Genomic DNA, 44926 nt, shown 5'->3' with positions numbered 1-44926 from the left:
TTTGCTTTTCGGCCAAGCCTCCGGATGACCCGCTCCAGGCGAAGACGCCCAGCCGCCGAGAACTGCGCGCCGATTGGTGCATTCCCAGACAAGACGCAGCGGGTTCATCCATTCACCGTGAGCGGAACTGCAGAGGAGAAGCTCATGACGGTCGCGGACCTGTTGGCGAAAACCCTGGCTTCTGCCGGCGTGCGCCGGATCTGGGGCGTTACGGGCGACAGCCTGAACGGCCTGAACGACAGTCTCAGGCGTTTCGGTGGAATCGAGTGGATGCACGTCCGCCACGAGGAGACCGCAGCCTTCGCCGCCGGAGCGGAAGCGGCGATCACCGGCGAACTGGCGGTCTGCGCCGGCAGCTGCGGGCCGGGAAACCTGCACCTGATCAACGGCCTGTTCGACTGCCATCGCAACCGCACGCCGGTTCTGGCCATCGCCGCCCACATCCCCTCGTCCGAGGTCGGACTGGGCTATTTCCAGGAGACCCATCCACAGGAGCTGTTCCGCGAGTGCAGCGACTTCTGCGAACTGGTGTCCAATCCGGCCCAGATGCCCGGGGTTCTGGCGCGCGCCCTGAACACCGCCGTCGGCAAGGGCGGGGTGGCGGTCATCGTTCTGCCGGGAGACGTGGCCCTGGCCAAGGCGCCGGAGGGGGCGTCGACGGACTGGACCTGGCCGGGCAGGCCGCGCATCAGCCCCGCAGTCGCCGATGTGGCGCGCGCGGCCGAGTTGCTGAACGAGGCCGGGAAGGTGACCATCCTGGCCGGAAGCGGCTGCGCCGGCGCGCACGACCAGGTGCTGGCCCTGGCCGAGGCGCTTCAGGCGCCGGTCGTCCACGCCCTGCGCGGCAAGGAGCATGTCGAATGGGACAATCCCTTCGACGTGGGCATGACCGGCTTGATCGGCTTTTCGTCCGGCTATCACGCCATGATGAACTGCGACGCCCTGGTGATGCTGGGCACCGACTTCCCCTATCGCAACTTCTATCCGTCGGACGCCAAGATCATCCAGATCGATCATGATCCGTCGGCCCTGGGCAAGCGCGCTCACCTGGCCCAGGGGTTGGTGGGCGACGTGGCCGAAACCGTCGCCGCCCTGACGCTGCTGCTGAAATCCGGACGCTCGTCACGCTTCCTCGACGCCGCCCGCAAGCATTACGTCGAGGCGCGCAAGGGACTGGACGATCTCGCGCGGCCCTCGGCGAAGGGGCGCCCCATCCATCCGCAATATGTGGCCGAGGTCGTCAGCCGGCTTGCGTCCGACGATGCGATCTTCACCGCCGACGTGGGCACGCCCACCGTCTGGGCGGCGCGCTATCTGAGGATGAACGGGCGTCGGCGGCTGTTGGGGTCGTTCAACCACGGCTCCATGGCCAATGCTATGCTGCAGGGGATCGGCGCCCAGGCCGCCGCGCCGGACCGTCAGGTGATCTCCCTGTCGGGCGACGGCGGTTTCACCATGATGATGGGCGATTTCATCAGCCTGTCCCAACTGGGTCTGCCGCTGAAGGTGGTGGTGTTCAACAACGGCTCGCTGGGTTTCGTCGCCATGGAGATGAAGGCGGCGGGCTTCCTGGACACCGGCACGGATCTGAAGAACCCCGACTTTGCGGCGATGGCGACGGCCATGGGGATCAAGGGCTTCCGGGTCGAGGATTCGGATCGCCTGGAAGAAGGGGTGGGCCAGGCCCTGTCCCACCCCGGCCCCGCTCTGATCGACGTGGTGACGGCCGGACAGGAATTGGTGATCCCGCCCAAGATCAAGCTGGAGCAGGCCAAGGGCTTCAGCCTGTTCATGCTGAAGGCGATCATGAACGGTCGCGGCGACGAGGTGGTCGAGCTCGCGCGGACCAACCTCTAAGGTCGAGCCAGAAAGCAGAACGCCGCCCCGCATCGCGGCGGGGCGGGGCGGGGCGGCGTCTTAATGGGCGACGGATCAGGACTTGATGAAGGCCAACAGGTCGGCGTTCAGCACGTCGGCGTGGGTCGTCAGCATGCCGTGCGGATAGCCGGCGTAGGTCTTCAGCGTCCCGTTCTTCAGCAGGGCGGCCGACAGCGGGCCTGAGTCCGCATAGGGGACGATCTGGTCGTCGTCGCCGTGCATGACCAGGGTCGGAACCTGGATGGCCTTGAGGTCATCGGTGAAGTCGGTTTCCGAGAAGGCCTTGATGCCGTCGTAGTGGGCCTTGGCGCCGCCCATCATGCCCTGACGCCACCAGTTGTCGACCACCGCCTCCAGCGTGGTCACGCCGGGCCGGTTGAAGCCATAGAAGGGCCCGGCCGCGACGGCGCGATAGAATTCGGCCCGGTTGGCCGCGAGATTGGCGCGGAAGCCGTCGAACACCTCTATGGGCAGACCGCCAGGGTTGGCGGCGGTCTTCAGCATGATCGGGGGCACGGCGGCGACCAGCACGGCCTTGGCTACCCGGTCAGCGTGACGCGCCACATAGTGGGCGACCTCGCCCCCACCGGTCGAGTGGCCGATATGGACGGCGTTGCGCAGGTTCAGATGAGCCGTCACCGCCGCCACGTCGGCGGCGTAGTGGTCCATGTCATGGCCTTCGGACACCTGGCTGGAACGACCATGGCCGCGACGGTCGTGCGCGACGACACGGAAGCCTTTCAGCAGGAAGTAGATCATCTGGGCGTCCCAGTCGTCCGAGCTCAGCGGCCAGCCGTGGTGGAAGACGATCGGCTGGGCGTCCTTGGGACCCCAGTCCTTGTAGTAGATTTGCACGCCGTCCGAGGTGGTGACGTAAGACATGGTGTCATCTCCGGTAATGGAGGCCGAGGCGTTGGTCGCCCCCGCCGATGCGATGGTTGGGATGAGGGAGGACAGCCCGAGCGCCGCCCCGCCAGCCAGAAGGCCGCGACGAGACGCCTGGGGGAAGTCGGATACGAAGGCCGTCATTTGCACAGGTTCCAAGGGGTCACGCGGTGCGGCCGCGCCCGTAATCGACGCCGACAAACTGGCGGGCCTGCGGGCGCCGGTCTTGGACCATGCCGCTGTGATCGAGCACCGCCGCGTCGACCGCTTTTGAGCGTTTCGGTCCAAGACCAGACGGCCGGATGCGAACAGACTCCCGCCAAGCACGTCCACGACCGAGAGCGCCCGGAAATTGGGCCAAAAAAACAGAAACGATGAGTTTTGTTAGTTTCCATTTCGGACATGCGAGCGCGCAGGCACACTCCTTTCATCGAAACGCCGCCGCGCGGCTGAACCAGAGGATTTGACCATGACCGCCACCGCCACCCCGACCGCCGGCAAAGGCCTGCTGACCCCGGTCGACCACACCTTGATCCTGGTCGACCACCAGTCGCAGATGGCTTTCGCCACCGCCTCGATCGACATCGGCGCCCTGCGCACCAACACCGCCCTGGTCGCGACGGCGGCGCGCGATTTCAAGGTTCCGACCATACTGACCACCGTGGCGGAAAAGACCTTCTCGGGTCCGATCTTCAGCGAGATCAAGGACGCCTTCCCCGACGCCCCGGTCTATGACCGCACCACGATGAACGCCTGGGAAGACTCTCAGGTGACGGACGCGGTCAACCGTGCCGGCAAGTCGCGCATCGTCATCGCGGGCCTGTGGACCTCGGTCTGCATCGTCGGTCCCGTCCTCTCCGCCCTCGACCAGGGCTTTGAAGTCTTCGTCATCACCGACGCCTCGGGCGACGTCTCGACAGAGGCCCACGAACGCGCCGTCCAGCGCATGATCCAGGCCGGCGCCCGGCCCATGACCTCGATCCAGTATCTGCTCGAGCTGCAACGCGACTGGGCGCGCGGCGAGACCTATGAGACCACCACCGGCGCTGCGGTGAAGTTCGGCGGCGCCTATGGCGTGGGGCTTCAGTACGCCCGCGCCATGCTGGGCGAACACGCCCGCGAAGGCTGATCCCGTTCCAACCCGCTGACCAGAAAGGCGCCGCCATGACCGCCCGCGACTACATTGAGCAAACGGACGTCCCGGCGGCGCCCGATCCGGACCGCGAAGAGGCTCTGGACGAGGCGCTGAGCGACAGTTTCCCGGCCAGCGATCCCGTCTCCCTAGACCAAAGGCAGGACGCGCGATGAAGCCCCTGGTCGTCGCCCTGGCCGTGGGCCTGCTGGTCGGGTGCCTCTATGGACTGCTGAACGTCCGCTCCCCCGCCCCGCCCTATGTGGCCCTGCTGGGGCTGCTGGGCATCCTCCTGGGTGAACAGGGGACGCAGTATGTGCGGCACAGACTGAACCCGCCGCCTCCCGTCGCCGCGCCGCCCGTCGATCCCGCGCGATGACCCAGACCCGTCGCACCGCAATCACCGCCCTCGGCCTGGCCGGACTGGCCCCAGCCGCCTTCGCACGGACTTCCCCCATGACCCCCGACGTGAACAAAGCTCCCGACCTGATCCTGCACGGCGGCCGCTTCACCACTCTGGACCGCGCCAATCCCAACGCCGAGGCCGTAGCGGTCAAGGACGGGGTCTTCACAGCCGTCGGCTCGGCGCGCGAGATCATCCCGACGGCCGGACCCGCGACGAAGATCATCGACCTGGGCGGTCGTCGCGTGGCGCCGGGCCTGATCGACAGCCACACCCACGTCATCCGGGGTGGACTGAACTACAATATGGAGCTGCGCTGGGACGGCGTGCCCAGCCTGGCGGACGCCATGGCCATGCTGAAGACCCAGGCGGCCAACACCCCGCCGCCGCAATGGGTGCGCGTCGTCGGCGGCTTCACCCGCCACCAGTTCGCCGAAAAACGCCTGCCGACCCTGGACGAAATCAACGCCGCCGCCCCCGAGACCCCGGTCTTCATCCTGCACCTGTATGACCGCGCCCTGCTGAACCGCGCCGCCCTGCGCGCCGTCGGCTACACCAGGGACACGCCCAATCCCCCGGGCGGCGAGATCCAGCGCGACGCTGCGGGCGAACCCACCGGAATGCTGATCGCCCAGCCCAACGCCATGATCCTGTATTCGACCCTGGCCAAGGGGCCGAAGCTGCCGGAAGAGTATCAGCTCAACTCCACCCGCCACTTCATGCGCGAGTTGAACCGGCTGGGCGTGACCAGCGTGATCGACGCCGGCGGCGGCTTCCAGAACTATCCCGACGACTATGAGATCATCGAGAAACTGCACGAAGACGGCCAGCTGACCGTGCGTCTGGCCTACAACCTGTTCACCCAGAAGCCGAAGGAAGAGCTGAACGACTTCAAGACCTGGGGCAAACAGGTGCGGCCCGGCCAGGGCGACGACTATTACCGCCACAACGGCGCCGGCGAGATGCTGGTCTATTCCGCCGCCGACTTCGAGGACTTCCGCCAGCCGCGCCCGGACATGCCGGCCAATATGGAGACCGACCTGGAGCCGGTGGTGCGCCAGCTGGTCGAGCAGCGCTGGCCCTGGCGGATGCACGCCACCTATAACGAGACCATCGACCGGGCGCTGGACGTCTATGAAAAGGTCAACCGGGACATACCGTTCGACGGCCTGCACTGGTTCTTCGACCACGCCGAGACCATCAGCGAACGGAACATAGACCGGATCGCGGCCCTGGGCGGCGGCATCGCTGTGCAGCACCGGATGATGTACCAGGCCGAGGACTTCGCCGAGCGGTATGGCGCCGAGGCCATGGCGAACACCCCGCCGGTGTCGCGGATGCTGGCCGCCGGCGTGCCGGTCGGGGCGGGCACGGACGCGACCCGCGTGGCCTCCTACAATCCCTGGGTTTCGCTGAGCTGGCTGGTGACGGGCCAGAGCCTGGGCGGCCTGCGCATGTATCCGGCCGCCCAGCGCCAGGACCGCGAGACGGCGCTGCGTCTGTGGACCGAGGCCAATACCTGGTTCTCGAACGAAGAGGGCAAGAAGGGCGTCATCGCGGTGGGCCGACTGGCGGACCTGGTCGTGCTGGACCGCGACTATTTCTCGGTCGCCGAGGACGAGATCGTCCATATCGAGAGCGACCTGACCCTGCTGGGCGGAAAGATCGTCTGGGGCGCCGGCGACTTCGCGAGCGAGGCACCGCCGATCCCGCCGCCGACGCCCGACTGGTCGCCGGTGCGCGCCTTCGGCGGCTATCACTCGACCAAGACGCAAGAGCGAACCGGCTTCTTCACCAAGGTCGCGGCCGCCTGCGGCTGTTCGACCGCCTGCGGGGTCCACGGCCATGACCATGCGGCCACGGCCCGGCTTCAGGCCCCCGCGGCCGACGCCAAATCCTTCTGGGGCGCCTTGGGCTGCGCCTGCTGGGCGGTGTGATCATGACAGCTGCGACCTCCCCCCGACCTATCGCCGACCTGCTCGACGCGCCGGGCGTCGCCTTGATCGGCCGGATCCTGCTGACCTCGCCCTTCTGGATCAGCGGCGTGCTGAAGCTGTTCGACTTCGCTTCGGCCATCGGCGAGGCGGCCCATTTCGGGCTACAGCCGGCGGCGGCGGTCGCGGTCGCGGTCATCCTGCTGCAGATCGGTGGATCGCTGGCCGTGATCCTGAGCCGCTGGACCTGGCTGGGCGCCGGCGCTCTGGGCGTGTTCACGGCGCTGGCGAACCTGATCGGTCACGCCTTCTGGACCCTGTCCGATCCCATAGCGCGCTTCCACGACATGAACGCCTTCACCGCCAACATCGGCCTGATCGGCGGACTGGTCCTGGCCGCCATACTGGCCGAGCGCCGCCGGGGATGAGCGCCGCCTCCGCCCCCATCCCCACTTCCACGCGCGGGCCTCTGGCCACGCCGCTGTTCCGAGCCCTGTGGATCGCGACCATCGTCTCCAACATCGGCACCTGGATGAACGACGTGGGGTCGTCCTGGCTGATGACCTCCCTGTCGCCCAGCCCGCTGTGGGTGGCCATGGTGCAGGCGGCGACCACCCTGCCGATGTTCCTGTTCGCCCTGCCCGGCGGGGCCCTGGCTGATGTAGTCGACCGACGCAAACTGCTGATCGCCGCCCAGCTGCTGATCCTCATCGGCGCGGCCAGTCTGGCCGCCGTCACCCACCTGGGCCTGACCACGCCCCTGGTGCTGCTGGCCCTGACCGCCGTCATGGGCCTGGGCGCCGCCCTCAGCGCCCCGGCGTTTCAGGCCATTGTGCCCGAACTGGTCGAGAAGCCGGCCCTGGCCGACGCCGTCGCCCTGAACAGCCTAGGCATCAATATCGCCCGCGCGATCGGCCCGGCCCTGGGCGGGGTGATCGTCGCCGTCGCGGGATCGGCGGCGGTCTACGCCCTGAACGCAGTTTCGATCCTGGCGGTGCTGGGGGTGCTGATTGCCTGGAAGCGCAAGCCCCGGCTGGACGACCTGCCGCCCGAACATTTCTTCGCAGCCTTGCGCACGGGCTATGGCTACGCCCGCCATGCGCCGGCCCTTCAACTGGTGCTGCTGCGCTCGGTCGCCTTCTTCCTCTTTTCGAGCGCCCTGTGGGCCCTGCTGCCGGTGGTGGGGCGCCGGACGCTGGGGCTGGATGCGGCGGGTTACGGCGCCTTGTTGGGCTGTATGGGCCTGGGGGCGATCCTGGGCGCGACCGTCCTGACGCGGGTGCGCAAACACGTCGGAACCAACACCCTGTCCATCTTCGGCTCGGTCGTTTTCGCCGGTACGACCCTGGCGCTGGCTCATGTGGCGAGCCTGGTCATCGCCGGCGGCGTGATGATCCTGGCCGGCCTGGCCTGGATCACCATGCTGTCCTCCCTGAACGTCGCCGCCCAGATGGCGGCGCCGACCTGGGTCAAGGCGCGCGCCCTGGCGGTCTATCTGCTGGTGTTCCAGGGCGCCATGACGGCGGGAAGCCTAGTCTGGGGCGGTCTGGCCAGCCGGACCGACGTCGCCACGGCCCTGACGGTCGCGGGGGTCGCGCTGTTTCTGGCCACTGCAGTCGCCCTGCGTTTCCGCCTGCCGGCGACCGGCGCCCTGGACCTGACGCCGTCGGGCCACTGGGTCGAGCCGACCGTCGCGGGCGAGCCGGCGCCGGATCGCGGCCCGGTGATGATCCTGATCGAATACCGGATCGATCCGGCCCAGGTCGCCGCGTTCGTGAAGGCGATCCGGCCGTTCAGCGCCGTGCGCCGGCGCGACGGCGCCCTGACCTGGCGTCTGTTCGAGGATGCGGCGGAACCGGGCCTGATCGTCGAGAGCTTCATCGTGCCGAGCTGGCTGGAGCATCTGCGACAGCACCAGCGCATCACCCATGACGACCGGCTGACCCAGGACCAGATCCAGCGTTTCCACATCGGCGACCAACCGCCCCGGGTCCGTCACCTCATCGCGCCCTCGCCCTAGAGGCCTTCAGGCGGCGACGCGCCGGTCGCGCCTCCACTGGAAAGGGGTGGTGTCGAGGTGGCGACGGAACAGACGGGTCAAATGCGCCTGATCGGCCAGGCCGCAGGCGTCGGCGATCCGGCACAGGCTCTCGTCGGTGTTCAGCATCAGGGCCTTGGCCTTTTCCAGCCGTCGCCGCATCACATAGGCGTGCGGCGTTTCGCCGGTCGTGACCTTGAAGGCGCGACAGAAATGGCTGGCGCTCAGACGGACCTGTGAGGCCAGATCCTCGACCTGGATCCGATCATCCAGACTGTCATCGACGAAGGCGGCGATCCGTTTCATCTGCCAGGGCGCCAGGCCGCCGCGCGTCGGCTCGGCCTCACGCCGCGGTTCGCGCGACCGGTCATAGGCCTCGCCGGACCAGACCGGCAGGCCGCGCAGCAGGGCCTGAAGCTGGTTCAGCCCCTGGCGGGCCGCCTCGGCGTTGCGATCCAGCGCCCCATCCACCTGCGCCAGGATGCGGAAGGCCATAGGCCCAAGATTCTCCAGCGACGGCGCGCCCATGTCAGAGTCCGGAATGGTGGCGAGTGCGGGCATAGGGGGGCTCCGAGGATTTTTGCTGTCCTCAGACTGAGCCTGGGCGTCCCGGTTCGCCATTGAACGGGAGGCTGATCGGCCCCCGACTTGGTCTTGGCCTCCTAACCTTTGGTATGGGGTCGACGCGACGCCGGTTTGGTACAAGCCTGACTGCCGCCGGCAGGAGATATTGGCCCTCGCCGTCCCTCATGGAGCACCCCCATGGCATCCCCTGACGCCGTGATCACCGAAGACCCCTATGCCCGCGCGGCCCAGGTCTATCCCCGCTTAAGTCCGGAAATGATGGAGCGGGTCGGTCAGTACGGCGAGGAGGAGACGGTGGCTCGGGGCCAGGTCCTGTTCCGGCGCGGCGACCGACGCGCCGACTTTTTCATCGTGGTCGAGGGCGAGGTCGCCATCCTTCGGCATGACGACCAGGGTCGCGAGGAGGTGCTGGCGACCCACCAGGCCCATCAGTTCACCGGCGAACTGGACCAGGTCTCGGAACGCGCCCTGCTGGTGGAGGGGCGTTCGACCGGCGACGGGCGGGTGGTCCGGATTCATCATGACGATCTGGCGCGGCTGATGTCGTCGGAGCCGGACATCGGCGAGCTGATCATGCGGGCCTTCATCCTGCGTCGGATGGGGTTCCTCTATCATGGTCAGGCCGGCGTTCTGCTGATCGGCGACCCCAACGACGGCGACACCCAGAGGCTTGAACGGTTCATCGTCCGCAACGCCTATCCGTTGCGCGAGATCGATCCGCGCACCGATCCCGCGGCGGCCGGCCTGATGGAGACCTTCGCGGTCGGCGCCGGGGACCTGCCGGTGGTCATCTCGCCCGACCGATCCGTCCTGTCCAATCCGGGCCTGGCCCAGTTGGCGGACCATCTGGGCCTCACCGAACGTTTTGATCCCGAGGAGGTCTGGGATCTGGTGGTGGTCGGCGCAGGCCCGGCCGGCCTGGCGGCGGCGACCTATGCGGCGTCCGAAGGCCTGTCGACGGCCGTGATCGAGACCTTGGCGCCGGGCGGTCAGGCCGGCACCAGTTCCAAGATCGAGAACTATCTGGGCTTCCCCACAGGAATCTCGGGCCAGGCCCTGGCGGGGCGCGCCCTGGTGCAAGCCCAGAAGTTCGGCGCGCGCATGGCGGTGTCGCGCGCCGCCACTGCGCTGGACTGCGGCGTCCATCCGTTCCGAATTCGGCTGGAAGACGATCAGAGTGTCCAGGCCCGCGCCGTCGTGGTGGCGACCGGCGCCCGCTATCGCAAGCTGGACGTTCCCGACTACGACCGTTTCGAAGGCCATGGCGTCCACTACGCCGCCACCGCCATGGAGGCGAAACTATGTAGCGGCCTGGACGTCGTCGTAGTGGGCGGGGGCAATTCGGCGGGTCAGGCGGCCATGTATTTGTCGCGCCATGTCGGCCATGTTCATATGATCGTACGGGGACCGGGCCTGGCGGCGACCATGTCCGACTATCTGGTCCAGCGGATCCTGCGCTCGCCCCGGATCACACTCTATCCTCACAGCGAGGTCACGCAGATGGAGGGCGAACGCCTGTTGTCTGGCGTGGCTTGGACCGATCGGCGCACGGGCGAGATCACGCGGATACCGGCCCAAGCCCTGTTCGTCATGATCGGCGCCCAGCCCAATACCGACTGGCTGGAGGACTGCCTGGCCCTGGACGAGAAGGGTTTCGTGATCACCGGCCTTCGCCCCAGCCGCGCGTCCGACGAAGAGCCGGAGGGGCGTCCAGGCGCCTCGCCCTATGAAACCGAGCGTCCGGGCATCTATGCGGTCGGCGACGTCCGTTCTGGCTCGGTCAAACGGGTCGCCGCCGGGGTCGGCGAGGGGTCGGTCGTGGTCCAGGCTATCCACGCCTATCTGGCCAGCCTAGGTCGCGACTGAGGCGGCGGGTCAGACGAAACGGGGGATCGGCCCCGGATAGGGCGTCGGCGCACCGATATCGACTCCCTGCTGATCGACATAACACCAGCCCCAACCCTCCGGCGGGTCATAGCCCTCGATGATGGGGTGTCCGGTCGTCTGGAAATGGGCGCGGGCGTGCCGGTTCGGCGAGTCGTCGCAACAGCCGACATGACCGCACGTCCGGCACAGCCGCAGATGCACCCACCAGCTTCCAGTCCTGAGACAGTCCTCGCAGCCCGCCGCGCTGGGGGTCACAGGTCTGATCGTGTCGAGGTGCGAACAGGTCATTTCGGCTTCCTTTCGGGATCGAGCGCGCGGTCCAGGCAGCGCGCCAGGGCCTCGGCGGAGCAGGGCTTTTCGAGATAGCAGCCCGCACCGGCGTCCAGGGCGCGTCCGCGCGTCAGTTCGTCAGGAAAGGCGGTCATGAAGATGATCGGCAATTCCGGCCGCTCGGCCGCGAGGCGGCGCTGTAGAACCAGGCCGCTCATGCCCGGCATCTGCATGTCGGAGATCACGCAGGCCACCTCGGCCGTCAGGGCCGCAAGAAGGGACTCGCCGGACTCGAACGCCGCAACCCGCAGCCCCATGGACCGCAGCAGCCGCGCCAGGCTGTTGCGGACCATGCCGTCGTCGTCGACGATGGCGATCAGAGGGGGCGACGGCATGGCGGACCTCCTCACGCAAACGGCCGCGCCGTATCAGGCGTTTCCGCGACGTCCGGTCTCGAACAGGAACCAGACGCGGCGTTCGGTCTCGTCGATCCAGTTTTCCAGCAGGCTGGCGGTGGCGATGTCGCCAAGTTCGTCGCTGACGCCGTGGGCGGCGCGCATCCGCTGAACCAGATCGGCGTTGTCGTCGCGCAGCTCGGCCAGCATGTCTTCGGGACTGACATAGTCGGCGTCATTGTCCAGCACCCGTTGCAAAGCGCCGATCTGGCCGATGGACCGCAGTGTCGTCCCGCCGATCTTGCGCACCCGCTCGGCGATCGGATCGGTCATGGCGATAATCTGATCCCCCTGGTCGTCCAGCATCAGATGATAGTCGCGAAAATGCGGACCCGACATGTGCCAGTGGAAATTCTTGGTCTTCAGATAAAGGGCGAAGACGTCCGCCAGAAGGGCGTTCAGGGCGCCGCTGATGTCTTGGGTCGCCTCAGGCGTCAGGCCAGTGGGGGTCCTCAGCGGAGCAAGGCGACGTGTTTCGAGAATTTGGCGGTCCATCAGGGTTCCTTCCGGGCTAGTCCGTAATCGAGACCTTAGGCCCGCAGGCGTCGCCGCTCTTGCTTAAGACGGCGGCAATTTGAACGGGCGTCTGGTGTTGCAACGCCGGACCCCAAGCCTGTCATTGCCGCCGCGTCCCGCGATGACTAGCGTGATGCGAGCAGGGATCGGGGGACTGCAGATGGATTCAGCCCAGTACGATCGAAGCGTTTCGAAGACGGCCCTGCGCCGCCTGCGTCTCGCGGTCAGCCCCGTGCTGATCGTCGTGATCTTCCTGCTCGACACCTTCACCCCGCTGATCAGCGCCGTGGCCGTCTTCTATGTCGTGCCCCTGCTGATGCTCGGCGACATCTTCTCGGTCCGACAGGTCCGGCTGCTGTTCCTCGGCATGATCGGCCTGGCCAGTTTCAGCCTGTTGTTCGATCACGGCGTGCGTCCGGAGTTCGCCACCCTGCTGCGCTACTGCGTTAGCGTGGCCGCCATCAGCATCACCGGTTTCCTCGTGATGAAGACGATCCGCGACCGCCAGACCCTGCTGGGTCAGGCCGCGCTTCTGGACGTCACCCACGACGCCATCTTCACCCGTTCGCCGGAGGGGCGGATCCTGTTCTGGAACCGGGGGGCCGAACGTCTCTATGGCTGGAGCCGGGACGAGGCGGTCGGCCAGAACCGACATGAATTGTTGCAGACTCAGTTCCCGACATCGCTCGAGACGATCAATGACCATCTCCATGCCCAAGGCCTGTGGGAGGGCGAGATCCGCCAACGGCGCCGGGACGGGGCCTGGCTGACATTGCTGAGCCGCTGGAGCCTGGACGAGCCCCGTCCCGGCAAGCCCGTCGTCATTCTGGAATCCAACACCGACATCACCGCCAGCAAGGCGGCCGACGCCGCTCTGCGCGCGAGCGAGGCGCGGTACCGCAACATCTTCAATACCCTGGCCGTCGGCATTTGGGAGCATGATTTCAGCTGCCTGCGGGCGGCGCTAAAGAACCTTCGGGCTTCCGGCGTGGAGGACTTGCACGCCTATCTGACGCAGCATCCAGAATTCATCCGCGACGCCCAGCAGATGATCCCCATCACCGACGTCAACGAAACAGCCCTGAGACTGATGGACGTCGAGCGCAAAGAAGACTTCTTCCGCAGCCTGGCCGAGATCCTGCCGTCCGCCGAGGGCAGCTTCATCGACTTCCTGATCGCCGTTGACGAGGGCCGAAGCCATTATCAGGCCGAGACCGAGGTTCTGAACCGACGGGGTCAGATCATACCGATCATCGTCGCGATCACATTTCCGCCGCCCGGACATGAGGCGAACCGGGTCCAGGCGGTCGTGCTGGACATCACCGAACGCCGCCGCCTTCAGCAGGCCATCGACCACGCCAAACAGGAGGCGGAACAGGCCCTGCGTGCGGCGGCCATGGGCGAGCTTTCCGCCTCGATCGCTCATGAGGTCAACCAGCCCCTGGCCGCTATCATGACTTCATCGGAGGCGGCGCTGCGCTGGATGGACCGGACCCCGCCCGACCTGGACGAGACCCGCGAAGCCCTGACCGACGTGCTGCAGGCCACCCGTCACGCCACCGGCGTGGTCAGCCGGGTGCGCAAACTGGTCAGCCGCGCACGACCAGAGACGGAGGCGATCGCCGTCGACAGTCTCGCCGCCGAGGCGCTGCGGCTGGTGCGCCACGATCTGGGGCGGCGCAACATCCTGGTGCGGACCGATCTTGCCGCCGCCGACGCCCTCATCCGGGCCGACCGGGTGTTGTTGCAGCAGGTGCTGGTCAATCTGATGACGAACGCGGCGCAGGCGATGACCGCCGCCGCAACGGTCGCGCCGACCATCGAAGTCCGGACCCGTCGCGACGGCGACCGGGCCGTGGTCGATATCATCGACAACGGCCCAGGGTTCGATCCTGACAGCGCCGAGCGGGCCTTCGACGCCTTCTTCACGACCCGTCAGGACGGCATGGGTCTGGGCCTCGCCATTTCGCGCTCGACGGTCGAAGCCCACGAGGGGACGATCAAGATCGTTTCGGAGCCGGGGGTCGGGGCCCGGCTGTCGATCTCGCTGCCCCTGCTTCCGGCCTAGCGCGACGCCGTCAGGTCTCGCGACAAGCGGACAAGATCCACCACCGTCTGGACCTCCAGCTTGCGCATCAGGCTGGCGCGATGAAGTTTGACGGTGATCTCGCTGAGCCCCAGCTCAGCCGCCGTCTGCTTGTTCATCAAGCCCGCGACGACGTGCTCCATCACCTGGCGTTCTCGCGGGGTCAGCAGGTCATAGCGCGCCTTGGCGGCGGCGGCGTCACCGGCCCGCCGTCGAGCGCGACGGTCCCGTTCAAGGGCCTCGTTGACGGCGTCAATCAAATCCTGGTCGCGGAAAGGCTTGGTCAGAAAGTCCACCGCGCCCGCCTTCATCGCCCGCACCGACATCGGCACGTCGCCGTGGCCGGTGATCAGGATGACCGGGGTCGTCACCCCCCTGGCCGCCAGGACCTTCTGGAAATCGAGCCCGCTGAGACCGGGCATGCGCACATCGGTGACGATACAGCTGTTGGCCGTGGGCGCATCGACCGCCAGGAAGGCCGTGGCGGATTCGTAAAGGGCGGTCGTCAGGCCGATCGAGCGGAACAGTGAGTCCAGGGCGCGGCGCACCATCGGATCATCATCGACGACGATGACCACCCGGGTTTCTGGTTCAGTTTCGCTCAAGCCCCCGTCCCCCGAAACGTCTGAAGTTTGACTACGAGAGCTCAAAATACATTGCAATCGACCGGTCGCAGGCAAAAGCCGCGGCTGGTCGGCGGCGCTCCGCTGGAACCTGAGCGGTTCGCCGCGCGCTAGCGCCCCATGACGTCTCCGCTCCAGGCCGGCCTCAACACCCTCGACGACACCCAGATCGTGCGGATCGCCGGCGCCAGCGTCACCGTCGGCGGCCTCGTCAGCGGCTTGGTCATACTGGTGGTCGCCCTGATCCTGAGCCGACTGGTGACCCGCGCCCTGCGGCGGGTGCGCGAGCGATCGGAACGCAGTCGACAGGCCCTGTATCTGCTGGAGCGGCTGGTCGGTTACGCCATCATCATCGTCGGCGTCATGTCGGCCCTGTCGGCGGCGGGACTGAACCTGTCGTCGCTGGCGGTCTTCGCCGGCGCCTTGGGCATAGGCGTGGGTCTGGGCCTGCAAGGGGTGGTCAAGGAGTTCGTGTCCGGCCTGTTCCTGATCTTCGACCGGATGGTGTCGGTCGGGGACTATATCGAGATCGAGGACATCGGCATTCGCGGCGCCATCATGGAGATCGGGCCCCGCGCGACGCGGGTGCGGACCAATGACAACGTCAATGTCCTGGTGCCGAACTCGCGCTTCATCGAGCAGCCGGTGACCAACTGGACGCTGAAGGGCGACACCCGGCGCATCCATGTGCCCTTCGCCGTCGCCTATGGGTCGGACCGGGGCAAGGTGCGCGAGGCGGTCCTGGCCTGCGCACGGGCCAGCCCCTTCACCCTGCCAGAGACCGAGGCGCGCAAGAGCCAGGTCTGGCTGGTGGGGTTCGGCGACAAGGGGCTGGAGTTCGAACTGCTGGTCTGGCCCACGCGCGAGGCCGTCAAACGGCCGGCGGCCATGCACGCGGCCTATACCTGGCTGATCGCCGACGCCCTGGACGGCGCCGGGATCGAGGTGCCCTTCCCCCAGACCGACCTGCGCATCCGCAGCGCCTTCGGCCTGGAGGGCGATGACGCCCTGGGGCGGCTGGGCTACGGCCAGGGCGCGCGCCTGGCAGCGCCCGCCACGCCCCAGGCCCCGGCCTCAGTCTCCCCGTCGTCCGCCAGCAATGACGCCGCCGAGGACCTGATGATGGCAGAAGACGAGGAAGGCCCCCTGGAACCAGCGCCCGGCCTGCCGCCGGGACGGACGGGGGGTTAAACTACAGCGCCGTCACCCTCCCCTGCGTCACCCTCGGGGCTCGTCCCGAGGGTGACGGCGTTTAAAATGTTGCCTTCGCCTTCAGCCGATAGGCGTGAAGCAACGGCTCGGTGTAGCCGCTCGGCTGATCCACACCCTCGAACACCAGGGCGCGGGCGGCCTGATAGGCCAGGCGGGCGTCCGGGTCCGGCGCCATGGGCCGGTAGAGCGGGTCGCCGGCGTTCTGGGCGTCGACCTTGGCCGCCATGCGCAGGAAGGCCGCGTCCACCTGATCGGGGGTGCAGACGCCGTGCAGCAGCCAGTTGGCGATATGCTGCGAACTGATCCGCAGGGTGGCGCGGTCCTCCATCAGGCCGATGTCGTGGATGTCCGGCACCTTGGAACAGCCGACCCCCTGGTCGATCCAGCGCACGACATAGCCGAGGATGCCCTGGGCGTTGTTGTCCAGTTCGGCCGCCACCTCGTCCTCAGACCAGTTGATCCCATTGGCCAGAGGCGGGGTCAGCAGATCGTCTAGACCCGGCGTCGGTCGGCCCGCCACCTCGGTCTGGACCGCGAAGACGTCCACCGCGTGATAGTGGAGGGCGTGCAGGGTGGCGGCGGTCGGCGACGGGGTCCAGGCGGTGTTGGCGCCGGTCCTGGGGTGGGCGACCTTCTGCTCCAGCATGTCGGCCATCCGGTCGGGGGCGGCCCACATGCCCTTGCCGATCTGGGCCCTGCCCGACAGGCCGCATTTCAGGCCTATGGCGACGTTGCGGGCCTCATAGGCGGCGATCCAGGCGCTGGACTTGATGTCGGCCTTTCGCACCACCGGCCCAGCCTGCATGGCGGTGTGGATCTCGTCGCCGGTCCGGTCCAGGAAGCCGGTGTTGATGAAGACGATCCGGTCCTTCACCGCATGGATACAGGCGGCGAGATTGGCCGAGGTGCGACGCTCCTCGTCCATGACGCCCACCTTGATCGTGTGACGCGGCAGGGCCAGCAGGTCCTCGACCGCGTCGAACAGCCGGTCGGTGAAGGCGGCCTCGTCCGGCCCGTGCATCTTCGGCTTGACGATGTAGACCGATCCCGTCGCGCTGTTGCCGAAAGCCCCGAGGCCCTTGATGTCATAGAGGGCGATCAGGCTGGTGACGACGGCGTCCATGATCCCCTCGGGCGCGTCCGAGCCGTCGGCCAGGCGGATGGCGGGGGTGGTCATCAGGTGGCCGACGTTGCGCACGAACAGCAGGCTGCGGCCCTTCAGCGTCACGTCGCCGCCCTGGGGCGCGGTCCAGCGGCGGTCGGGCTCCAGCGTGCGATTCAGCGTCTCGCCGCCCTTCTTGAAGCTGGCGGCCAGGTCGCCGCGCATCAGGCCCAGCCAGTTGTGATAGGCCTCGACCTTGTCGGCCGCGTCGACCGCCGCGACCGAATCCTCCAGATCGACGATGGTGGTCAGGGCCGATTCGAGCACCACGTCGGCCAGACCCGCCGGATCGGTGCGCCCAACCGGGTGGGACGGGTCGATCACCAGTTCGATGTGCAGGCCGTTGTGCGCCAACAGGATAGAGGCGGGCGAGGCCGGGTCTCCGGCGAAGCCGACGAACTGGGTTGGATCCTTGAGGGCCGGGGCCAGAGCGCCCTCGATGACAGACCAGCCGGCGACATCGGCGTGCGAGCCTTCGGCCAGCGGCGCGGCCTCGTCCAGAAACGCCTTGGCGCGGGCCACGACCCTTGCGCCGCGCGCCGCGTCATAGCCGCCGCCGGTCGGCAGGTCGCCCAGCGCATCCGTGCCGTACAGGGCGTCGTACAGGCTGCCCCAGCGGGCGTTGGCGGCGTTCAGCAGGAAGCGGGCGTTCAGCACCGGCACGACCAGCTGCGGCCCGGCCATGCGGGCGATCTCGGCGTCCACGCCCGTCGTGCCGATGGAAAAGGGCGCCGGTTCTTCGACCAGATAGCCGATCTCGCGCAGGAAGGCCTGAGACGCAGCCACATCATAGGGCTGGCCCCGACGCGCGGCGTGCCAGGCGTCGATCCGGGCCTGGAGGTCGTCGCGCCGCGCCAGCAGGGCGCGGTTCTCCGGCGCGAACCGGGCGAAGACGGCCGCCGTCCCCGACCAGAATCCCGCCGCATCCAGGCCCAGCCCCGGCAGGACCTCCTGTTCGATCAAGGCCACGAGTTCGGCCGCGACCTTCAATCCGGCGCGATCTTCATAGCTGGTCATGGCGGCCCTTCTCCGGCGACGGCCGGGCTGTAACAATGCGTGATCACGCTAAGCCGACCACGCGGAGCTTCGCAAGGGTCACGTCGCGTCAGCCCCTTCGCTTTTCGTCTAAACCGCTCGCTTGCGGTCCGCGCGGGGGGCGTCATGATCCGATCATGAGTCTGTTTCGCCCCCTTCGCCTGTACGGCGTCCTGTTTTCCAGCCTGGGGGTGGTGGTCCTGGTCGCCCTGTTAATCCCGGTGGGAGAAGGCGTGCTGACCCGGATGGCCTATGGCTGGATCGCCGGGGTCGCGGTCTTTATCGCGGCCACCCTGACCCGAATGGCCCTGGCCCAAGACGCCAACGCCATTCGCCGACGGGCGGCGGCCCTGGACCAGACCGGCGGCGCCGTGCTGCCCCTCAGCCTGCTGGCGGCGGTGGCCAGTATCGTGGTGGTGGTGGGCGAAGCTGTGCAGCGCGGCGGCTCGCCGATCCGCGACAGCCTGCTGGCCCTGGGGACCGTGGCCCTGTCCTGGACCTTCATCCACCTGATCTTCGCCCTGCACTACGCCCACGCCTTCTATCAGCACGGCGAACACGGCAGGGATCGGGGCGGTTTGATCTTCCCCGGCGAGACCGAGCCCGACTATTGGGACTTTCTGCATTTCGCCCTGATCATCGGCGTAGCGTCCCAGACGGCGGATGTTCAGATCGCCGACCGAGGCGTTCGACGGCTGTCGAGCGTACACAGCCTGACCGCCTTTGTTTTCAACACGGTGATCCTGGCCCTGGCCGTGAACCTGGCCGTGGGCCTGGTGGGCGCCACGTAGACGCCGCGGCGGGTCGGTCACAAAGGCTTAACCGCGTCCGTGAACCGGACCTCAAGCGAACTGTCTTACATCTGAGCGCACGGACGACATCGCGTCCGGTTCGCCAGAAGCGTTTCGCCCATGCTGTTTCTTCTGAACGACGTCGTGTTCGACCTGGACGAGGCCTGCCCGGTCACGCCCGCCGACGCGCGCCGGTTCGAGAAGCTGGGCTTCGACTATGTGCTGGAGCTGGGCTGCGAACTGTTCGCCGAGGATCCGCTGCTTCACCGCAACGACCCGGACCGCGCCCGCCGTCTGGCCTGGCTGATCGCCGAGCGCAGCCCGGACGTCAATGCGGCCCTGTTCGCGGCGCCCGCCGTCGCCTGCAATCCCGATCTGGTCGAGCCGCGCTTCTGCACCCTGCCGGACGCGGTCATGGGCCAGTTGCACGACAAAGGCCGTCGCCTCGACGCGATCGCCGCCGATCGCGCCGTCTGGAACCGTCTGGCCGCCTAAGGCGCCCGTTTGAACCGCCGTCAGAACGCCGTGAACAACAGGTGCACGACGGTGGCGACGGCGAAGATGAAGCCGAAGCCCATCGCCAGCCCCAAAGCCGGGTGCATTTTTTGGGGGCGTTCAAAGCGCGAACGGTCGAGACCGGAAACGCGGTCTTCAGGATGGATCACTGCCATCGTCTTTTCCTTTCCCTATGGTCCCGGTTTGATCCGGGAGGGGAGCGTCGGGCTCTGACGGCCTGATCGTCCTCCGACCCGACAATGACTCCAATAGCCCCTGATGGCGAGGGGTTATTTGATCTGCGGCAAACGGCGCACAGGCGGCCGGATATTCGCGCAATAGGCGCCTGACACTTTACGACCCCGCACAACCTTTGCGACAAGTCACAGGTCGGGGAAGACGGAATTAATTCAGTTCCGTTCGGCGAAGACGGGGAGCAAGACGTGAAAATTTCAGGACTGGGCGCCGTGGTGGCGGTTGCCTTGGCGGCTCTGAGCCTGCCGGCGACGGCGCGCGCGGATTGGCTGAAAGCCGAAAGCGAACGCTTCATCGTCTACAGCGAGGGCAACGAGCGGTCGCTCAGGGATTATGTCCAGAAGCTCGAGACCTTCGACCGAGTCATGCGCTACCGGTCCGGCTTTGCTATCAACGAGGCGCCGGCCCGCAAACTGCCCATTTATCTGGTGAACTCCAGGTCCGGCCTGCTGCGGGTGCATCCATACACGCCAAAGGATGTCGTCGGCACCTATTTCCCGACGTCCGAAGACATATTCGCGGTGGCGATCCGCGGCGAGAACGACGAAGTCTTGCTGCATGAATACGTCCACCATTTCATGCTGGGCAGTATGCCGTCGGCCTATCCTGGCTGGTTCGTCGAAGGTTTCGCCGAATATTACATGACCGCCGACATCGATGGCGGCAGAATTCAGGTGGGCGGCTATAGCGACAACCGGGCCTATTGGCTGTTCAACGGCAGTTGGATCCCATTGGAGATGCTGCTGCGGTCGCGACCGGCGGACGTCACGCGAAGCAGCTACCGCGAAACCTATTATCCGGTCGCTTGGTTGCTGACCCACTGGTTCTTCAGCGACCCCGCGCGTCTTCAGCAGTTGAGCGCCTATCTGACTGCCGTCTCCGACGGCGGCGACCCTGTCGAGGCCATGGAGACAGCGACCGGCATGACAATGGGCGAGTTGCGCGCCGCCTTGCGTCGGTACCTGAACCAGAGGTCGCTGGTCGTGCGGGTCATCACAGGCGACTTCCCACCTGCGGACATATCCGTGACTCGCCTGCCCCGTTCGGCGAACGACCTGCTGCTGATCAATCAGAGACTGAAGATCGGCGTCAACGACGAGGATCGGACGGCCCTGGGGCAGGAGGTGGCGCGGATCGCCGCCCGTCACGGCGACGACCCCCTGGCCCTGCTGGCCGCCGGTCACGCCGGCATGCATTTCGGCGACCGCCCCGCCGGCGAACGCGCCCTGCAACGTCTGATCGAACTGGAGCCCGACAACGTCGAGGCCTTGCAGTTCCTGGCCCAGGAACGCCTGCGCCAAGCCCGAGATGTCGAGGAGCAGGCTGAAATGATCGCACTGAAACGTCAGGCGAGAGACTATCTGAGCCGGGCCTATGTCGCCGCAGAGAACGACTATCGGACCCTGATGCTGATCGGCGAGATGCGCAGCGGCGAGTCAAACTATCCCACCGAGAATGACTTGCTGACGCTGGGGCTCGCCTTCGACCGGGCGCCGCAATTGGCCGAGGTCCGCCTAGCCTACGCCAGCGCCTTGATTGAGACCGAAGACAAGGAGACCGCGCTCACCCTGCTGGCGCCCTTGGCGAACAATCCGCACGGCGGCGAGGCGGCAGACTATGCGGCGCGGATCATCGCCGCGCTTAAAAACGGAGACCCCCTCCCCTCGCCGGACTCCGAGGTCATATCCGAGGCGGGGGTCCCGCCCGAGCCCGAAGACGATCCTGAATCTCCCCCGGCGCCCGCCAGCGAGTGACTTTCTCGGCCGGGCGCGCTAGTCGCGCGCCATGACACTGACACTGCCCGAGGAGGCGGCTCGCCGCCGGACCTTCGCCATCATCGCCCACCCGGATGCGGGCAAGACGACCCTGACCGAGCATATCCTGCTGGCCGGCGGCGCCATTCGCGCCGCCGGGGCCGTGCGGGCGCGCGGCGAGAACCGGCGGACGCGGTCGGACTGGATGAAGATCGAGAAGGAGCGCGGCATTTCCGTCAGCGCCTCGGTCATGACGTTCGAGCACGACGGCAAGATGTTCAACCTGCTCGACACGCCGGGGCACGAGGACTTCTCCGAAGACACCTATCGCACCCTGACCGCCGCCGACTGCGCCATCATGGTGCTGGACGCCGCCAAGGGGATCGAGCCGCAGACGCTGAAACTGTTCGAGGTCTGCCGCCTGCGCGACATTCCGATCATCACCTTCATCAACAAGCTGGACCGCGAGGCCCAGGATCCGATGACGCTGCTGGACGACATCGCCAGCCGCCTTCAGCTGGACCCGGCGCCCATCTGGTGGCCGGCCGAGAGCGGCAATCGCCTGCGCGGCATGGTCGAGGTCGGCACCGGGCGGTTCCAGCCCTATACCCGCAAGGCCGCCGGCTCGGCCGAGGATCCCGAACACCCCGCCGCCCTGCCGCTGGACCAGGCGGCGCAATATTTCGAGGCGGGCGAGCAGGATAATCTGGCCGAGGCGGTCGAACTGGTCGAGGGCGGCTATCCGGCCTTTGACCGGCAGGCCTTCCTGGAGGGCCATATGACGCCGGTGCTGTGGGGTTCGGCCCTGCGCCATTTCGGCATCGACGAACTGCTGAAGGCCATCGGCGACTGGGCCCCGGCGCCCAAGGTGATGAAGGCGCGCAAGGAATCCCCGCCCGAGACCCGCAACGCCCCCGCCCCCGTCGAGACGGTGGTCGAACCGGGCGCCGACGAGGTCACCGGCTTCGTCTTCAAGGTCCAGGCCAATATGGACCCCAACCACCGCGACCGGATCGCCATGTTCCGCATGGCCTCGGGCGCCTTCAAGCGCGGCATGAAGCTGAAGGTGCAGAACACGGGCAAGTCCCTGTCGGTCAATGCCCCAATCATGTTCTTCGCCAGTGACCGCGAACTGGCCGACGACGCCTTCGCCGGCGACGTGATCGGGATCCCGAACCACGGCGTGCTGCGGGTGGGCGACAGCCTGTCGGAGAGCGGCGTGGTGCGCTTCGCCGGCCTGCCCAACTTCGCGCCGGAAATCCTGCAACGTGTCCGGGTCAAGGATCCGCTGAAGGCCAAACACCTGAAGAAGGCGCTGGAGGGCCTGGCCGAGGAAGGCGTGACCCAGCTGTTCCGGCCCGAGATCGGCTCGGACTTCATCGTCGGCGCCGTGGGCCAGCTGCAGTTCGAGGTCATGGCCGACCGGCTGGGCGAGGAATACGGCCTGGACGTCCTCTTCGAGCCCAGCCCCTACGCCGAGGCGCGCTGGGTCAACGGTTCGGATGCAGATATTGAGGACTTCTCGGGCAAGTACCGCCCGCAGATGGCCCGCGACATCGACCAGGCCCCGGTCTTCCTGGCCAAGTCCAGCTGGGAGACCGGCTATGTCGGCGAACGCTTCCCCAAGGTGGCCTTCACCAAGACCAAGGAGCGGGGTTAGCCGCGCGCCATCGCGTCCTCGATGATCTTGGTCGACTTGTCCGGGCCGAGGCCATAGGCGACTGCGGTGCGGAACTTGCCGTCCGGCCCCATCAGATAGACGGTCAGGGAGTGGTTCATCGTGTATCCCTCGCCCTCGCCGACCTTTTCGTAATAGGCGCGGTAGACCTTGGCCGCGTCGGCGACTTGGTCCGGCGTACCCGTCAGGCCGATGGTCCCCTTGGGGAAGCCGTCTGAGGACAGATAGTCCTTCAGTTGCTGGGGCGTGTCGCGTTCGGGGTCGATGCTGACGAAGACGATCTGCAGATCGTCCGCCTTGTCGCCCAGCCGCTGCTGCACCGCGGCCATTTCCGCCAGGGTGGTGGGGCAAAATTCGGGGCAGTAGGTGAAGCCGAAGAAGACCAGGCTCCATTTGCCGTTCAGCATCGTCTGATCAACGGTTGCGCCGTCCTGGTTCACCAGCTGGAAGTCGCCGCCGACCAGCGGCTGACCCGTGGAGGAGACTTCGGCCGTCGCGGGGGCGCGGCTGGACACCACCACCACGGTGACGATGGCCAAGGCGGCGGCGATGGCGGTGCAGGCGCCCGCGAACAGCAGGATGGAACGACGCGGCATGACGACCCTCTGACGAAAACCTCGGACCCGGTCTATAGAAGGCTCGTGACATCGACAGAAGACCGCATCGCGCCGCATGCGCCCTCCTTCTCGTCCGAGGGGGGGCTCTCAGACGCAGGTTGGCGTGAGACGCCGCGCCGAGGGCGCGGCTTTTCGCTGCGGACCCTGATCGTCCTGCGCTGGCTGACCATCCTGGGCCAGAGCGCGGCCATATTGACGGCGTCGCAAGGCCTGCACTTCCCCCTGCCGCTCTGGCCCTGCCTGATCGTCATCGCCGTCAGTGCGGCGGTCAATGTCGGGGCCATGGCCCGAGTGCGACGACTGGAAGCCAGCCTGCCCGACGGGCGGACCACCGCGGTCCACCTGGGATTCGACATCTTCCAGCTGGGGCTCCTGCTGGGCCTAACCGGCGGGCTGGAGAATCCCTTCTGCCTGCTGCTGGTGGCGCCGGTGACCATCGCGGCGGCCGCCCTGCCCGCGCGGCAGGCCGTGGCGCTGGGGCTTCTGGCCCTGATCGCCGTAGGGGTGCTGTTCTTCTGGTCCGAGCCCCTGCCCTGGCGTCCGGGTGAGAATTTTCACCTGCCCTTGCTGTATCGATTGGGCATGGTCATGGCCCTGGTGACGGGCGTGGTCTTCACCGCCGGCTACGCCTGGCGCGTGGCGGCCGACGCCGAGAAGCTGGAGCTGGCCCTGGCCACGACCCAGGACGTGCTGCAACGCGAGCAGCGGCTGGCGGCCCTGGGCGGGCTGGCGGCGGCGGCGGCGCATGAGCTGGGCACGCCGCTGGCCACCATCCAGGTCGTGGCCAAGGAGCTTCAGCGCGCCTCGGCTCCCGACAGCGACGCGGCCGAGGACGCCGCCCTGATCCTGCAACAGGCCGAGCGGTGCCGGGGCATACTGGCCCAGCTGTCGCAACAGCCCGAGGGCGACGACGCCCTCTATGCCGACGTTGCCCTGAAGGCCCTGCTGGAAGAGGTGGTGGAGCCGCACCGGGGCTTCGACCTGGTGTTCGAGGTTCTGGTCAAGACCCCGCCGGGCCAGCCCGCGCCGCGCGTGCGCCGGATGCCCGAGGTGGTGCATGGCCTGTCGACCCTGGTCGAGAACGCCGCCGACTTCGCCGCCTCCACCGTGCGGATTCAGGCCCTGGTCGACGCCGGCTGGATCGAGATCGCCATTCTGGACGACGGACCGGGCTTCGCAAGCGACATCCTGCCCCGGCTGGGCGAACCCTATGTGACCAGCCGGCCCCAGGGCAAGGCGCGCCTGGCCCTGGCGGCCCAGATCGCCGCCGCCACTTCGCGGTCCCGCGAGGCCCGTGCGGAGACCGCCATCGCCCCCAGCCAGGGCGGCATGGGACTAGGCTTCTTTATCGCCCGGACCCTGCTGGAACGGACCGGCGGCGTCGTCAGCGTGGGCCAGGGCCTGCCTCGCCCCAACGCCGCCGCCGAGGGGCGCAGCCCCCAGCGCGGCGCCCGCGTGGCGGTGCGCTGGGCGCGCCCGGCGCTGGAGGTGGCGGCGTGAGAGGGTCCGGTTCGGCGCGACCTGCGTATTGGGTCGAAGCGTCGCAGGGACGAACCTTGGCCTTGACCCGGACGCGAGCGGTCCCGACTTGAAGCGGTAGGAGAACAGAATGTCCGAACTTGAGACCCGTATCGCCGCCCTGCCCGACAAGTCGCTGCTGCTGCTCGACGACGATCAGGCTCTGCGCACCCGCATGGGACGGGCGCTGGAATCGCGTGGCTTCGACGTCACCACAGCCGGGTCCGTCGCCGAAGCCACCCAGTTGCTGCGCGACAAGGCCCCGGCTTTCGCCGTGCTGGACATGCGGCTGGAGGACGGCAACGGTCTGAAGGTCGTCGAGGCCGTGCGCGAACGGCGCGAGGACGCCCGCATCGTCATGCTGACCGGCTATGGCGCCATCGCCACCGCCGTGGCGGCGGTCAAGGCCGGGGCGGTCGACTATCTGTCCAAGCCCGCCGACGCCGACGACGTGGTCAAAGCCCTGCTTGCCACGGCCGACGAGGCCCCCGAGCCGCCGGACAATCCGATGAGCGCCGACCGGGTGCGCTGGGAACATATCCAGCGCGTCTACGAGCTGTGCGACCACAATGTCTCGGAGACCGCCCGTCGCCTGGGCATGCACCGCCGCACCCTGCAACGGATCCTGGCCAAGCGCGCCCCGCGCTGAAACCGCCTAGCCGGACTTGCCGAGCAGCCGGCCCAGACGGGCCAGCTGCGGCTTGACGATCGGCGTCGTCAGCATGGTCGAACCGACCGCCATCAGCAGCAGGGCGGTGAAGGCCTCGTTGGTGATGATCTGCTTGTCCAGCAGGATGTTGGCGAAGATGATCATGATCAGGGCCTTGGTCTGAAGCAGCCAGCCGATGACCGAGGCCTCGCCCTTCTCCCACTTCAGAATCCGGCCGGCCAGGTGGACCCCGGCCAGCTTGCCCGCCACCGAGGCGACCAGCAGCACTCCCGCCGCCGCGAACACCGCCACGCCGCCGACGTCCCACTGGGTCCGCAGCCCGGTCGAAAGGAAGAAGACCGGCATGACCGCCAGCAGGATGTGATTGCGGAACAGGTCCATCTTGGCCTGATCGAACCAGCGGTGATCCAGCACCGCCCCGGCGAGAAACGCCCCGACCATGAAGTGCAGGCCCGACCAGTCGCCGGCGAAGCCACAGGCGGCCAGCCAGATCAGGGCGACGTACCATCGGTCCGATTCCGGCAGACGTTTCATCAGCCATCGCACCGCCCAGGCCGCCACGGCGAAGCCGACCAGAAACCCGGCCTGACGCCCGACCCGTTCCCAGTCCAGCAGGATCAGGGCCAGCACCCCCCAGATGGCGATGTCGTCCAGGCTGGCGTAGCGCAGGATCCGCTGGCCGATGGGCTGGCGCAGGATCTCCATCTTTTCCATCAGCAGGATCAGGATCGGCAGGGCGGTCACGGCGCAGGCCATGCCGATGCCCAGGACCACCTGCCAGGTCTGACCCTTCGGCCCGGACCACCCGGGGAATTGCAGCATGCCGAGCGCCGCCAAGGACCCAAGGGCCAGGGGTGCGATCAGGGCCAGGCCGGAGGTGACCGCCGTCTCGCCCCGCTTCTCCCACGCCTGGTGCAGATCGAGCTCGAGACCGGCGATGAAGACGAAGATCATCACCGCCCACCAGGCGACGCCGTTCAGCGCCGTGATCACCTGCGGATTGAAGACGGTGGCGTAATAGGCCGGAAACGCCGCCCCCAGCACGCCCGGCCCCAACAGGATGCCGGCAATGATCTGCACCACCACCAGGGGCGCATAATGATCGGTCTTCAGCCCGCGCCAGATCAGATAGGGCGCGCTGAAAATGATCAGCATGGCGATCAGATACAGCTCGGTCGTGTTCATCACATGCGGCATCACACCCCTCCCAAGGCGACGCTTCGCCCCCTGAGCCGCCCCGCCTTGTCTGGCGGATGTCACGCACACGAGGCCCCCTTGCGGGCGATTGGAGCGGGCGATGGGAATCGAACCCACGACATTCAGCTTGGGAAGCTGACGTTCTACCTCTGAACTACGCCCGCGTACGACTTCCTTAGACGCAGGTCTGGCGCGGCTCAAGGCGGCGGGGCAAGGTCTCGGCCGGGGGAGGATCTAAAATGCGAAGAGGGGGCGACGGAGGCGGCCTGAGCGGCCTCGGCTTCGGCTGTCTTGCGGCCGCAATACTGGCGGCGGCGATTGCGGCGGCGCTGTGGGTGATCTTCGCCTGGGGCGTCAATCAGGCCTGAGCGCCGCCGCCTTCCGTCTAGCCTACTCGACGCTTTCGACAGCGACGCCGCGCGACTTCAGGATCGACTGGACGCTGTCGTCGCCGGTCAGGTGGGCGGCGCCCACAGCGATGAAGGCCGTGCCGGACCCCTGAAGCTGGGTCTGGATCTGGTCGGCCCAGTCGGTGTTCCGATCGACCAGCAGCACCTTGTACAGTTCCGGAGCGTCGGCTTTCATGTCCTCGACGACGATCTCGTCCAGGGCTTCGACGTCGCCCTTGGCCCAGGCCTCGACCATGGAGTCGAGCACGACCACCGCCTGATCGAAATCCTTCAGGGTCTCGCGCAGGAATTCCAGTTGGACGTCGTCCGGCAGGGTGGCCAGCATGCCGATCTGGTCTTCAAGGGTCTCGAAGCCGTGAATGGTCTTGCCGGCGGCTTCGGCGCGCGTCTTCAGGGCCAGTTCGACCCCCGACTGAGGATCATAACCCGCCTTGACGAGGGGCGCGACCGAGAGAGACAGGGCGGCCAGCCACGGTTTCAGCGGATCGAGCTGCGCGGCCGAGGCGCCGATGGTCTTTGCGGCGGTATCCAGCTGGGCCAGTTCGTCGGCCGTCAGGCGGCTGGACAGAGGGGCCTGGGGCGACAGGCCATATTGCTGGATCAGGGGCATCATGGCCGCCTGGTCGTCAGGGTTGGTGATCTCGAACCAGATGTCCGAGGCGCTGTCGAAGGCGGCGTTGACGCGCGGGCTGGCCCAGCCGGTGGTCGGGCGCAGGACGTGGATGGAGCCGAACAGATACAGGGTCGAGTCCGCATCCTTGACCACCCACAGGGCCGGGCCTTGGCCCTGAATGGCGGGCGCGGCGGCAGCGGCCGGAGCGGCCTGGGCCAGGGCCTGGGCGGGCGCGCCGGCGATGGCGAAGAACAGGGCCAGGCCTGCGGCGACGCCGACGGCGCCCTGGGCCAGATTGGAGACGGAGGATTTCAGGCGTTTGGAAAGGGTCATGATCTGGGTCCTTGGTTTAGAGTTCAACGCGGTTTGGAAGTTCAGTGGAGGCCGCGCCGCATCGAGGCGACGGTGGAGGCCAGGAGGTAGATCGTCATCAGTACGGCCAGCATGCCCCAGGCGGAGACGCCGCCGGTCAGGCCCAGACGTTCGGCTGCGGCATAGAGGAACAGCGCCATCTGCGAGGCCCAGAAGGCCAGGGCGCTGGTCTCGACCATCACCCGCCGCAGCATTTCGTCGGCGCGGCGCCACAGCAGCAGATTGGCGACCGACTGGACGACGGACAGCACCACCAGGCCGACGAAGACAGTTTCAGGATCGGCCAGGTTGGGGCCCCACATGGGAGCCAGCATCAGCACCCCGGCCAACAGCATGACGACGGCCTGAAGCACGCCGCAGCCGCTGGGCACGCTGGCGGGCCTCAGGGCCACAATGGCCGCCATCACCACGCCCGTCGCCAGCAGAAGCGCTGCGATGATCAGGGCCAGGGCGTCGTCCCACGACAGGGCGTCGAGGTTCAGCCGCCCGCCGATCAGATAGCCGACGCCGGCGCCGACCAGGGCCAGAAACAGCAGGCCTAGGATGCGCGCGGGCCAGGACATTTTGTAATCAACTGAAGTCGACATGGGTCAATCCTCCGAGAAGATGGATTCGATGGGTTGGTCAAAGACGCGGGCGATCTTGAAGGCCAGCGGCAGGGACGGGTCGTAGCGACCGGTCTCCAGCGCATTGACGGTCTGACGCGACACGCCCAGCAGTTCGGCGAGATGAGCCTGGGACCAGTCCCGTTCGGCCCGCAGCACCTTGAGGCGGTTGTTCATGGTTCGGCCCTCAACGGCGCTGCAACCACCACACGGCCCAGGCGACGCCATAGCCGAGCAGCATGAGGCTGATCAGCGCCCAGGCGCCCATGGCCGCATAGGCCATCGGGTCTGTACGGCCGAAGAACCAATCGGGCAGACGCCAGTCGGCGGTTTGCGGCAATACCGCCATCATCAGGATCGGCATGGCGGCGAGCAGACCGACGGATCCGCCCCAGAACCAAGCGGACTTGTGCGCTTCCCGCGCCGCTTCGTCGATCACGCGCATCCAGCGCACACTCACCACCAGAGCGACGACCATGCCCGCCACGCCCAAGACGGCGATGCCGACTAATTCGAAGGGCGCGATCCGCGCAGCGAGCGCCGGATCGGAGGCTTCAATATGGCCCACCCATCCGCCGGCGAGGCCGGCGACGAAGCCGAGCACCAGCATGCCCCCGAGGTAGAACATTACGGACTTTAAACGCGGGCTCATGTCGCCCCTCCTTGTCTTTATGACAAGGTCACTTTACCTCTGCCGCCACGTCTGTCAAGCACCCTTGTCAAAGAGACAAGGTCAGTTGTCTGTCGGCCCCGTCAGCTCCGATCGGGTGATCAGGCGCGGCTGGGTCTCGACCTGGGCCAAGGCCGGAATTTCCTTGCCCTCGTGGTCCACCTGCAGATCCTCGAACCGGCGGGCCGAGACCATGACCTGGCTCTCCAGCGAACCGACGAACTGGTTGTACTTGCCCACCGCCTGATCCAGCGCCCGACCCACCGCCGAGGCGTGGCCGCCCATGACCGACAGCCGCTTGTAGAGTTCGCGCCCCAGGGCGGCGACCTTGTCGGCGTTGGCCGCCTGTTCCTCGGCCCGCCAGCCGTAGGCGACGGCCTTGCACAGGGCGAACAGGGTGGAGGGGGTGGCGATGACGACCCGCGATTCCATCGCGTCGGACAACAGGTCCGGCGCATGGTCCAGGGCGGAGGCCAGGAAGCTGTCGCCCGGCACGAACAGGACGACGAAATCAGGGCTGGGCTTGAACTGGTCCTGATAGGCCTTGGACGACAGTTGGCGGACGTGGGTCTTCAGGCTGGCGGCGATGCGCAGACCGACCGAGCGGGCGCGCGCCTCCTCGTCGCCCTCCTCGTCGTCGAAGGCCAGGGGCACCTTGGCGTCGATCACGAACAGGCCGCCGCCGGGCAGCCGCACCAGGAAGTCGGGCCGGTTCTGCCGCCCCTCGTCATCGGCGCTCGAGGTCTGTTCGGTGAAGTCGAATCGCCCGGCCATGCCGGCGGCCTCAAGCACATTGCGGCACGTCTGTTCGCCCCAGCGACCGCGCCGGCCGGTGTTGCCGCGCAGGGCCTCGGTCAGTTTGCGCGCCTCGTCCCGCGTCGCTGACGAGGCGACCATCAGGGCCGCCAGTTGCTCGCGCAGCCCCCCGGTCTCCTCGGCCCGGGTCTTCTCCAGCGCCGCCACATGCTCCTGAAACCTGGTCAGGGTGTCGGCCACCGGCTTCAGCTGGGCCGCCATCCGCTCGCGCGCCAGCTGGTCCTGGGCGCGGAAGGTCTCGGTCGCGCGACTGACCATCTGGTCCGCCACCACCTGAGCCGACTGGGCCGCCTGGGCCTTCAGCAGTTCGCCCATGGTGACCCGGCTTTCCTCGACCAGATCGATCCGCGCCAGGGCCGCCGACAACGCCCCCTGCGCCCTCTGCCACCCCATGAAGGCCCACAGGAAACCGCCCCCCAAGGCGGCGGCGAGGACGGCGAGGATCAGCGCGAGCATGTTCATGCTCCGTTCCTAGCGGGAGTCGCCCTCCCGGAAAAGCCGATCCGCGACCGGCCTTCCGGGAAAGGGCCTTAGCGATCCGCGCCCGAAGCCGCGTTGCGGGACGCGATCAGGGCCGAGACGTCGATGCCGGAGCCGACGACGCAGGTTTCCGCATCCAGCGGGCAGACGCCCAGGGTGCGTTCCACCTCGCGCAGACGGACCACCTCGGGGTTGGACCGGATGGATTCCGCCAGCAGCCGGTTGGCCTCGGCCTGGCCGCGCGCCTGGGCGATGCGGGCCTCGGCGTTGGCGCGTTCCAGATTGACCCGCTCCAGGGCCGCGCGCGTGTTCTGCTCGGCCGTGGTGCGCGACTGGATGGCGGTGACCACGCTCTCGGGGTAGCGGATCGACCCGACCCACTCCATCCGGATGATGTCCAGCCCCTGGGACGCCCATTCGCGTTGCAGGGCTTGCATGGCCCGTTGGAGCACGATCTGGCGCCCCGGGCCGATCAGCTGGCCGGGGCAGTCCTCGGCGTCCTGGGTGCCGACCGGAGCGATAGGGGCGCCCAGGGCCGCTGCAGGCGCGACGACCGGAACGCTCGACTGCTGGGCGTTGCAGGCCACGGGCAGTTTTTCGGTCTCGCGGGCGATGGCGGCGCGCACCGAGGTGCGCAGCGGGCCGTCGATGAAGGCGTCGAACTCCTGGCGCCAGGTGGCGTAGAGGTCGGCCGCCCGATCTTCGCGCACCTTGAAGGTCAGGGCCACGTCGGCGGTCATGGGCAGACCCAGCACGTCGGAGAACATGATCTCCTCGTTCTCGCGCCCGTCGGCGTTCGGCTCGCGGGTGTAGGAATAGGTGCGTTGCAGGGTCTGATAGGTGCGGATCTTCTCGCCTATCCCTTCCCAGTGGAAGCCGGGGCCAAGCTCGTCCTTCTGGACGCCGGGGTTCGGCCCGAACTTGGTGGTCTTGATCCCCATATAACCGCTCTCGACCGTGACGCTGCACGACGAGACGCTGATGGAGGCGACCACGATCAGGCCCAGTACGCCCGAGATCATCAGTACGGTGCGGCCCACCGAGCCGCCGCCACGAAACGAGGGCGGCTTGATCCCGCCCATTCCGGTTCCAAAAGTCATTGGTCTCCCCCCGAGACTCCCAGGGCGCGAGACGCCCAGGCGAACAGTCGCCATGCGGCCCAGCACAGGGCCAGAATGCCGGCGATCCCGACCACCGAGGCGGTGATCAGACTGCCGGCGAAATGGGCTTCCAGGATCAGGGGCACGGCGAACCGGACCAGGAAGATGAACCCGATCACCAGGGCGGCGATTCCCGCCGCAGCGCCCAGCGCCACCTTGACCTCACGCCCCATTCTTCGCCCCCACGAACATCTGAAGACGACCACAGCGCGTTTCGGGACCGGGATCAATCCCGGCGAATCGTCACGCCGGCCGGCGCGCCCGCATGGCCTGGACGATGGTGCCGTCGTCCAGCCAGTCCAGTTCGCCGCCCACCGGCACGCCGCGCGCTAGGGAGGTGACCTGGACCTCCGGGCCCGAGATGCGTTCGGCGACATAGTGGGCGGTGGTCTGGCCGTCGACGGTGGCGGGCAGGGCCAAGACGACCTCGCGCACGGCGCCGCCCCTCACTCTACCGACCAGTTCGGCGATGCGCAGATGTTCGGGGCCGACCCCATCGAGGGCCGACAACAGGCCGCCCAGCACATGATATTTGCCGCGGAAGGCGCCGGACCGCTCCATGGCCCAAAGCGCGCCGGCCTCCTCGACCACGCAGATCAGGCCGTTGTCGCGCGATCCGTCCGAACAGATGGCGCAGGGGTCGCGCGTATCGGGCGCGCCGCAGACCGAGCAGGAGACGACCTTCTCGGCCGTCTCGGCCAGAGACGCCGCCAGCGGCACCAACAGTTGCTCGCGCCGCTTCAGCAGGGCCAGGGCCGCGCGCCGGGCCGAGCGCGGCCCCAGGCCCGGAAGCTTGGCGAGAAGGGAGATGAGCCGTTCGATCTCCGGCCCGGCGGAGGCGGCCATCAGAACAGTTTCGGCATTCCGGGAATATTCATCCCGGCCATGGGGCCGGCGGCCTCACGCATCAGGGCGTTGTTCACCTCGTCCAGCTTGCGCTTGGCGTCGCCGTGGGCCGCCACGATCAGATCGGCCAGGATCTCGCCCTCGCCGGGCGTCAGCAGGCTGTCGTCGATCCTGACCGCAGTGATCTCGCCGGCGCCTCTCAGAGCCACGGTCACCAGGCCCCCGCCCGAGGAGCCCTCGGCGGAGGTTTCGGCCATCTTCGCCTGGGCGTCCTGCAGCTTTTGCTGCATCGCCTGGGCCTGCTGCATCAGTTGGGTCAGATCTTTCATTCCCCCTAGATAAGACGAAGACAGGCGGTGTGACAGGGGTGTTTCGCCACATCCGTTTCGTCATGGCTGCGAGGACGGGCGCACGATCGGAAACGGTGGATTGCGATATTCGCACTTGAAGCAGTTGCAGAAGCGATTAAATCAGCACCTGCACTTGTTGCTTTTCGTATTCAGGACGCCTTCCCATGGCCTATGATGCTGTCACCCAACGCGACGCCCCGCTGTCGGACGCCGCCCTGTCGCAACTCTTCACCGAGGCGCGCACCCGCAACGCCTGGAGCGACCGCCCGGTCGCGCCGGAACTGCTGCGCAAACTGTATGACCTGACCAAGTTCGGCCCCACCGCGGTGAACAACAGCCCTGCCCGGTTCGTCTTCATCACCTCGCCCGAAGCCAAGGCTCGCCTGATCCCGCTGATGAGCGAGGGCAATCGCGCCAAGACCCAGCAGGCGCCGGTGAACCTGATCATCGGCCAGGACATCGACTTCCACGAGCATCTGGACGCCCTGTTCCCGCATGCGCCGGGCGCCAAGGCCTGGTTCGCCGACGAGGCCGCGCGTCGTGAGAGCGCCTTCCGCAACGCCTCGCTTCAGGGCGGATATCTGACCATCGCCGCCCGGGCCCTGGGCCTGGACGTCGGACCCATGTCCGGCTTCGACGCCGCTGCCGTGAAGGCCGAGTTTTTCCCCGACAGCAATGTCGAGCCGAACTACATCCTCAACCTCGGTTACGGCACGGACGACAACCTGTTCCCGCGCTCGCCGCGCCTGTCGTTCGACCAGGCGGCGCAGATCCTCTGAGCCTCGCGATCAGCCCAAAGACAGCGGGGCGGCCTGTAAAGGCCGCCCCGCTTCAATTCCGGTCATGCGAAGTAGATGTCAGCTGTTCGGCGGCGCTGCGCTGGTCGCAGCGGGCGGTGCAGCCGGGGTCTGCTGGGTCGTGGGCGCCGCGCCCACAGCCGGGGCTTCGCCGGTCGCCTCGGTCGCGGGCGCGCCCTCTGCGGCAGGCGCTTCACCCTCGGCCGGGGCCGCAGCGCCCGGCTGACGGGCCGGATCCGGCGCCGGAACGGCGAAACCGCCGGAACCCTGATTCCGCAGCCAGGCGATCAGATTGATCCGGGTCTGGGTGTCACGAATGCCCGCGAACGACATCTTGGTGCCCGGCACGTAGCGGGCGGGGGCGGTGATGAAGCTGTTCAGCTCGTCATAGCCCCAGGTCGGCGCCTCGGCCTTGTGCTTGGTCATGGCGTCGGAATAGGCGAAGCCCGCTCGGTGCATCACTGGCCCGCCGACCACGCCGAACAGATTGGGGCCGATGCCGTCCGCCCCGCCCTGCGCCGCATTATGGCAGGCCTGGCAGCGTGCGAAGGCGGCCTCGCCGGCGGCCAGGTCTGCGGCCGGCAGGACCGTGCCCCAGTCCGGCGGCAGCTCGGCCTCTTCAGCGCCCGCGGCCTCGTCCGGCGCGTCGACGAAATAGCCCATCTTTTCCGGCGGCTCGGAATGATAGATCAGGCCCGACGCCTGTTGCACGACCAGGATGACGAACGCCGTCCCCAGGGCCGCACCGAAAATCTTGTTCCATTTCAGATCGCCGCTCATGCGCGTCGTCTCATCCCGTCCCAGAGGTTTCCCAACTTCGCCGTCTTACGCAGCGAAGCCTTCCTTGCCTGTTCACGTCTGGCACGGTAGCGCGGGGTTCGCAACCGGCGCGAAATCTTCGGCGGCGGCGGACAGATCGAGGCAGAGCCATGAATCCATTGATATTGATACCCGCTCGCATGGCGGCGACCCGTCTGCCGAACAAGCCGCTTGCCGATATCGGCGGCAAACCCATGATCGTGCGGGCCTATCAGCAGGCCGAAGCCTCGGGCCTGCCGGTCGCCGTCGCCGCCGGCGACCCCGAGATCGTCGCCGCCATTGAGGCCATCGGCGGTCGGGCCATTCTGACCGATCCCGACCTGCCCTCGGGCTCGGACCGGATCCGCGCCGCCGTGGACGCCATCGACCCGGAAGGCGATTTCGACGCCGTGATCAATGTCCAGGGCGACATGCCCTTCGCCGACCCAGGGCTGGCTGTGGCCTGCGCCGCCATCCTGCACGGGGAGCCGAGCTGCGACATCGCCACCCTGGTCGCCGCCGAGGCTGATCTGTCCGACAGGACCAACCCCGACGTGGTCAAGGCCGTCCTCGCCCTGGCCGAGAACGAGCGCCAGGCCCGCGCCCTCTATTTCACCCGCTCGACCCTGTACGGCGACGCCCCCGTCTGGCGTCACATCGGCGTCTACGGCTATCGCCGTGCGGCGCTAAACCGCTTCTGCGTCGCGCCCCCGTCGCCGCTGGAGAAGCGCGAGAAGCTGGAACAACTGCGGGCGCTGGAGATGGGGATGCAGATCTGGGCCGCCGTCATCGACGAAGCCCCCCTGTCCGTCGACAATCCCGCCGACCTGGAGGCGGCGCGGGCGTTGGCTTGAACGGCGACGCAACTGCACTCCGGAAAAACAGTGCAATAGAGTGCAAATTGGAAACACCGTGTTGTTTTCATTAACGAAATAACTTCGCCAGAATTGCACTGGCGGCACTTCCCGTAGCAGCTCCTGTTGCGCAACGATGTCAAAGACCCGGCGGCGATCATAAGCCCGATGAGACCCGTGTATGGCAGACAGTCGATGCGAAACCACAAGCCATTGAAACAGGACGAGTTTATTCTCAAAAATAGGATGGAAAGGCCTCCGTCTAGCGCTCCTCCGCCCAGGCCTTGATCAGACTGTGGGCGATGGCGAAGGACGGCGGGGCCTGAAGGGTCGGGTGTTCGCCCGCAAGAACCGCGCGCGCCTCGGCCCGCGTCAGCCAGGCCACCGATTCCAGCTCGGTCTGGTCGGGCCGGGCCTGATCGTCCGACACCTCGGCGATCAGGCCGATCATCAGTTGCGACGGGAAGGGCCAGGGCTGACTTGAGTGATAGACGGCCTCGACCACCGTCAGACCCGCCTCTTCCTTGACCTCGCGGGCGCAGGCCTCCTCAATGGATTCGCCCGGTTCCAGAAACCCGGCCAGAGCCGACATCCGTCCTGCAGGCCAGGCCGCCTGGCGACCCAGCAAGCAGATCGGCTCCGGCCCGCCCTTGTAGACCGGCAGCATGATGGTGACCGGATCGACGCGGGGGAAATGTTCGGTCCCGCAGGCTGGGCAGCGCCGCTTCCACCCGCCCGAGGTCGTCTCGCTCAGCGTGCCGCAGTTGGCGCAGAAGCCGTGTTTGCGCCGCCAATCGAACAGGCTCTTGGCCCCGCCCGCCATGGCGGCATCCTGGGCCGGCAACATAGCCGCAGCGCCGCGCATCTCGTGAAAGACGCCCAGGCCGCCCAGCGGGCCGTCGGTCGGGTCGATGGAGCCCTCGAACTCGATGGCGAAGACCGGGGCGTCCTTCCAGAGCCCCAGGAAGACGTCGCGGTCCGGCACGATGTCGCGCGCATGTTTCAGCGACAGCCAGGCCAGGCGCGGCCCGTCGGCCGTCTCCTCGACCAGGGGCCGTCCCTCCCACAGCACCAGGGCCTGGGCTTCGGGGTTCGCCTCCTGCGCGGCCAGCCATTCCGGATCGTTGCGCAGGTCGCCGGCGCGGTCGAGCGGATTGCCGGCGAAGATGTTCTGATGAGCCATGCGGCCTTGTAACCCTTGATTCCATCCGCCGCACCCGTCATATCCCGTCTCGGAGATCGCGCGGGCGAAGGTTTCGCCAATCTGGTCAGGGCCGGAAGGCAGCAGCCACAACGAATTCCCCTTCGGGTCGCGCGGTCTCTACTCACTCTTTTTTGGTGCGCTACGCTCGCGACGCGGTCGCTCGCGGCTTGAGCGCGACTTTTGCGCCAGCGCTCCCGTCCCCTTTCGTCATTCCGGGCACAGGGCCTCTTGGCCCGAAGACCCGGAACCCAGCGGCGCGCGAGAGCGCAAACCTGTCGCGGACGCGATCTACAAACAATGTGCTGCGGATGGATTTCGCCTTCGGCGCCGCTGGGTTCCGGGTCTCCGCTGCGCTGCGCCCGGAATGACGAAAGAAGATGCTGGCTTGCTCGTGCGGCGCCGAGAATCTCTTCGCCCCGCCGCTCACCCGCTGTAAGACTTCACCCATGACGGACAGCGACACGAATCTCGACGGCCCGCCCTGGGAAGAGGACGACGTCGTCGAGCGCGACGAGAACACCGACGACATGTTCGGCGCGCCTGCCGCTGCGCCCCAGCCTGCCGCGACGCCTGAGCCGGTCGCGGCGCCCGTTCCTGCACCGGTCGCCGCCAAACCCGCCCCATCCGAAGTCGAGGCCCATGTCGACGACGGGTCCGCCTATCAGGTGTTGGCGCGCAAATACCGGCCGCGCACCTTTGAGGATCTGATCGGGCAGGAGGCGATGGTCCGCACACTGACCAACGCCTTCTCGACCGGCCGGATCGCCCACGCCTTCATGCTGACCGGGGTTCGCGGGGTCGGCAAGACGACCACCGCCCGTCTGCTGGCCCGCGCCCTGAACAACGAGACGGAGACCATCGACCGGCCGTCCCTGACCCTGACCGCCCACGGCCGGCACGACGCCGCCATCATGGCCGGCCAGCACATGGACGTGATGGAGATGGACGCGGCGTCCCACACCGGCGTCAACGACATCCGCGACATCCTGGAAAGCGTCCGGTATGCGCCGGTCGAGGCGCGCTACAAGGTCTATGTGCTGGACGAAGTCCACATGCTGTCGACGCAGGCGTTCAACGCCCTGCTGAAGACGCTGGAGGAGCCGCCGCCCCACGCCAAATTCATCTTCGCCACCACCGAGATCCGCAAGGTGCCGGTGACGATCCTGAGCCGCTGCCAGCGTTTCGACCTGCGTCGGGTCGAGCCCGAAATCCTGGTCGATCACCTGGGCCGGATCGCCGAGCGCGAGGGCATGAAGATCGAGCAGGACGCCCTGGCCCTGATCTCGCGCGCCGCCGAAGGCTCGGTCCGCGACGGCCTGTCCCTGCTGGATCAGGCCCTGGTCCAGGCCGAGCGTGGTCAGATGGTCAAGACCGAGACCGTGCGTGACATGCTGGGCCTGGCCGACCGCAGCCAGACCATCGCCCTGTTCGAATCCGTCATGGCCGGCCGCACGCCCGAGGCGCTGGAGAATTTCCGCACGCTTTACGGCTTCGGCGCCGATCCGGTGCAGGTGACCAATGACCTGCTGGAACACTGCCACGCCGCCTCGGTGGCCAAGATGCTGGGTCCGAACGCCACCCGCCTGCCCAATGACCAGGCGCAGAAGCTGGCCGCCCTGGGCGCCGCCATTCCGGCCGCCACCCTGTCGCGCACCTGGCAGATGCTGCTGAAGGCCCTGGACGAGGTGCGCCGTGCGCCCAATCCGGCCGACGCTGTGGAAATGGCCATTGTCCGACTAGCCTACGCCGCCGACCTGCCCGGGCCGGAGGAAGCGCTGAAGCGGCTCCAGTCGGGCGAACCCTTCGGCGGCGGTTCGGCCCCACGCGGCGGAGGCTCCGGCGGAGGCGGTGGAACATCCGCGCAACTGGCCGCCCGTCCCGTCATGGCCCCCGCCCCGCCCGATCCGCAAAGCTTCGAACAGGTCGTCGCCCTGATCGGCGAGAAACGCGAAGTCGGGCTGCAGATGGACGTCGAACGGTTCGTCAAACCCGTCTCGTTCAAGCCCGGCGCCATCGTCTATGAAAGCGTCGAGGGCGCGCCGGTCGAACTGGCGCGGCGCTTGGCTGGCCGACTGCGGGAATGGACCGGCCGCACCTGGCTGATCGCCGCCAACGGCCAGGGGGGCGGCGAGACCCTGATCGAGCGTCAGAAGAAGGAACGGGCCGCCGAGCGCGAGAAGGTCGAGGCCGACCCCTTCATCAAGGCGGTGCTGCTGGCCTTCCCCGGCGCCAAGCTGGGCGAGATCAAGACCATCGCCCCGACCGTGGTCACGCCTGAAATCCCCGAGCCGTCCGAGGACGACGACGAAGACTGAGGCCTAGAGGCCTGGCGTGCGGATCGGCCTGAAAATGCGGCGGGCCACATCAGCCCGCCGTGATCAGTAGGCGTTGACGCGCTTCAGGATCATCGGAACCGTGCGCCAGATGATCAGCAGATCGTCGCGGAAGGTCCAGCCGGCGGCGTATTCCACATCGGCCTCGACCCGGCGGGCCATGCAGCTGAGCTGATGGATTTCGCCCCGCAGCCCCAGGATCTGGGCCAGACCCGTCAGGCCGGGCCGCACGGCGAATCGGTCCGCATAGCGCGGCAGCAGGGCGCCATAGTGATTGTCGTGCGCCAGGGCGTGGGGGCGCGGCCCGACGAGGGACATGTCGCCCATGACGACGTTCAGCAGTTGCGGCAGTTCGTCCAGGCTGGTGGCGCGGATAAAGGCGCCGACGCGGGTGACCCTTTTGTCGTTCTTGGAGGCGTGGGCGATCTTTTCGCCGTCTTCGGTCACCGTCATGCTGCGGAACTTGAGGATGGTGAAAACCTTGCCGTCACGCCCCGTGCGCCGCTGGCGGAACAGCACAGGGCCACGGCTTTCGAGCACCACAGCCAAGGCGATCATCAGCAAAGCCGGCAGCAGAACCAAAACCGCCGCGCCGGCCAGAATTACATCCATGGCGCGCTTGCACGCGGCTGACCCGCGTCCGCGCTGGAAGGCCGGCGACCACATCTTCTCGTGGGGTTGAGATGATGCGGAAATCGTCGGTGTCGCGGCCAGCGACGGATTGGACAAGCTGTCATACATCTCCGCCTCCTCCTTAGCCCTGCAAACTTCCCTTGGGACAGTTAAGCGATGAGTAATGTTGCATTGCAAGATAAAATGCCGTGACACCGCCCCAAGACACCATTCTGTTACCTATTGGCAACTTGGGAAGCCGCCCTCGACGTTGTCCGTTTTATCAACCCTCGAGCGAGACCACGGCGCCAGCTTTGGAACTCGGCCGACTGTGTCTTGGCTCCCGCGCCTTTAGCCGAACACGAATCCGCGACTGAATCCAGTCGTCGATCATAAAGTGGAAGGCGAAGGCGAGGGCGACCGCCGCCAGGACGCCGCCGCCCCACAAAACCCACTGAACCGGCTCAGACAAGGCGAAACGGGCGACCGCGACATTGACCAGGCCGAACCAGGCGATGCGGACCACCTCGTTGGAAATGAACATGGAAAAGGAGACCATGGCGGCGGTCTCGACCCATTTCGACGGGCGGCGCACCGGCACGGCCCCCGCAGCCAGGATGATGATCGAGATCATCGCCAGAGAGATCAGAGCATTCTTGTCGAAGACCTGGGCGATCGCCAGGCCGCAGAATGCGGCGACCCCGGCCCAGCCGGCGAAACGAGGCGCGATCCAGACCTGCTGGGCGAACCAGGCCAGGCTCATGCCCAGGAAGAACAGCGGCAGGGCGCGAACAAAACCATAGCCCATGGGCATCTGGTAGACGGGATAACCCAGCAGGCTCCAGCACAGCTGGTTGGCGACCAGATAGACGCCGATCCCAAACCCCAAGGCGCCCCACGGCCCCAGACGCGTGAGACCGCGCAGGATCCAGGGGAAACACAGATAGCAGCCGATCAAGGCCGAGATCGACCAGGTCGGCGCGTTCCAGCCCAAACCGCCATGCACCCCGTAGGCCTGAAGCAGAAGCAGTTGGGCCGGCAGCTGATCCCAGCGGAACCACTCGGGATTACGCGGCGCGGCGCCCAGCGCCGTCCCCAGCACCACCAGAGCGACCAAGGCCAGACCCAGGATCAGGTGGGCCGGAACGACCCGCAGGAACCGTTTCAGAAAGAAGTCGCCCGCCGACATCCGCCCCTGCCCCACCGCCGCGCCATAGACCCGCATCAGCACATAGCCGGAATCGATCAGGAAGAAGTTGGTCAGCAGGAAGCCGCCCCGTTCGAACACCGGATGGACGGCCTCGGCCAGAGGAACCGGTCCCGCAGCCTGATAGTGGTGCAGGATGATCAGGAAGGCCACGATGAAACGCAGGGCGTCGAGCCAGCCGCCACGCGCGATCGGGGTTGTTTCGTTTCGGGTCGAAATCAGGGTCCAGGGCACGGGAAACGCCTCCTAAGACCCCGACCTCGCAAGAGCCGGGCCGCAGGCCGCAAGCGCCTCAGCGGCGCACGAGACGCAGGAATTCCTCGCGCGTGCGCGGGTCGTCGCGGACCACGCCGATCAGGTGACTTGTCGTCAGACTGGCGCCCGGAGCATTGACCCCCCGCAGGGTCATGCAGCTGTGCTCGGCCTCGATCACCACGCCGACGCCCTGGGGTTTCAGCACGGTCTGGATGGCCTCGGCGATCTCGGCCGTCATCTTCTCCTGGATCTGCAGGCGCCGGGCGAAGCCGCGCACCACCCGCGCCAGCTTGGAGATGCCGACGACGCGGTCGGTCGGCAGATAGGCCACATGCGCCCGCCCCACGACCGGCAACATGTGATGTTCGCAGAAGCTGACGAAGCGGATGTCCTTCAGCACCACCAGCTGGTCGTAGCCGCCCGTCTCCTCAAAGGTCTTTTCGAGATAGGAAAGGGGGTCGGTCTCATAGCCGGAAAACAGCTCGCGATAGCTGCGCGCCACCCGCGCCGGCGTCTCCAGCAAGCCCTCGCGGTCAGGATTGTCGCCCGCCCACTCAATCAGGGTGCGGACAGCAGCCTCGGCGTCGGCCTGGGTCAATCGGGCGGAGGGGGCGGTGGGGGGAGCGTCGGTCATTGCGGGCCTAATAGCGATGCGAGGCGGAGAAGGGAAAGCCTTCCGCCCCTCATTTACGTTGCTGAGACCGATTTAGACGCGGGTACGCAAGGCGCGATTCCGCACCGCTCCAAACGCCCCGGATAAGCCCCGACCGCTCAGGCTGCGTGCGCGGCCTCGCGCGAAACGGAGTCCAGGCGCGCGACCTCGGTCGTCGACAGAAGGCGCACGAGGTCCATCAGGACGACGAACCCGTCCTCGCGACGGACGACGCCCGAAATATAGTCCGAACGCCACTTGATCCCGATGTCAGGCGAAGGCTCGATCTGGTCGGCGCTGAAGGCGGCGACCTCGAACACCCGGTCGGCGACCAGGCCCAGACTCAGCACCCGATCCTCCAGTGGGATGTCCAGCACCAGGATGCGTGTATTCAACGTCGGTTCGACCGGCGCCATGCCCAGGCGGATCCGCAGATCCGCCGTCGGCACGCCCCGACCCCGCACGTCCGTCAGGCCCAGCAGATAGTCGGGGCCGTTGGGGATGCGCGAGGGGGCCTGATAGGTCAGGATCTCCCGCACCAGTCCGACCGGAGCGGCGAAGACCTCGTCGCCCAGGCCAAACGCGACATACTGGCCCTCGGCGGCCCCGGACATCAGGCGCTTTCCCTGAAGTCTATGTCCTCGGCGTCCGCGCCGCCCGTGGTCATGTCGAGAGCAAAGCCCTTGGCCCTAGCCTGCTGGGCATGGACATTCGGCCTCGAGATCAAGGGAGACACCGGCCGCGCAGCCTTGAAAGCCGTAGGACGCGCGCGCACCCGGACCGGAGCCCGGACGGGCGTTCCCGCCGCCTCAGTGCGGAAGAAGGCGATTGAGGTCTGAAGTTCCTCGGCCTGGGCCGCCAGTTCCTCGGAGGTGGCCGACATTTCCTCGGCCGCGCCGGCGTTCTGCTGGATCACCTTGTCCAGTTGCTGGATCGCCTCGTTGATCTGGCTGGCGCCGACGTCCTGCTCGCGGCAGGCGGCGCTGATCTCCGACACCAGTTCGGCCGTCTTGCGGATGTCCGGCACCAGGCGTTGCAGCATCTCGCCGGCTTCCTGGGCGGCCTTGACCGTGTCGCCCGAGACCGCGCCGATCTCGGCGGCGGCCGTCTGGCTGCGTTCGGCCAGCTTGCGCACTTCCGAGGCGACGACCGCGAAGCCCTTGCCGTGCTCCCCGGCGCGGGCGGCCTCGACCGCCGCGTTCAGGGCCAACAGGTCGGTCTGACGCGCGATCTCCTGCACGATGCCGATCTTGGCGACGATGGTGCGCATAGCCTCGACGGCGCGATGCACGGCCTCGCCGCTGATTTCCGCATCCTTGGACGACTGGCGCGAGATCTTCTCGGTCTGGGCGGCGTTGTCGGCGTTCTGTTTGATGTTGGCGGCCATCTCCTCCATCGAGGCCGAGGCCTGTTCGGCGGCGGCCGCCTGTTCGGTCGCACCCTGGCTCATCTGCTCGGAAGAGGACGACAGTTCCTGGCTGCCCGAGGAGACGTTGTCGGCCGCCGTCAGCGCGTCGCCGACCACGCCGCGCAGACGTTCGATCATACTGTTGAGGTCGCCCAGCATGTCGCCGATCTCGTCCTTGCTGGTGATGACCACAGTGCGGGTCAGGTCGCCCTCGGCGACAGAGCGGACAGCTTCGGACGCACGTTGCAGGCCTTTGCGGACGATCAGGGTGATGCCGATGCAGCCGACCACCGCGCCGATCAGGGCGACGACCGCTGCGACGATGAGCCCGATACGCGCCTCCTCGAACACCGCCCTGGCGCCTTCTTCGGCCTTCGCCATCATCGCCTTGTCGCTGACCACGATACCGTGAGACGTCTCCTCGATCTTGGACAGGCTGGCCCGCGCCTCGGTCATCATCACCGCCCTGGCGCCGGCGTTGTCGCCCTCCAGGGCCAGCCGATGGATCTCTTCGCTGATCGGCTTGTACTCCGACCAGGCGCTGGCCAGCGCGACCCACTCGGCCTTGGCGTCGCCCGATGCGGCGGCCTGGCCTTGCGCCAACAGCGCCTCCAGCACGGCTCGGCCTTGACCGACTTCGTCGGAAAACTCCCGCACCGCCTCGGGGTCCGTCGTCAGCAGCATGCCGCGCTCGCGTCTCACATAGCTGCTGAATTCAGTCTGCACGCTCTGAGCACGGCTCAACTGTGCGGCCGGCCCCGCGACCACGTCATGGATCGCGGCGTGCAGCGACGACAGGTGACTGAGAGAAACGCCGACCAAGACGGCGATCGCCACGATCAACAACCCGAAGGTCACGATCAACTTGGCCTTGATGGTGAAACGCATGGCCTATCTCCCCGAGCAAACGATCAATGACGAATGACGCAAACGACCGACCCAGCGACGACCGGGCATGGATAGAAAATGGTGTGAAATCTCGACTGGGACCTGGGTCGGCGACGGTCCAAACCGCCAGCCTCTTCGTTCGACGCGCACATCATCGTCTGAGCCCATCCGCAGGACGCATCATCCCACAACCAAGGCTCATCATTACCGAGGACGGTTAAACCGACCTCAAGCGGCGCATAAGGAAGTGTACCTAACGAAATATCGTTAAGTTCTAATACCCTTACCCGATATTAAGCCCGCTGGCGCGCTACCCCGGAACTACAGCCCAGGGTCGCCAAAGGCAGGATGCGAGGCGCGACAGCCTACCCTTAGCGGCTGAGGGTCTTCAGATTGGGCTGTAGTTCGACGTCTCTGGCTCGGAACGACCAGCGTCAGATACGGCTGGAGCCGCAAACGCGATCAGGTCGGAAGACGGTCCCGCTCGGCCGCATGCCAACGCCAGGCGGTGCGGACGATG

Annotated in this window: 46 protein-coding genes, 1 tRNA gene and 1 other RNA gene; 21 read left to right on the top strand and 27 right to left on the bottom strand. The window is 67.2% G+C overall.

Features of this window, described 5'->3' with window-relative positions:
- Positions 1-144: 144 nt before the first annotated feature.
- Positions 145-1857, top strand: coding sequence for a ubiquinone-dependent pyruvate dehydrogenase (poxB, locus tag PKE72_RS09490; RefSeq protein ID WP_271165138.1), 1713 nt, complete (start codon positions 145-147; stop codon positions 1855-1857).
- Positions 1858-1932: 75 nt separating this feature from the next.
- Here the strand turns inward: poxB and PKE72_RS09485 are convergent, their stop codons facing one another.
- A complete protein-coding gene (locus PKE72_RS09485) occupies positions 1933-2907 on the bottom strand; it encodes an alpha/beta fold hydrolase (protein WP_444979384.1) in 975 nt (324 codons plus the stop codon).
- A gap of 325 nt (positions 2908-3232) precedes the next feature.
- Here PKE72_RS09485 and PKE72_RS09480 point away from each other — a divergent pair, with 325 nt between their 5' ends.
- Genes PKE72_RS09480 through PKE72_RS09455 form a run of 6 tightly spaced genes read left to right on the top strand, consistent with a single transcriptional unit; the run spans position 3233 to position 8252 of the window.
- Positions 3233-3892: a hydrolase gene (locus PKE72_RS09480; protein WP_271165137.1), complete on the top strand. Its 660-nt coding sequence runs from the start codon at positions 3233-3235 to the stop codon at positions 3890-3892.
- A 35-nt stretch (positions 3893-3927) separates the two neighbouring features.
- Positions 3928-4071, top strand: coding sequence for a hypothetical protein (locus PKE72_RS09475; protein WP_271165136.1), 144 nt, complete (start codon positions 3928-3930; stop codon positions 4069-4071).
- Complete coding sequence (locus PKE72_RS09470) at positions 4068-4274, top strand: DUF1427 family protein (protein WP_271165135.1); 207 nt, start codon at positions 4068-4070, stop codon at positions 4272-4274. The genes PKE72_RS09475 and PKE72_RS09470 overlap by 4 nt, the downstream gene beginning before the upstream one ends.
- A complete protein-coding gene (locus PKE72_RS09465) occupies positions 4271-6235 on the top strand; it encodes an amidohydrolase (RefSeq protein ID WP_271165134.1) in 1965 nt (654 codons plus the stop codon). Before PKE72_RS09470 ends, PKE72_RS09465 begins: the two co-directional genes overlap by 4 nt.
- Before the next feature lie 2 nt (positions 6236-6237).
- On the top strand, positions 6238-6660 hold the full coding sequence (locus PKE72_RS09460) for a DoxX family protein (RefSeq protein WP_271165133.1): 423 nt from the start codon (positions 6238-6240) through the stop codon (positions 6658-6660).
- Positions 6657-8252 (top strand): MFS transporter, encoded by a 1596-nt coding sequence (locus tag PKE72_RS09455; protein ID WP_271165132.1) that lies wholly within the window; start codon positions 6657-6659, stop codon positions 8250-8252. The genes PKE72_RS09460 and PKE72_RS09455 overlap by 4 nt, the downstream gene beginning before the upstream one ends.
- A gap of 6 nt (positions 8253-8258) precedes the next feature.
- Here the strand turns inward: PKE72_RS09455 and PKE72_RS09450 are convergent, their stop codons facing one another.
- Complete coding sequence (locus tag PKE72_RS09450) at positions 8259-8831, bottom strand: helix-turn-helix transcriptional regulator (RefSeq protein ID WP_271165131.1); 573 nt, start codon at positions 8829-8831, stop codon at positions 8259-8261.
- A gap of 201 nt (positions 8832-9032) precedes the next feature.
- Between PKE72_RS09450 and PKE72_RS09445 the strand changes: the two genes are divergently transcribed.
- Positions 9033-10721: an FAD-dependent oxidoreductase gene (locus tag PKE72_RS09445; protein ID WP_271165130.1), complete on the top strand. Its 1689-nt coding sequence runs from the start codon at positions 9033-9035 to the stop codon at positions 10719-10721.
- A 9-nt stretch (positions 10722-10730) separates the two neighbouring features.
- Here the strand turns inward: PKE72_RS09445 and PKE72_RS09440 are convergent, their stop codons facing one another.
- Genes PKE72_RS09440 through PKE72_RS09430 form a run of 3 tightly spaced genes read right to left on the bottom strand, consistent with a single transcriptional unit; the run spans position 10731 to position 11962 of the window.
- Positions 10731-11030 (bottom strand): UBP-type zinc finger domain-containing protein, encoded by a 300-nt coding sequence (locus PKE72_RS09440; RefSeq protein WP_271165129.1) that lies wholly within the window; start codon positions 11028-11030, stop codon positions 10731-10733.
- Positions 11027-11407 (bottom strand): response regulator transcription factor, encoded by a 381-nt coding sequence (locus PKE72_RS09435; protein WP_271165128.1) that lies wholly within the window; start codon positions 11405-11407, stop codon positions 11027-11029. Before PKE72_RS09435 ends, PKE72_RS09440 begins: the two co-directional genes overlap by 4 nt.
- Before the next feature lie 33 nt (positions 11408-11440).
- Complete coding sequence (locus tag PKE72_RS09430; RefSeq protein WP_271165127.1) at positions 11441-11962, bottom strand: Dps family protein; 522 nt, start codon at positions 11960-11962, stop codon at positions 11441-11443.
- A 181-nt stretch (positions 11963-12143) separates the two neighbouring features.
- Between PKE72_RS09430 and PKE72_RS09425 the strand changes: the two genes are divergently transcribed.
- Positions 12144-14051, top strand: a complete 1908-nt coding sequence (locus tag PKE72_RS09425; protein ID WP_271165126.1) for a PAS domain-containing sensor histidine kinase — start codon at positions 12144-12146, stop codon at positions 14049-14051.
- On the opposite strand, the gene PKE72_RS09420 is transcribed toward PKE72_RS09425, so the two are convergent.
- A complete protein-coding gene (locus PKE72_RS09420; protein WP_271165125.1) occupies positions 14048-14674 on the bottom strand; it encodes a response regulator transcription factor in 627 nt (208 codons plus the stop codon). The genes PKE72_RS09425 and PKE72_RS09420 overlap by 4 nt on opposite strands.
- Before the next feature lie 138 nt (positions 14675-14812).
- Here PKE72_RS09420 and PKE72_RS09415 point away from each other — a divergent pair, with 138 nt between their 5' ends.
- Complete coding sequence (locus tag PKE72_RS09415; protein WP_271165124.1) at positions 14813-15883, top strand: mechanosensitive ion channel family protein; 1071 nt, start codon at positions 14813-14815, stop codon at positions 15881-15883.
- 61 nt (positions 15884-15944) lie between these two features.
- On the opposite strand, the gene PKE72_RS09410 is transcribed toward PKE72_RS09415, so the two are convergent.
- Positions 15945-18083: a malate synthase G gene (locus PKE72_RS09410; RefSeq protein WP_271165123.1), complete on the bottom strand. Its 2139-nt coding sequence runs from the start codon at positions 18081-18083 to the stop codon at positions 15945-15947.
- A gap of 155 nt (positions 18084-18238) precedes the next feature.
- Between PKE72_RS09410 and PKE72_RS09405 the strand changes: the two genes are divergently transcribed.
- Positions 18239-18892, top strand: a complete 654-nt coding sequence (locus tag PKE72_RS09405; protein ID WP_271165122.1) for a DUF1345 domain-containing protein — start codon at positions 18239-18241, stop codon at positions 18890-18892.
- Positions 18893-19012: 120 nt separating this feature from the next.
- Positions 19013-19387, top strand: coding sequence for a hypothetical protein (locus PKE72_RS09400; protein WP_271165121.1), 375 nt, complete (start codon positions 19013-19015; stop codon positions 19385-19387).
- Between the two features lie 20 nt (positions 19388-19407).
- Here the strand turns inward: PKE72_RS09400 and PKE72_RS09395 are convergent, their stop codons facing one another.
- The gene (locus PKE72_RS09395) at positions 19408-19563 is read right to left on the bottom strand and encodes a hypothetical protein (RefSeq protein WP_271165120.1); all 156 of its coding nucleotides are present in this window, start codon (positions 19561-19563) and stop codon (positions 19408-19410) included.
- 267 nt (positions 19564-19830) lie between these two features.
- On the opposite strand from PKE72_RS09395, the gene PKE72_RS09390 reads away from it, so the two are divergent.
- Together PKE72_RS09390 and PKE72_RS09385 are read left to right on the top strand one after the other, a co-directional pair.
- Positions 19831-21396 (top strand): tetratricopeptide repeat protein, encoded by a 1566-nt coding sequence (locus tag PKE72_RS09390; RefSeq protein WP_271165119.1) that lies wholly within the window; start codon positions 19831-19833, stop codon positions 21394-21396.
- A 31-nt stretch (positions 21397-21427) separates the two neighbouring features.
- Positions 21428-23056 carry a peptide chain release factor 3 gene (locus PKE72_RS09385; protein ID WP_271165118.1) on the top strand — a complete coding sequence of 543 codons (1629 nt, stop codon included), beginning with the start codon at positions 21428-21430 and terminating at the stop codon, positions 23054-23056.
- Here PKE72_RS09385 and PKE72_RS09380 read toward each other — a convergent pair.
- Positions 23053-23670 (bottom strand): SCO family protein, encoded by a 618-nt coding sequence (locus PKE72_RS09380; RefSeq protein WP_271165117.1) that lies wholly within the window; start codon positions 23668-23670, stop codon positions 23053-23055. The two genes, PKE72_RS09385 and PKE72_RS09380, sit on opposite strands and share 4 nt — an antisense overlap.
- A gap of 45 nt (positions 23671-23715) precedes the next feature.
- Here PKE72_RS09380 and PKE72_RS09375 point away from each other — a divergent pair, with 45 nt between their 5' ends.
- Both PKE72_RS09375 and PKE72_RS09370 read left to right on the top strand, forming a co-directional pair.
- The gene (locus PKE72_RS09375; RefSeq protein WP_271165116.1) at positions 23716-25191 is read left to right on the top strand and encodes an ActS/PrrB/RegB family redox-sensitive histidine kinase; all 1476 of its coding nucleotides are present in this window, start codon (positions 23716-23718) and stop codon (positions 25189-25191) included.
- A gap of 109 nt (positions 25192-25300) precedes the next feature.
- Positions 25301-25858, top strand: coding sequence for an ActR/PrrA/RegA family redox response regulator transcription factor (locus PKE72_RS09370; RefSeq protein ID WP_271165115.1), 558 nt, complete (start codon positions 25301-25303; stop codon positions 25856-25858).
- 6 nt (positions 25859-25864) lie between these two features.
- On the opposite strand, the gene PKE72_RS09365 is transcribed toward PKE72_RS09370, so the two are convergent.
- Positions 25865-27076, bottom strand: coding sequence for a cation:proton antiporter (locus PKE72_RS09365; RefSeq protein ID WP_271165114.1), 1212 nt, complete (start codon positions 27074-27076; stop codon positions 25865-25867).
- A gap of 89 nt (positions 27077-27165) precedes the next feature.
- Positions 27166-27240: transfer RNA gene (locus PKE72_RS09360), tRNA-Gly, on the bottom strand.
- A gap of 75 nt (positions 27241-27315) precedes the next feature.
- Here PKE72_RS09360 and PKE72_RS09355 point away from each other — a divergent pair.
- On the top strand, positions 27316-27444 hold the full coding sequence (locus PKE72_RS09355; RefSeq protein WP_271165113.1) for a hypothetical protein: 129 nt from the start codon (positions 27316-27318) through the stop codon (positions 27442-27444).
- 22 nt (positions 27445-27466) lie between these two features.
- Here the strand turns inward: PKE72_RS09355 and PKE72_RS09350 are convergent, their stop codons facing one another.
- The 9 genes from PKE72_RS09350 to PKE72_RS09310 form a co-directional block, all read right to left on the bottom strand.
- Positions 27467-28432 carry a TraB/GumN family protein gene (locus PKE72_RS09350; RefSeq protein ID WP_271165112.1) on the bottom strand — a complete coding sequence of 322 codons (966 nt, stop codon included), beginning with the start codon at positions 28430-28432 and terminating at the stop codon, positions 27467-27469.
- A gap of 41 nt (positions 28433-28473) precedes the next feature.
- Positions 28474-29034 (bottom strand): hypothetical protein, encoded by a 561-nt coding sequence (locus PKE72_RS09345; protein WP_271165111.1) that lies wholly within the window; start codon positions 29032-29034, stop codon positions 28474-28476.
- Between the two features lie 27 nt (positions 29035-29061).
- Positions 29062-29253 (bottom strand): helix-turn-helix transcriptional regulator, encoded by a 192-nt coding sequence (locus PKE72_RS09340; protein WP_271165110.1) that lies wholly within the window; start codon positions 29251-29253, stop codon positions 29062-29064.
- Between the two features lie 10 nt (positions 29254-29263).
- Positions 29264-29728, bottom strand: a complete 465-nt coding sequence (locus PKE72_RS09335) for a hypothetical protein (RefSeq protein ID WP_271165109.1) — start codon at positions 29726-29728, stop codon at positions 29264-29266.
- An 81-nt stretch (positions 29729-29809) separates the two neighbouring features.
- On the bottom strand, positions 29810-31024 hold the full coding sequence (locus PKE72_RS09330) for a DNA recombination protein RmuC (RefSeq protein WP_271165108.1): 1215 nt from the start codon (positions 31022-31024) through the stop codon (positions 29810-29812).
- A 68-nt stretch (positions 31025-31092) separates the two neighbouring features.
- On the bottom strand, positions 31093-32142 hold the full coding sequence (locus tag PKE72_RS09325; RefSeq protein WP_271165107.1) for an SPFH domain-containing protein: 1050 nt from the start codon (positions 32140-32142) through the stop codon (positions 31093-31095).
- Positions 32139-32375 (bottom strand): hypothetical protein, encoded by a 237-nt coding sequence (locus PKE72_RS09320; protein ID WP_271165106.1) that lies wholly within the window; start codon positions 32373-32375, stop codon positions 32139-32141. The genes PKE72_RS09325 and PKE72_RS09320 overlap by 4 nt, the downstream gene beginning before the upstream one ends.
- Before the next feature lie 70 nt (positions 32376-32445).
- Positions 32446-33048, bottom strand: coding sequence for a recombination mediator RecR (gene recR, locus PKE72_RS09315; protein WP_271165105.1), 603 nt, complete (start codon positions 33046-33048; stop codon positions 32446-32448).
- The gene (locus PKE72_RS09310; RefSeq protein ID WP_271165104.1) at positions 33048-33377 is read right to left on the bottom strand and encodes a YbaB/EbfC family nucleoid-associated protein; all 330 of its coding nucleotides are present in this window, start codon (positions 33375-33377) and stop codon (positions 33048-33050) included. The genes recR and PKE72_RS09310 overlap by 1 nt, the downstream gene beginning before the upstream one ends.
- 185 nt (positions 33378-33562) lie before the next feature.
- Here PKE72_RS09310 and PKE72_RS09305 point away from each other — a divergent pair, with 185 nt between their 5' ends.
- Positions 33563-34177 (top strand): malonic semialdehyde reductase, encoded by a 615-nt coding sequence (locus tag PKE72_RS09305; protein WP_271165103.1) that lies wholly within the window; start codon positions 33563-33565, stop codon positions 34175-34177.
- 78 nt (positions 34178-34255) lie between these two features.
- On the opposite strand, the gene PKE72_RS09300 is transcribed toward PKE72_RS09305, so the two are convergent.
- Complete coding sequence (locus tag PKE72_RS09300; RefSeq protein ID WP_271165102.1) at positions 34256-34975, bottom strand: c-type cytochrome; 720 nt, start codon at positions 34973-34975, stop codon at positions 34256-34258.
- 149 nt (positions 34976-35124) lie between these two features.
- On the opposite strand from PKE72_RS09300, the gene PKE72_RS09295 reads away from it, so the two are divergent.
- Complete coding sequence (locus tag PKE72_RS09295) at positions 35125-35847, top strand: 3-deoxy-manno-octulosonate cytidylyltransferase (RefSeq protein ID WP_271165101.1); 723 nt, start codon at positions 35125-35127, stop codon at positions 35845-35847.
- Positions 35848-36109: 262 nt separating this feature from the next.
- On the opposite strand, the gene nudC is transcribed toward PKE72_RS09295, so the two are convergent.
- The gene (gene nudC, locus PKE72_RS09290; protein WP_271165100.1) at positions 36110-37030 is read right to left on the bottom strand and encodes an NAD(+) diphosphatase; all 921 of its coding nucleotides are present in this window, start codon (positions 37028-37030) and stop codon (positions 36110-36112) included.
- A 49-nt stretch (positions 37031-37079) separates the two neighbouring features.
- Between nudC and ffs the strand changes: the two genes are divergently transcribed.
- Together ffs and PKE72_RS09280 are read left to right on the top strand one after the other, a co-directional pair.
- An RNA gene (ffs, locus tag PKE72_RS09285) (signal recognition particle sRNA small type) lies at positions 37080-37175 on the top strand.
- 322 nt (positions 37176-37497) lie between these two features.
- On the top strand, positions 37498-39366 hold the full coding sequence (locus tag PKE72_RS09280) for a DNA polymerase III subunit gamma/tau (protein ID WP_271165099.1): 1869 nt from the start codon (positions 37498-37500) through the stop codon (positions 39364-39366).
- Positions 39367-39429: 63 nt separating this feature from the next.
- Here the strand turns inward: PKE72_RS09280 and PKE72_RS09275 are convergent, their stop codons facing one another.
- The 5 genes from PKE72_RS09275 to PKE72_RS09255 all read right to left on the bottom strand — a co-directional run bounded on the left by PKE72_RS09275 (position 39430) and on the right by PKE72_RS09255 (position 44406).
- Positions 39430-40125: a sugar transferase gene (locus PKE72_RS09275; RefSeq protein WP_271165098.1), complete on the bottom strand. Its 696-nt coding sequence runs from the start codon at positions 40123-40125 to the stop codon at positions 39430-39432.
- 154 nt (positions 40126-40279) lie between these two features.
- Entirely contained in the window at positions 40280-41437 is a 1158-nt protein-coding gene (locus PKE72_RS09270) for an acyltransferase family protein (RefSeq protein WP_271165097.1), read from the bottom strand.
- A 58-nt stretch (positions 41438-41495) separates the two neighbouring features.
- Positions 41496-42092, bottom strand: coding sequence for a GTP cyclohydrolase I FolE (gene folE, locus PKE72_RS09265; RefSeq protein ID WP_271165096.1), 597 nt, complete (start codon positions 42090-42092; stop codon positions 41496-41498).
- Positions 42093-42229: 137 nt separating this feature from the next.
- Positions 42230-42724, bottom strand: a complete 495-nt coding sequence (locus PKE72_RS09260; protein ID WP_271165095.1) for a chemotaxis protein CheW — start codon at positions 42722-42724, stop codon at positions 42230-42232.
- Positions 42724-44406 carry a methyl-accepting chemotaxis protein gene (locus PKE72_RS09255; protein ID WP_271165094.1) on the bottom strand — a complete coding sequence of 561 codons (1683 nt, stop codon included), beginning with the start codon at positions 44404-44406 and terminating at the stop codon, positions 42724-42726. Before PKE72_RS09255 ends, PKE72_RS09260 begins: the two co-directional genes overlap by 1 nt.
- Positions 44407-44926 lie beyond the last annotated feature (520 nt).

Source organism: Brevundimonas intermedia, from assembly GCF_027922165.1.
Taxonomy (GTDB): Bacteria; Pseudomonadota; Alphaproteobacteria; order Caulobacterales; family Caulobacteraceae; genus Brevundimonas; species Brevundimonas intermedia.
This window is presented reverse-complemented; position numbering and strand designations above follow the sequence as displayed.

Bases quoted from the DNA above. Each gene is read 5' to 3' on its own strand.
- PKE72_RS09330 (WP_271165108.1), bottom strand. From the start codon at position 31,024: ATGAACATGCTCGCGCTGATCCTCGCCGTCCTCGCCGCCGCCTTGGGG.
- PKE72_RS09400 (WP_271165121.1), top strand. From the start codon at position 19,013: ATGCTGTTTCTTCTGAACGACGTCGTGTTCGACCTGGACGAGGCCTGC.
- PKE72_RS09320 (WP_271165106.1), bottom strand. From the start codon at position 32,375: ATGGGGCGTGAGGTCAAGGTGGCGCTGGGCGCTGCGGCGGGAATCGCC.
- PKE72_RS09455 (WP_271165132.1), top strand. From the start codon at position 6,657: ATGAGCGCCGCCTCCGCCCCCATCCCCACTTCCACGCGCGGGCCTCTG.
- PKE72_RS09395 (WP_271165120.1), bottom strand. From the start codon at position 19,563: ATGGCAGTGATCCATCCTGAAGACCGCGTTTCCGGTCTCGACCGTTCG.
- PKE72_RS09305 (WP_271165103.1), top strand. From the start codon at position 33,563: ATGGCCTATGATGCTGTCACCCAACGCGACGCCCCGCTGTCGGACGCC.
- PKE72_RS09335 (WP_271165109.1), bottom strand. From the start codon at position 29,728: ATGAGCCCGCGTTTAAAGTCCGTAATGTTCTACCTCGGGGGCATGCTG.
- PKE72_RS09410 (WP_271165123.1), bottom strand. From the start codon at position 18,083: ATGACCAGCTATGAAGATCGCGCCGGATTGAAGGTCGCGGCCGAACTC.
- PKE72_RS09295 (WP_271165101.1), top strand. From the start codon at position 35,125: ATGAATCCATTGATATTGATACCCGCTCGCATGGCGGCGACCCGTCTG.
- PKE72_RS09370 (WP_271165115.1), top strand. From the start codon at position 25,301: ATGTCCGAACTTGAGACCCGTATCGCCGCCCTGCCCGACAAGTCGCTG.
- PKE72_RS09440 (WP_271165129.1), bottom strand. From the start codon at position 11,030: ATGACCTGTTCGCACCTCGACACGATCAGACCTGTGACCCCCAGCGCG.
- PKE72_RS09380 (WP_271165117.1), bottom strand. From the start codon at position 23,670: ATGCCGCGTCGTTCCATCCTGCTGTTCGCGGGCGCCTGCACCGCCATC.
- PKE72_RS09300 (WP_271165102.1), bottom strand. From the start codon at position 34,975: ATGAGCGGCGATCTGAAATGGAACAAGATTTTCGGTGCGGCCCTGGGG.
- nudC (WP_271165100.1), bottom strand. From the start codon at position 37,030: ATGGCTCATCAGAACATCTTCGCCGGCAATCCGCTCGACCGCGCCGGC.
- PKE72_RS09310 (WP_271165104.1), bottom strand. From the start codon at position 33,377: ATGAAAGATCTGACCCAACTGATGCAGCAGGCCCAGGCGATGCAGCAA.
- PKE72_RS09345 (WP_271165111.1), bottom strand. From the start codon at position 29,034: ATGTCCTGGCCCGCGCGCATCCTAGGCCTGCTGTTTCTGGCCCTGGTC.
- recR (WP_271165105.1), bottom strand. From the start codon at position 33,048: ATGGCCGCCTCCGCCGGGCCGGAGATCGAACGGCTCATCTCCCTTCTC.
- PKE72_RS09325 (WP_271165107.1), bottom strand. From the start codon at position 32,142: ATGACTTTTGGAACCGGAATGGGCGGGATCAAGCCGCCCTCGTTTCGT.
- PKE72_RS09425 (WP_271165126.1), top strand. From the start codon at position 12,144: ATGGATTCAGCCCAGTACGATCGAAGCGTTTCGAAGACGGCCCTGCGC.
- PKE72_RS09430 (WP_271165127.1), bottom strand. From the start codon at position 11,962: ATGGACCGCCAAATTCTCGAAACACGTCGCCTTGCTCCGCTGAGGACC.
- PKE72_RS09405 (WP_271165122.1), top strand. From the start codon at position 18,239: ATGAGTCTGTTTCGCCCCCTTCGCCTGTACGGCGTCCTGTTTTCCAGC.
- PKE72_RS09475 (WP_271165136.1), top strand. From the start codon at position 3,928: ATGACCGCCCGCGACTACATTGAGCAAACGGACGTCCCGGCGGCGCCC.
- PKE72_RS09275 (WP_271165098.1), bottom strand. From the start codon at position 40,125: ATGTATGACAGCTTGTCCAATCCGTCGCTGGCCGCGACACCGACGATT.
- PKE72_RS09255 (WP_271165094.1), bottom strand. From the start codon at position 44,406: ATGCGTTTCACCATCAAGGCCAAGTTGATCGTGACCTTCGGGTTGTTG.
- PKE72_RS09365 (WP_271165114.1), bottom strand. From the start codon at position 27,076: ATGCCGCATGTGATGAACACGACCGAGCTGTATCTGATCGCCATGCTG.
- PKE72_RS09470 (WP_271165135.1), top strand. From the start codon at position 4,068: ATGAAGCCCCTGGTCGTCGCCCTGGCCGTGGGCCTGCTGGTCGGGTGC.
- PKE72_RS09435 (WP_271165128.1), bottom strand. From the start codon at position 11,407: ATGCCGTCGCCCCCTCTGATCGCCATCGTCGACGACGACGGCATGGTC.
- PKE72_RS09485 (WP_444979384.1), bottom strand. From the start codon at position 2,907: ATGACGGCCTTCGTATCCGACTTCCCCCAGGCGTCTCGTCGCGGCCTT.
- PKE72_RS09355 (WP_271165113.1), top strand. From the start codon at position 27,316: ATGCGAAGAGGGGGCGACGGAGGCGGCCTGAGCGGCCTCGGCTTCGGC.
- PKE72_RS09460 (WP_271165133.1), top strand. From the start codon at position 6,238: ATGACAGCTGCGACCTCCCCCCGACCTATCGCCGACCTGCTCGACGCG.
- PKE72_RS09480 (WP_271165137.1), top strand. From the start codon at position 3,233: ATGACCGCCACCGCCACCCCGACCGCCGGCAAAGGCCTGCTGACCCCG.
- PKE72_RS09450 (WP_271165131.1), bottom strand. From the start codon at position 8,831: ATGCCCGCACTCGCCACCATTCCGGACTCTGACATGGGCGCGCCGTCG.
- PKE72_RS09385 (WP_271165118.1), top strand. From the start codon at position 21,428: ATGACACTGACACTGCCCGAGGAGGCGGCTCGCCGCCGGACCTTCGCC.
- PKE72_RS09445 (WP_271165130.1), top strand. From the start codon at position 9,033: ATGGCATCCCCTGACGCCGTGATCACCGAAGACCCCTATGCCCGCGCG.
- PKE72_RS09260 (WP_271165095.1), bottom strand. From the start codon at position 42,724: ATGTCCGGGGCCGCCGAGGGCCAGTATGTCGCGTTTGGCCTGGGCGAC.
- PKE72_RS09465 (WP_271165134.1), top strand. From the start codon at position 4,271: ATGACCCAGACCCGTCGCACCGCAATCACCGCCCTCGGCCTGGCCGGA.
- poxB (WP_271165138.1), top strand. From the start codon at position 145: ATGACGGTCGCGGACCTGTTGGCGAAAACCCTGGCTTCTGCCGGCGTG.
- PKE72_RS09350 (WP_271165112.1), bottom strand. From the start codon at position 28,432: ATGACCCTTTCCAAACGCCTGAAATCCTCCGTCTCCAATCTGGCCCAG.
- folE (WP_271165096.1), bottom strand. From the start codon at position 42,092: ATGACCGACGCTCCCCCCACCGCCCCCTCCGCCCGATTGACCCAGGCC.
- PKE72_RS09280 (WP_271165099.1), top strand. From the start codon at position 37,498: ATGACGGACAGCGACACGAATCTCGACGGCCCGCCCTGGGAAGAGGAC.
- PKE72_RS09415 (WP_271165124.1), top strand. From the start codon at position 14,813: ATGACGTCTCCGCTCCAGGCCGGCCTCAACACCCTCGACGACACCCAG.
- PKE72_RS09340 (WP_271165110.1), bottom strand. From the start codon at position 29,253: ATGAACAACCGCCTCAAGGTGCTGCGGGCCGAACGGGACTGGTCCCAG.